Genomic DNA, 49,441 nt, shown 5'->3' with positions numbered 1-49,441 from the left:
CCTTGGCTCACAGAACGACATGGCTACGATCCGACTTGTTGCGGCGTAGAGAGCGGGAAGCAAAGCTTCACGCAAATCTACGCCGCAACCCCGAGCAGCGCGAAGTAAAAGCATGAACCAGCGAGCGCACGAGCGGCCTCGTTGGGTCCTGCCGGCTGGAACGGAGGCGAAGCCGAACGTTCCTGTCCGGGGAGCAACCGCGGGGCCGCGAGCAGCGGAGCGGGTGTCCCAAAGGGGCCATGCGGCCGACCGACCGGACAACCCGAAAAAGCTTACTGCCGCGTGAGCGTCTTGGAATGGTTCACGATAAGCGTGAGCACCATGCCCATGACGATGGGGAAGTAGAACGTCAGCAGACGCCAGATGAAGGTGGAGAGTGCGACGACGGCGCTATTCGGGTAGATAGTGCTGAAGAAGAGCGCGTAGGAACTTTCGGCGGCACCAACGGCGCCGGGCGTGGGCACGAACGAGGAAATCATGTACACAAACGCCTGGCAGGATACGATGGACAGGAAGTCGGCATCGACGTAGCCAAAGCCGCGGTAGATCACGTAGGAAATCGAGAAGTACTCGGCTAGCTGGATGAACGTGACGGCAGATGATTTTGCGAGGAGCTTGGGCTCGTGCAGCAGGAACTGAATCTCGCGGTAGGCGTCGCCAATCTGCTTGTCGGCCCAGGAAAGCGAACCTTCCAGGTCTTTCACGAGGCGAATCTTTGCTCCCAGGCGAAGGACGACATGCACTACGTGCTGCGTGCCAGAGCGCCAGAATGCAAGTAGGAGGAGCATCGTCATGAGGCCCAGGCCGCCGATGAAGCCAACGATTACCAAGGCCATGAGCGCCGGATTCTCGTCGGTAAAGTATGTAAAGCGCAGCAGGAGTACGATTGCGCAGAACGTCGTGGTGGAAAGCTGGTAGGAGATGAAGCGACACAGGAGCATGGGAATCGATTTCGAGTACGGCATGCCGAAGCGTCGGTAGTAGTAGGCCTGGAACGGCTGGCCACCGCTGGAAAGGGGAGTGACGCAGTTAAAGTACTGGCCTATCACGGTAACGATATTGGTCTTGTAGAACTTGAAGCCAGGGTGCATCTTGTTCGCGAAGATCTGAATGCAGACGCTTTCGAGAACCCAGTATGCAACCACCATCAGAAGGGCGAGGGTGAGCCACGTCCAGCGGATGTCGCTTACGGCTTCGGCAAGTTCGCTTGCCTCGCCGCCAACGAAAAGATATACGCACAGAAGCGCGAAAGCTAAAACGAGTAGAACGATATTGAGAATCTTCCCCTTCATGTGGGGTTCTTCAATTACTTCTTCCTCTTCCCGTATCGGCTTTTCCGTATCCTGCATGGGTGCCTTTCCCTGCAAGTCCCTAATGCGCATCCCCCTTGCGTGGGCTTACGCGAACTTGAAAATCCTATTCACAAATGAGTACACGCCACGGGCAAGAGCGCGCCCGAGGGGAGTGCGACGGTACGTCCAGCCAGCCATGGAATGCTTCACGAAGCGGTACATGGCGGGGTCGTTCTCCTCAAGGTACTTCCAGATGGCGCGAACCTCGGCGATTGATGCCTCAGTGTTGATTTTAAATAGGTAAATGGTCGAAACGGTCATCATCGTGGATAGATAGCGAGCGATGCTGTCGGCCATCTGCGGACTCTGCGCGCGTAGCTCTTCGTAGTCGAAGTCGTCGATAACGTTGCGCGTTGCCTGCAGCTGTTCGCCGATGTGCTTCTTCAGTACCTCGATTTCGATGGACTGGCCTTCGCGACCGATGAGGTAGAAGTACAGATCGACGTCCATGTAGTACAGGTTGCGCACGTGGGGGAGCGGATGCAACGCGTAAATGCTGTCCATGTACGCGGCATGCTCGGGCAGCATCAGGCCGCTTTCGCGCAGCGTTTGCACGCGGTACGTCATGGCGTGCATCATGAAGTACTCCGAAATGGAGGGGTTCTTCGTATCGGCCCACGTGAAGGCTCGATCGCGCGGCATCATATTGCGATAGCTGATCTGCTTGGTGGATTTGTCGGCCACATGGTCGTACACGAAGTTGGTAACGAACAGGTCGACTTCCGCGTTCTGCTCGTCGAGCTCCTCGATCTTGCGCACGACGCGTTCAAGCGCTTCGGCATCCAGATGATCGTCGGAGTCGAGCACGAGCATGAAGGTGCCGTGGGCTTCGCGCAGAGCATGGTTGATGGCGCCGCCCCAGCCGGCGTTTTCCTGATGGAAGACGCGCACGCTTTCGGGGTAACGGCGCTGGTAGCCTTCTAGAATGGAAAGCGTCTCGTCGGTGGAACCGTCGTCGATGGCAACGACTTCAATGCCCGAAACCTTGTCGAGCAGGGAATCAAAACACTGATCGAGGTATTCTGCGGTGTTGTAACACGGCATCGCTATGGTGAGCGTGGGGTTCAAGACCTCTCGATCCTCCTTGGGCGTTCGGGCACAATGCGCCCATTTTATCAGTAGCCCCCCACATGGGGCGTGATAATCATGGTAAGCCTACATATATATAGATAAGTTTTGGGCGTGCGGAGGGGTGAATTGATGGAGGATTTGCCGCATCTCTGGAGCTAGCCAAAACGGGCCTATATAGTATGTGTCCATCGCTTGGCGCCGCTCGATTCGGCGCGTTCTCATAGGCGTTCTTTTCGCCTCGCGTGCCCCTTCGTTGCGCACGCGTTTTCCCTGTGCGAGTGTTTGTGACTATTTAGTGGGACACTTGCGAGTACCTCCTTAGCAATCTAGAATACATCTTTGCGTCACTGTGTGTATGGATACACCCGGGCGCGTGGTAACAAACGGGGTCGTAAGCCTCGGCTATCCCAGGCTGAAGCTAAGCGGCGATCGTGTGCCACAGAGACAGAAAGGAAATTTGAATGGGAGTCAAGCAATTCAAGCCGACTAGCCCCGGCCGACGCTTCCAGACGGTCTCCGATTTCGCGGAGATCACGACGGATAAGCCGGAAAAGTCGCTGCTGCGTCCTCTGCCGAAGAAGGCAGGCCGCAACAACTACGGTCGCATCACCACCCGCCATCAGGGCGGCGGCGTGAAGCGTCGTTATCGTCTTATCGATTTCAAGCGCAACAAGGACGGCGTGCCCGCCAAGGTTGCCACCATCGAATACGACCCGAATCGCAGCGCTCGCATCGCTCTGCTCCACTACGTGGACGGCGAGAAGCGCTACATTCTGCATCCGAAGGGTCTGTGCGTGGGTGACACGGTGCTTTCCGGCGAAGGCGCCGACATCAAGCCCGGTAACGCAATGCCCCTGTCGGCTATCCCCGTTGGTACGCTCGTGCATGCCGTCGAGCTGCAGCCCGGCAAGGGTGCTGCCCTGGCTCGTTCCGCTGGCACCAGCATCCAGCTCATGGGTAAGGAAGGCAACTACGCTATCCTGCGTATGCCCTCCTCCGAAATGCGTCGCGTGCTTGTAACCTGCCGCGCCACCATTGGCGAAGTTGGCAATGCCGAGCATGGCAACATCAAGATCGGCAAGGCTGGCCGCAAGCGCTGGATGGGCGTCCGTCCTACCGTTCGCGGTACCGTCATGAACCCCGTCGACCATCCCCATGGTGGTGGCGAGGGCAAGAACAAGACCGCCGGTCGTCATCCTGTTTCTCCGTGGGGCGTTCCCACCAAGGGCCATCGCACCCGCAACCCGAAGAAGGCTTCGAGCCGCCTGATCATCCGTCGTCGCAAGAAGTAGCGCGAATTAGCTAGGAGTTAATGTGAGCAGAAGTTTGAAAAAAGGTCCCTTTGTGGAACCGCGCCTTCTCAGTCGCATCGATGCGATGAACGCTGCGGGCACGAAGGACGTCATCAAGACCTGGTCCCGTTCTAGCACCATCTTCCCGGAAATGGTGGGTCACACCATCGCCGTTCATGATGGTCGCAAGCACGTGCCGGTATACATCACCGAATCCATGGTTGGCCACAAGCTGGGAGAGTTCGCTCCCACGCGTACGTTCCGCGGCCACGCGAAATAAGTAGGGAGGGATAGAACATGGAAGCTAAAGCAATCGCTCGCTACGTGCGCGTCTCGCCCCGCAAGGCTCGCATCGTCGTAGACCAGGTGCGCGGCAAGTCCGTCGTTCAGGCTCGTGAGATCCTGGCGTACACCGAACGCGCTATCGCCGAAACCGTCGAGAAGACGCTCAACTCGGCTGTTGCCAACGCAGAGCACAAGGATCATGTGCACGCGAACCAGCTCGTGGTCAAGGCCGCTTATGTCGACGAAGGCCCCACGCTGAAGCGCATTCGTCCTCGTGCAAAGGGCTCCGCTTCGCGCATCCGCAAGCGCACGAGCCACATCACCATTATCGTTGGCACCCGAGAGGAGGCATAAAACACATGGGACAGAAAGTCAGCCCCACCGGCTTCCGCCTCGGCGTCATCGAAAACTGGCGCAGCCGCTGGTATGCCGATAAGGATTACGCGTCTACGCTCGAGAACGACCTCGCTATTCGCGAATACCTCGACAAGCAGCTCGCTCGTGCAGCCGTTTCCAAGGTGGAAATCGAGCGCGCCGGCGACAAGATCAAGATCATCATCACCACGGCTCGCCCGGGTGTTGTGATCGGCAAGAAGGGCGCGGAAATCGATGCGCTTCGCAAGAAGCTCTCGAAGGTGGCCAACGGCCCCGTCAGCGTCGAAGTTGTCGAAATCAAGCGTCCCGAACTCGACGCTACCCTCATCGCCCAGTCTGTGGCCGAGCAGCTGGAAGGCCGCGTTGCCTTCCGTCGCGCTATGCGCAAGGCTGTTCAGTCCGCTCGCAAGAGCGGTGCCAAGGGCATCCGTATCCAGTGCGCCGGCCGTCTGGGTGGCGCTGAAATGAGCCGCCGCGAGTGGTATCGCGAGGGTCGCGTGCCCCTGCATACCCTGCGTGCGAAGATTGACTACGGTTTCTACACCGCCAACACGCAGATGGGCGCCATCGGCGTTCAGGTGTGGGTGTACCACGGCGAGGTCATGCCGGGCCAGAAGGCTCCGGAACCCGCTCTGGAGGGCTCTAGCTCCCGTCCTAACCGTCGTCGTAACAACGATAGGGGGAATAAATAATGCTAGTACCCAAGCGTGTAAAGCATCGTAAGGTGCAGCGTGGCTCTATGAAGGGCAAGGCCAAGGGCGGCACGCGTCTGAACCACGGCCAGTGGGGCATTCAGGCCCTCGAGGCTCATTGGATCACGAACCGCCAGATCGAGGCTGCTCGTATCGCCATCACGCGTCAGATGAAGCGTGGCGGTAAGGTCTGGATCACGATCTTCCCCGATAAGCCCATCACCCAGAAGCCTGCTGAAACCCGAATGGGTTCCGGTAAGGGTAATCCCGAGGCATGGGTCGCTGTCGTCAAGCCTGGCCGCATCATGTTCGAGGTCAGCGACGTCGACGAGGCTACCGCCAAGGAAGCTCTGCGTCTGGCCATCAACAAGCTGCCCATCAAGTGCAAGATCGTCTCTCGCGAAACGGAGGGCCAGGAATAATGAAGGCTAGCGAAATCCGTGAACTTTCCGCCGACGACCTGCAGGCGAAGCTTAAGGAGGCGCGTGCCGAGCTGTTCAATCTGCGTTTCCAGATGGCTACCAGCCAGCTGGACAACACGGCTCGCGTCAAGCAGGTAAAGAAGGACATCGCGCGCATCCAGACCGAAATGCGCGCCCGTGAGCTCTCCGCATAAGTCAAGAGCGAACTGAAAGGACTTAAAGAGTATGAGCGAAGAACGCAACTCTCGCAAAGTTCGCCAGGGCATCGTGGTGAGCACCGCTGGCGACAAGACGTGCGTTGTCGAGATCAAGGAGCGCAAGCCCCATCCGATCTACGGCAAGATGATCACGACCACGAAGAAGTTCCATGCGCACGATGAGAACAACGAGACGGGCGTGGGCGACACCGTTCGTATCATGGAAACCCGTCCGCTGTCCAAGATGAAGCGCTGGCGCCTCATCGAAATCGTCGAGAAGGCCAAATAGTTTGCCCTGCGCGAACTAATCGTAAGGAAGGTTTAAGCAATGATTCAGATGCAAACCATGCTCGCGGTGGCCGACAACTCCGGCGCTCGCAAGGTGCAGTGCATCAAGGTCCTCGGCGGCTCGAAGCGCCGTTACGCTGGCCTGGGTGACGTCATCATTTGCAGCGTGAAAGAGGCACTGCCGAACGGCAACGTCAAGAAGGGCGAAGTCGTCCGCTGCGTTGTGGTTCGCCAGAAGAAGGAAGTGCGCCGCAAGGATGGCAGCTACATCAAGTTCGACCAGAACGCCTGCGTTCTGATCAACACCGATGGCTCGCCCCGTGGCACGCGTATCTTCGGGCCCGTCGCCCGCGAACTGCGCGACAAGAAGTACATGAAGATCGTGTCCCTGGCACCCGAGACGCTGTAGGGGAGGGTAGAAGCACATGAAGATGAAGATCAAGAAGAATGACAAGGTCAAGGTTCTCACCGGCAAGGACAAGGGAGCCGAAGGCACCGTCATCCGCTCGCTCCCCGCTCAGCAGCGCGTTGTGGTCGAAAAGGTGAACATGGTCACGAAGGCCATGCATCCCACGCAGGCCAATCCGCAGGGTGGTCTCACCCACGTCGAGGCTCCCATCCACGTTTCCAACGTGGCTCTGGTTTGCCCGAAGTGCAACAAGGCCACGCGCGTTGGCGTAAAGCGTGTAGATGGCAAGAAGATTCGCGTTTGCAAGAAATGCGGCGCCGATATCGATTAAATTAATCTAGTTTGCAAAACCAGCTCGTATGGGCTGGTTTTGCCATGACCCCCGCGAAGTGCGGGGGACGCAGGGTCGGTAATCCTGCGTTCAAATCATCGGAAAGGGAAGAACATAATGGCTACTCCTCGTCTGAAGGAACAGTACCAGAACGTTGTCGCCCCCCAGCTCATCAAGGATCTGGCTATCGACAATGTCAACAAGACCCCGCGTCTTGAGAAAATCGTCGTGAACATGGGCGTTGGCGCCGCTGCCAGCGACTCCAAGCTTCTCGACGCCGCTATCGCCGATATGCGCACCATCACCGGTCAGCAGCCCATGGTTACCCGCGCCAAGAAGTCCATCGCAGGCTTCCACGTACGCGAGGGCCAGGCTATCGGCTGCAAGGTCACGCTGCGCGGCGACCGCATGTGGGAATTCCTCGATCGCCTGCTGGCAATCGCTCTGCCTCGCGTGCGCGACTTCCGTGGTATCTCCCCGAAGAGCTTCGACGGCCGTGGTAACTACACCATGGGCATCACCGAGCAGCTCATCTTCCCCGAAATCGACTACGACAAGATCGATCGTACTCGTGGTATGGACATCACCTTCGTCACCACTGCTGAAGATGACGTGGCGGCCAAGGCTCTTCTCGATGCCCTCGGCTTCCCGTTCAAGGATTAAGCAACTACACCCGCGAAGCGAGTGAGTTAAAGAAAGAAGGATATGAATGGCTAAGAAATCGATGATCGCCAAAGCGAAGCGCGAGCCGAAATTCTCGACCCGTCAGCACAATCGCTGCAGCCGTTGCGGTCGCCCCCGCGCGTACTACCGCAAGTTTGGCCTGTGCCGTGTGTGCCTGCGCGAATTGGCTAACAAAGGCGAACTTCCTGGCGTTACGAAGTCTTCCTGGTAAGAACCGGATTCAATCGTCACGTTAGGTGTGCTGCTAGCGAAGGCGCGCGCATCACGGGTGCCCGCGAACCGCGCTTTCAGCTCATCACGAACCAAAGGAGAAACAATGAGCATGAACGACCCCATCGCAGATATGCTTACGCGTGTGCGTAACGCAAATTCTGCGGGCCACGATACGGTTTCGATGCCCTCCAGCAAGAAGCTGGTGGAAATCGCCCGCATCATGCACGAAGAGGGATACATCGCCGGCTACGAGATTGAACCCTCCAGCCCCCGCGATATCCTCGAAATCACGCTGAAGTACGGCGCCAAGAAGAACCGCACGATCCGCGGCATCAAGCGCATCAGCAAGCCTGGTCTGCGTATCTACGCCGGCAAGGACGAGCTGCCCCGCGTTCTCGGCGGTCTTGGCACTGCAATCATTTCCACGTCCCAGGGCGTTATGGCCGACCGCGATGCTCGCAAGAAGGGCATCGGCGGCGAAGTAATCGCCTACATCTGGTAAGAGAAGGGAGCGATAGTATGTCTCGTATTGGTAAGATGCCTGTCGTCATCCCCGAAGGTGTCGACGTGAAGATCGACGGTTCTACCGTCACCGTGAAGGGTAAGCTGGGTGAACTCAGCCGCACCTTCCAGCCTATTTTGAAAATCTCTCAGGTCGAGAACACCATTGTGGTGGAGCGTCCTGATGATTCCCGCGAAGCCAAGAGCCTCCATGGCCTCACCCGTACGCTGATCCACAACATGGTCATCGGCGTTTCGGAAGGCTACTCCAAGAAGCTCGAGCTCGTCGGCGTTGGCTACCGTGCCGCTCTCAAGGGTTCCAGCCTTGAGCTCTCGCTCGGTTACTCTCATCCCGTTATTGTCGAGGCTCCCGAAGGCATCACCTTCGAGGTTCCCAGCCCCACGGAAATCTTCGTGAAGGGTCCCAGCAAGGAAGCCGTCGGACAGGTTGCTGCCAACGTTCGCGCCTGGCGTAAGCCCGAACCCTACAAGGGCAAGGGTATCCGCTACGAGGGCGAGCATGTCCGTCGTAAGCTCGGCAAAGCCGCCAAGTCCGAATAAGCGCGAAGGGATACGATATGAAGAAGCTTCAGAAAAAGCAAGCTGGGCTGCGTCGCCGTCATACCCGCGTGCGCGGCAAGGTTTCGGGTACGGCTGCCCGTCCCCGTCTGTGCATCACGCGCAGCAACTCCAACATGTACGCTCAGGTCATCGACGATGTAGCTGGCAAGACGCTCTGCGGCGTCTCCACGCTCGGGCCCGAGTTTAAGGCTACCGACAAGAAGGGCGCTACCGTCGAAGGTGCCGCCGCGCTTGGCGAGATTATCGGCAAGAAGGCTATTGCTGCCGGTATTACCGAAGTCGTTTTCGACCGTGGCGGAAACCTGTATCACGGGCGCATCAAGGCTGTTGCCGATGGTGCCCGCGAAGCAGGCCTGAAATTCTAAGAGAGGGTTAGTATGGCTCGTAAGCAAGAACATCAGTCTGACGTTCCTGAGCTTCAGGAGCGCGTGGTATACATCAACCGCGTTTCCAAGGTTGTCAAGGGTGGCCGTCGCTTCGGTCTCACCGCTCTCGTCGTCGTGGGCGACGGTAACGGCAACGTGGGCATTGGCATGGGCAAGTCCCAGGAAGTGCCCATCGCCATCCGCAAGGGTGTCGAAGACGCCAAGAAGAACATGTTCTCCGTGCCGCTCACCGCTGCCGGTACGCTTCCTCATGAAGTGATCGGCGAGTATGGCGCGGGCCGTGTGCTCATCAAGCCGGCTACGCCCGGTACCGGCGTTATCGCCGGTGGCGCTGCTCGTGCCGTCATGGAGCTGGCTGGCGTCAAGGACGTTTTCGCCAAGTCCCTGGGCACCGACAACGTTATGAACGTGGTCAAGGCTACCGCCGCTGGTCTGCAGTCCATGCAGAGCCCCGAAGAAGTGGCTGAGCGCCGCGGCATTTCGGTCGCCAAGATCTACGGCTGGAAGGACAGTGAGTAATCAATGGCAGAGAAGAAGACGCTGCACGTAAAGCAGGTTCGTAGCGCCATCGGTCGTCCTGCTACGCAGGCCAAGACGCTGAAGGCTCTGGGCCTGGGCCGTATCGGCAAAGAGCACGACCTCATCGACAACGAGTCGGTTCGCGGTCAGATCTTCAAGGTCAAGCACCTCATCGAAGTCACCGAGAACAAATAAGTGCACAAGGCCCCGGGGTTTGCCTCCGGGGCCATATTTGGTAATATGCCAGATTGTGCATCTGGCACAGGAAGTTTGCTGGCGGCGAGCTGCCAGCGTGCTCGTTTAGTGCGAGCAAGCGAAAGGAGATTTATTAATGGAACTCAAGGATCTTAAGCCGGCAGAGGGCTCTCGTAAGAACCGCAAGCGCGTTGGTCGCGGTTCTGCTTCCGGCACGGGCAAGACCGCCGGTCGTGGTATGAACGGTCAGAAGTCCCGCGCTGGTGGCGGCAAGGGTGCCGGCTTCGAGGGCGGCCAGACTCCTCTGGCTCGTCGTCTGCCGAAGCTGCCTGGCTTCCGCAACATCAACCGCGTGGAGTACCTGCCCGTGAACGTTAGCCGTCTCGAGGCTAAGTTCGAGGCTGGCGACGTGGTCGACGGCGATAGCCTGAAGGCCAAGGGCATCATCAAGCATGCCGATGCTCCCGTTAAGGTTCTGGGCGACGGTGAAATCACCAAGGCCCTTACCGTCAAGGTCGACAAGGTATCCGCAAGTGCTGCCGCGAAGATCGAGGCAGCTGGAGGAAAGGTTGAGCAGCCTTGCTAAGTTCCCTGGTAGAAGCATTCAAGGTTAAGGAGCTGCGTAACAAGATCCTGTTTACGCTGGCTATCCTTGCCCTGTATCGCCTGGGTTCGTTCATTCCGGTGCCCGGCATCCCGTTCGCCGCGTTCGCGCAGGCGTATCAGGAAGCCGGCGGCGCCGCTATGACGATGATCGACATCTTTTCCGGTGGCGCGCTTTCCCACTTCAGCGTGTTCGCGCTCGGCATCATGCCCTACATCACCGCATCCATCATCATGCAGCTGATGCAGGGCGTTATCCCGGCTGTGGGTCGTTGGGCTAAGGAAGGCGAAGCTGGCCGCAAGAAGATCACGCAGGCCACGCGTTGGCTCACGCTGGCGCTCGGTTTCATCAACGCCGTTGGTTATCTGCTGCTCTTCCAGTCCAGCACGTACGGCGTAACCTTCTCGTCCGAAGTGCCGTATGGCCTTACCTGCTTCCTCGTCGTGTTCACGCTTGTTGCCGGTACCGGCTTCATCATGTGGATGGGCGAGCTCATCACGCAGCGTGGCATCGGCAACGGCATGTCGCTCATCATTTTCACGAGCATCGTCTCGCGTGTGCCCTCGGCCATTTTCGAGAGTGCCACGAGCCAGTCCGATGCGGGCATGGGCCTGGCTATTACGCTGCTCATTCTCGCGGTGGTTATCATCGCAATCCCCGCGATTATCTTCATGGAGCGCGCTCAGCGCCGCATTCCCGTTAGCTACGCCAAGCGCGTGCAGGGTCGTAAGATGATGGGTGGCCAGTCCACCTACATCCCTCTGAAGGTGAATGCCGCGGGCGTTATCCCCATCATCTTCGCGAGCTGCCTTATCTACTTCCCGGCTCAGATTGCCGCGCTTTTCAACGTAGATTGGCTCAATTCGTTCGCGAACGCGATTTCGAGCGGTTGGGTTAACTGGGTGCTCACCTTCCTCCTCATCATCTTCTTCGCGTATTTCTATACGTCGATGGTGTTCAATCCGGAAGAGCTTTCCAGTAACCTGCAGAAGCAGGGCGGCTTCGTGCCCGGCATTCGCCCCGGCTCGGCTACCGTGAACTACATCAAGAACGTGATCAAGCACGTCACGCTTCCCGGCGCCATGTTCATTGCCGCGGTTGCCGTTGTGCCTTCCATCCTGTTCTCGTTCACGAACAACTACCTTATTCAGGCCTTTGGCGGCACGTCCATCCTCATCATGATTGGCGTTGCCCTCGACACCATGAATAAGGTCGAATCGCAGTTGAAGATGTACAACTACGACGGCTTCTTCAAGTAAAGGAAGTGTTTGCGCAATGAATATCGTTCTCCTCGGCGCACCCGGTGCTGGCAAAGGCACGCAGGCCGCAAAGCTCGTAGAGAAGTTTGGCATGTGCCATATTTCCACCGGCGACATCCTGCGCGCTGCCGTACGCGACCAGACCGAACTCGGCGTCAAGGCCAAGGGTTTCATGGATGCTGGCGAGCTCGTTCCCGATGAGCTCATCATCGATCTCATGAAGGAGCGTATCCAGCAGCCCGATACGCAGGCAGGCGTTCTGTTCGACGGCTTCCCCCGCACCACCACGCAGGCGGTTGCTCTCGACGGCATGCTCAGCCAGCTCGAGCGTCCTCTCGATGCGGCTCTGCTCATCGATGTCGACTTCGAAGTCATCGTAAAGCGTCTTACCAGCCGCCGTATGTGCCGCGAGTGCGGTTTCATCGGTTCCGAGTCCGACGGTGCTTCTTGCCCGAAGTGCTCTGGCGAGATGTACCAGCGCGACGACGACAACGAGACCACGGTTCGCAACCGTCTCGATGTGTACGAGAAGTCCACGGCTCCGCTGATCGACTACTATCGCGGCAGCGACCTTCTCGTTTCCGTCGATGGCGATCGCGATCCCGAGGTTGTTCTCGAGGATGTCATCGCAAAGCTCAACCTCTAATCGGGTTTCATAGAGCGCAGAGGGGCAGGAGTTTTTCCTGCCCCTTTTCTATGCCTGCACGCCGATGTAAGACGGCATATGCCTTTGCGTAGATAGGCGTCATTCGCTTCCTATCCGTTTGCACCTGGTGTTTCCTTATTTATAATGAGCGCAGGATGCAAACATCTTTCGAAAGAATACTCAGCTTCATCGTTCCCCTCCTGCGAAACCATGCGCGGGAAGTGCGTCATTATGCTCGTTGCGCGCTCGTTCTGGTGGCCATCGCGTTCTGTCTCGAAGTCTTCGTATTCAATTTCAATCATTGGGCCACCCTTGGGTACGACTGCGTAAACCTATCCGATAGGCTTACGCTTCAACAGAACGAAACCGATGAAACGTACCGCATTACGGAAGCCGATAGCGTTATCGAGTTTTCGAACCTCAATAAAGAGGTAAAGAACGTTCGCATCGATTTCGATGGAAACCAGTCGGCCCAGAACGTGCAGGTGAAGATTGAGTTCACCGACGCTGGCCATGAAACGTACTTCGATTCCACGGAGTATTCCTCGGGCGTTCCCACGCGTACCGTTGCCACGAATGACGATGGCACCGAGTATCTGAAGCTCAACACGACTGGTCTTACGAACAACCTGCGCATCGAAATCACCGGCGAGGACGTTACGTATCCCATCAAGATCAAAGCCGTGTACATCAACAACACGTATCCGTTCCATTTCCTCATGGCGCGCTTTCTCATTGCGCTAGCGGTAATCACGTTCGCGTACCTGTTCCGCCCGAAATCCTCAATCTATCGCATTTCCGTTGTCGAGCAGCCTCGCGTATCGAAGGCGTGCATTCTCCTCGCGAACGTCCTGGAGATTTACCTTGTGTCGGTGCTCCTGTTCACCGGTTCGAATCTGGTGGGCGTGGCGACGCAGGCATACAACTCCGGTTCGTGGGACCCAACGAGCGTTATCACGACGTTCGAGGTTGGTGGCGAGAATTCCCAGCAGTACGCGCGCCTCGCCGAGGCGATGTCGCATGGCCAGCTCTATCTCGACGAGGAGCCTCCCGAGTGGCTGCAGGAAATGGACAACCCGTACGATAAGGGAGCTCGCGATGAGCTGCAGAAGGCGACGGGGGAGTCGTACCTGTGGGATGTCGCGTACTATCAGGGCCATTACTACGTGTATTTCGGCGTTGTGCCCGTTATCGTGTTCTACCTGCCGTATTTGCTCCTAACCGGCGGGTCGTTCCCAACGGCTGTGGGCGTGTGGATTGCCGCAGTGGCGTTCATTTTGGGTTGCACCGCGTTGCTCCATCGCTTCGCACGCCATCATTTCAAGCATGTGAGCCTGGGTCTCTACCTCTTGCTCCAGATGCCGCTCGTGTTCTGTTGCGGCATTCTCTACCTGGTGAAATTCCCCACGTTCTATTCGCTGCCCATCATGATGGCCCTGGCGTTTTCCATGTGGGCGCTCTATTTGTGGATGCGTGGCCGTTCCGCAAAGCATCCTTTGGGGTGCTATCTGGGCGGTTCGCTTTGCATGGCGCTCGTGATGGGCTGTCGTCCGCAGTTCATTCTCCTTGCCTTGGTGGCAATCCCTCTGTTCTGGCGTAGGTATATCTCGGAGCGTCGTATTCTCACGAAGCGCGGGGCCCTGGAATTCGGCTGCCTTATCGCGCCATTCCTGGTGGTTGGCATTGGCATCATGCTTTACAACTATGCACGCTTCGGAAGCTTCACCGACTTTGGCAGCAACTACAACCTCACTACGAACGACATGACGAAACGTGGCATGGACCTGGGCCGTTTGGCGCCAGCGCTCTTCGCGTTCTTCTTCCAGACCCCCACGACGACGGGCGTGTTTCCCTATATTCAGCCCGCTACGTTCGAGACCACGTACATGGGGCAGACGATCAAGGAAGTCACGTTCGGCGGCATCTTCGCATGCCTGCCCATCCTGTGGGTGTTGCCGCTAGCCATTCGCGGCGTGCGCATGCGCGTGCATTCGCGCAGCACGCATACCACGGCGGGCGTCATCATCGTTCTGCTGGCAACGGGCGTTCTCATCGCGCTTGCCGATGCCGAAATGGCAGGTATATTGCAGCGCTATTTCGCCGACTTCAGCATCATGTTCCTAATGGTGGTGGTGCTTACGGTATTCATCTTGAACGAGAACATCGCGCACGATTCGCCGGGATTCGACATTGCCATGAAGATCTTGCCGGCGCTTGTGGGCATTAGCCTGGCGTATAGCTTCTTGCTATGCCTCGTTGCGGAAACGGGCTGGTACTCTGAGGCATATCCGTGGGCCTACCAGAGCATCATCCATATGTTCCAGTTCTGGACGTAAGAAGGCCTCGCGTTTTCTCCATAACTCCACCACGCGAAAGCCCACTTACCGAACGTCTTTGCACCTCAAAGGGCATTACGCCCTGCCTTTGAATACCACTGATAGGATACATTTCAGCAGAGGTCCCTTCGAAGGAGAGGAATATGACCAGAGAATTCAAGTCTATGGACGGCAATACCGCCGCAGCGCATGTTTCGTATGCGTTCACCGAGGTTGCCGGTATCTATCCCATCACCCCGTCGAGCCCCATGGCCGACTTTGTGGACCAGTGGTCTGCCAACGGTCGTAAGAATATCTTCGGATCCACGGTGAACGTTGTCGAAATGCAGAGCGAAGGCGGTGCAAGCGGCACGGTTCACGGTTCTCTTACCGCAGGCGCCCTCACCACCACCTACACTGCTTCGCAGGGTTTGCTGCTCATGATTCCGAACATGTACAAGATTGCTGCCGAGCAGCTCCCCAGCGTGTTCCATGTATCCGCTCGTACCGTTGCCACGCAGAGCCTGAACATCTTCGGCGACCATTCCGACGTCATGGCTTGTCGTCAGACCGGTTTCGCCATGCTCGCCGAAGGCAACGTGCAGGAAGTCATGGACCTCTCCGCGGTTGCGCATCTTGCAGCCATCAAGGGCCATATGCCGTTCCTGAACTTCTTCGACGGCTTCCGCACGTCGCACGAGTATCAGAAGATTGCCGTTTGGGATTACGACGACCTGGCCGATATGTGCGACTTCGATGCCGTGGCCGCGTTCCGCGCCCATGCGCTTAACCCCGAGCATCCCGCTATGCGCGGTAGTCACCAGAATGGCGACATCTTCTTCCAGAACCGCGAGGCGTGCAATGGCGTATACGACGCACTGCCCGCCGTGGTGGAAGGCTGCATGCAGCAGGTGAACGAGAAGATCGGCACCAACTACCAGCTCTTTAATTACTATGGCGCCCCCGACGCCGACCGCGTGGTCGTGTGCATGGGTTCTTTCTGCGATGTCCTGGAAGAGGCTATCGACTATCTGAACGCCCATGGCGAGAAGGTTGGCCTGGTGAAGGTTCGCCTGTATCGTCCGTTCAGCATCTCGCACTTCGTCGACGCGCTTCCCGCAACGGTGCGCAAGATCGCCGTTATGGACCGCACGAAGGAGCCGGGCAGCATTGGCGAGCCCCTGTATCTCGACGTGGTAAGCGCTCTGCGCGAAGCTGGTCGCAGCGACATCGCCGTTTTGGGCGGCCGTTATGGTCTGGGCAGCAAAGACACGCCCCCGGCCAGCGCCTTCGCGATTTACGAAGAGCTTGCCAAGGACGAGCCCAAGCGCGAGTTCACCATCGGCATCGTCGATGACGTTACGCATCTTAGCCTTCCCGAGAACCCCGACTGCCCGAACACGGCTGCTCCTGGCACGATTGAGTGCAAGTTCTGGGGCCTGGGTGGCGACGGCACGGTTGGCGCTAATAAGAACAGCGTCAAGATTATCGGCGACCACACCGATAAGTACGTGCAGGCGTACTTCCAGTACGACAGCAAGAAGACGGGTGGCGTCACCATCAGTCACCTGCGTTTCGGCGACAGTCCCATTCGCAGCGCGTACTACATCAACAAGGCCGACTTCGTTGCGTGCCATAATCCCAGCTATATCATCAAGGGCTTCCGTATGGTCCAGGATGTTAAGCCGGGCGGCGTTTTCATGATCAACTGCCAGTGGTCGGCCGAGGAACTCGATCGCCATCTGAATGCCGAAACGAAGCGCTACATCGCTCGCAACGACATTCAGCTCTATACGATCAACGCCATCGACCTGGCTATCGAAATCGGCATGGGCAAGCGCACCAACACCATCCTGCAGAGTGCCTTCTTCGCGCTGGCGAAGATCATGCCGCAGGAAGAGGCTATCCAGCTCATGAAGGATGCCGCTACGAAGTCCTACCTGAAGAAGGGCCAGGACGTCGTCGATATGAACCACAAGGCCATCGACGCGGGCGCTACGGCATTCGTGAAGATCGACGTTCCCGCTGCCTGGGCCGACGCTGAAGATGATGTTCAGGCCGAGACGCTTTCCGGCGATCCCGAGCTGGTGAAGATGGTCACCGAAATCATGCAGCCCGTTGGCCGCATGGATGGCGACCGCCTCCCCGTGAGCGCCTTCATGAACCATGTCGACGGCCAGTGGCCGCTGGGCGCTTCCGCATACGAAAAGCGCGGCTTGTCCGTTTCGGTTGCCGCATGGAACCCCGAGTCCTGCATCCAGTGCAACCAGTGTTCTTTCGTCTGCCCCCATGCCACTATCCGCCCGTATGTGCTCACCGAGGAAGAGGCTCAGGCTGCTCCTGCAACGGCGCAGTTCATCGATGCGAAGGGTCCGAAGGTCAAGGGCATGAAGTATACCCTGGCCGTATCTCCGCTCGACTGCATGGGCTGCGGCGTGTGCATTGGCGCTTGCCCCACCAATTCGCTTGCCATGGTTCCCACCGAGGGCGAGCTTCCCAAGCAGGAAGTGTTCGACTACTGCGTGGCCGAAGTTGCCGAAAAGGCGGAAGCCTGCGGCACGAGCGTGAAGGATAGCCAGTTCAAGAAGCCCCTGCTCGAGTTCTCTGGTTCTTGCGCCGGTTGCGCCGAGACGAGCTACGCACGCCTGGTTTCCCAGCTCTTCGGCGACCGCATGTTCATCGCGAACGCTACCGGTTGCTCTTCCATTTGGGGCAACCCGGCTGCAACCTCGCCGTACACCACCACCGCCGATGGTCGCGGTCCCGCATGGTGCAACAGCCTGTTCGAAGATAACGCCGAGTTCGGCTTGGGTATGCGCGTTGGTCACGAGGCAGTTCGCAACGAGCTTGCCATCGAGTCGGCCGCCATCATCGAGTCCGATGCTCCCGAGGCCGTGAAGGCGGCTGCTCAGCAGTGGCTTGATACGCGTAGCGATGCTGCGGCAAACCAGGAAGCCGCCAAGGCGTACGTCGAGCAGCTGAAGGCGTTCGACACCGAAGCCGCGCGCAAGATCCTCGAGCGTAGCGAGTTCCTCACCAAGAAGAGCTACTGGATCTTCGGTGGCGACGGTTGGGCTTACGACATCGGTTACGGTGGCCTCGACCATGTGCTCGCGAGCGGTCAGAACGTCAACGTTCTCGTATTCGACACGGAAGTGTATTCCAACACGGGTGGCCAGGCTTCGAAGGCTTCGAATATCGGCCAGGTTGCTCAGTTCGCTGCCGCTGGTAAGGACGTTCAGAAGAAGAGCCTCGCCGAGCTCGCCATGTCGTATGGCTACGTCTACGTCGCCCAGATCGCCATGGGTGCGAAGCCCGCACAGACGATGAAGGCAATCTGCGAAGCAGAAGCGTACGACGGCCCCTCGCTCATCATTGCCTATAGCCCCTGCGAAATGCACTCCATCAAGGGTGGCATGAAGAACTGCCAGTCCGAGATGAAGCGTGCCGTCGAGTGTGGTTACTGGAACCTCTTCCGCTTCAATCCCGAAGCCGAAGCGGGCAAGAAGTTCACGCTTGATTCCAAGGAGCCCTCGGGTGGCTATCGCGACTTCCTCATGAACGAGGCTCGCTATAGCCGTCTTACCCGCGAATTCCCCGAGCGCGCCAACGAGCTCTTCGATGAGAACGAGAAGAATGCCATGGCTCGCTACGAGCACCTGGTCAAGCTGAAGGAGATGTTCTCCGAAGCGTAAGCCTTGCTCGAAAGGTCGCAATACAAGAAAGGACGCACATCGTGCGTCCTTTCTTTTTGTTATCGCCCGCAGGTGACGTACGGGCGATAGGTTCGTATTTCCTGGCTGGGAGCGGCTGGTGATTAGGCGAGCTTCTCGAGCGTGGCGAGCTTCACGCAGCAGCAGAATACGGCAAGCGCCTCTTCGAGTTCTTCGAGCGGCGGCAGGGAGGGGGCAATGCGGATAACGGCGTCGTCCGGGTCTTTGTGGTAGGGGAAGGGGGCGCCAGCACCCGTGAGGGTCACGCCTGCTTCGCGCGCGAGTTCCACAATGCGCTTTGCGGTGCCGTTGGGGCCCGTGAAGGTTACGAAATAGCCGCCGCGGGGATGCGTCCAGCTGCAGCCAACGCCTTCCAGTTCGCGCGTAAGCGTCTCCTCCACCAGGTCGAATTTCGGACGGAGCAGTTCGGCGTGCTTCGCCATATGGGCGGCGATACCTTCCGCATCGCGCAGAAAGCGCACATGGCGGAGCTGGTTCAGCTTATCGTGGCCGATAATCTGAACGTTCATGAGCTTCGTGATTTCAGCGATATTGGCTTCGCTCGAGGCCATGGCGGCAATGCCCGCACCAGGGAAGGTAATCTTGCTGGTGCTGGCGAATTTGTATGCGCGATTGGGGTTGCCGGCCTTCTCGCAAGCGCGGCTGATGTCGGCTACGTGCTCCTGCTGAGCGGGGTCGGCGGAAAGATGATGCACGCAGTAGGCGTTGTCCCAGAAGATGCGGAAGTCGTCGGCTGCCTTCATGGAAGCAAGGCGCTCGACGACTTCACCGGAGTACGTGCAACCGGAAGGATTGGAATACGTGGGAACGCACCAGATGCCCTTCACGCTTTCGTCGGCGGCGAGCGCTTCGACAGCGTCCATGTCGGGGCCATCTTCATTCAGGGGAACGTTGATCATCTCGATGCCGAAGAGCTCGGTGATGGAAAAGTGGCGGTCGTAGCCGGGAACGGGGCAGATCCACTTAACGGTGTCGAGCTTTCCCCAGGGGGTGCAGCCCTGCGTACCGAACGACCAGTTGCGGGCGATGGCATCGTACATGAGGTTGAGGCTCGATTCGCCTCCGACGATAACGCGTTCCGCCTTATCGTCGAGCATGGCGGCCATGAGTTCGCGCGCCTCGGGAATGCCCGTGCCCACGCCGTAGTTGCGGCAGTCGGTGCCATCGCAGGCCGCAAGCGAGGAGTCGGACGTAAGGACGTCGAGCATGGGGGCGCTCAGGTCGAGCTGGGCGGAAGAAGGCTTACCTCGGGCCATGTTCAGCGATAGATCCTTCGCCTTCCATGCGGCGTATGCTCGTTTCTGCTCTTCGAGCAGTGAGCTACATTCGGCTGAACTCAGGTCGGCGTATGACATAGTCGATTCCTTCTTCCGTCTTGCCTTATACAAAAAGGGGACGCCATTTTCAGCGTCCCCAAAATGATATACCGCGTGGTTTTAATCGTTGAGCGTCATGCCGTCTTCTAGCACGACTTCCATATTACGTTCCTTGCTGACGTCGTGATTCTCGAAGCGAGCGTAGTCGGCGAGGATTTCCTCGCTGGGAGCGGGGGAAAGCTTCGAGACGATGTAGATTGCCAGGCAGCTGAGGATGAATGCGGGCAGCAGTTCGTAGATGCCAAAGACGCCACCTAGGGGCTTGATGAAGTTGTGCCAAATGAGCACTGTGGCTGCACCCGTGATCATGCCGGCGATGGCACCCTGCTTAGTGGTGCGCTTCCAATAGAGCGAGAAGAGCGTAAGCGGGCCGAACGACGCGCCCAAGCCAGCCCATGCGTATGACACGACCGTGAAGATGACCGAATCTTCGTTCCAGGCAACCAGGATGCCAAAGAGCAGCACCACGGTAAGCGTAATGCGAGAAACGATGAGCACCTGCTCGTCGGTAGCGTTCTTCTTGAAGATGCCGCGGAAGATGTTCTCGGCAACCGAAGAGCCGGTGATGAGCAGATACGAAGACGCGGAAGACATCGATGCCGCCAGAATGCCCGAAACTACGATGCCGCACATGAATGCCGGAAGCATGACCTGCGAGAGCATGATGAAGATGCTTTCAGCCGAGGAGCTGGTAACCGCGCCGCCCAGGAGCATGGGGAGCGCCTTGCGCCCGATGAGGCCGATGCATACGGCGGCGAACATGCTGATCACCACCCACACGACGGCGATGATGCGCGATTGCTTCACCTCTTCTTCGCTGCGGATGCCCAGGAAGCGCACGAGCACCTGGGGCATGCCGAAGTAGCCCAGGCCCCAGGAGAGCGTGGAGATGATGGTGAGCACGCCAAAGGGCGTGGGGTCGTCGAATAGGGGCGTGCCGTCCATGGCCATCTGCGCGCCCGACTCGTCGAGCAGGGGAGTAGCGGTTGCGGTTGCGGAAATGAACCCGGGAATGTCGCTGAGGAACTCGGCGGTTGCCTGCACGCCACCCGCCATGGTGATGGAGCCGATGACCACGACGATTAGGGCGAAGAACATGAGGCAGCCCTGCACGAAGTCGGTGGCCACGACGGAAAGGTAGCCGCCAACCATGGTGTAGAGGAACACGATGAGGGCGCCGAATACCATCATGACGGAGTAATCCCATCCGAAGAGCGTATGGAAGAGCTTGCCACACGTTACGAAGCAGCTGCCCGTGTACACGCAGAAGAAGAGAAGAATGATGACGGCTGCGATGGTGCCCACTACATTCTTCTTATCGTGGAAGCGATTCGTGTAGAAGCCGGGTAGGGTGATGGAGTCGTTTGCCACGACGGAGTAGCGGCGCAGGCGCTTGGCGACGAATCGCCAATTGAGATACGTGCCGATTGCCAAGCCGACGGCCGTCCAACCCGCTTCGCCCACACCCGTGAAGAAGGCAAGACCGGGCAGGCCCATAAGAAGGTAGCCCGACATATCGCTTGCCTCCGCGGAGAGGGCGGTGAACCAGGGGCCTACTTTTCGCCCGCCCAGAAAGTATTCCGATGCGGAAGAATTCGAGCGTTTCGCGTAAATGAAGCCAATGGTTAGCACAGCGATGAAGTAGATCAAAATTGCTATGACAACAAGGCTATCCGTGTTTTCCATCGTTCTCCCTACTAATATATATGTATGAATTCGTTTCCGATTTTTACAACCCACTACGTGCGGCTCAACATTATAAAGCAACGCATATATAGTAAGTATACGTGTGATGACGTGGGCACATGTTGCGGGTAAACGGAGGAATCGTGGAGATACGCCCGGGGGCGTGTCGACTGTTGACACGCCCCCGCGGCTAGCGTATTATTCCATCTGCTCGCGCTTCGGGGGGCAACTTCGAAAACCGAGCCGCAGCTTGAAAATTGCACAAGTTAAGCGAAAGATGGGCGTGTGCCCGAGTGGTTAATGGGGACGGGCTGTAAACCCGTTGGCTCTGCCTACCTAGGTTCGAATCCTAGCGCGCCCACCATCTTTGCCCGTGTAGCTCAGTAGGTAGAGCACTTCGTTGGTAACGAAGAGGTCACCGGTTCAAATCCGGTCGCGGGCTCCATCTATTTATCGTATGTGGAACCCATTCGCTTACATCTAGTAGGGAATACGGTTCCTTATGCATTTGGCGGTGTAGCTCAGTTGGTTAGAGCACACGGTTCATACCCGTGGCGTCACTGGTTCGAATCCAGTCACCGCTACCATAGATATGTTTACTGCTTCTAGCAGTTGTATTTTTAGCTCATAAACGCCCCATCAGGGGCGTTCTCATTGAAGGAGGAATTCATGGCTAAGGAAAAGTTCGAGCGTACTAAGCCGCATGTAAACATCGGCACCATCGGTCACGTCGACCATGGTAAGACCACGCTCACCGCTGCCATCTCCAAGACCCTGTCCAGCAACGACGGGTCTCACGGCACCGCTCATGCTGACTTCACGGCCTTCGAAGACATCGACAAGGCTCCTGAAGAGCGCGAGCGCGGCATCACCATCTCCATTGCTCACATCGAGTACGAGACGGACAAGCGTCACTACGCTCACGTTGACTGCCCCGGCCACGCCGACTACGTCAAGAACATGATCACCGGTGCTGCCCAGATGGACGGCGCTATCCTGGTTATCGCCGCTACCGACGGCCCCATGGCTCAGACTCGCGAGCACATCCTGCTCGCTCGTCAGGTAGGCGTGCCCTACATCGTTGTCTTCCTGAACAAGTGCGACATGGTCGACGACGACGAGCTGCTCGAGCTCGTTGAGATGGAAGTTCGCGAGCTGCTGAACTCCTACGAGTTCCCCGGAGACGACACCCCGATCATCCGTGGCTCCGCTCTGAAGGCTCTGGAAGGCGACGCTGCCTACCAGGAGAAGATCTGGGAGCTCATGGACGCTGTCGACACCTGGATTCCCACTCCCGAGCGCGACACCGACAAGCCCTTCCTGATGGCTATCGAAGACGTTATGACGATCACCGGTCGTGGTACCGTTGTAACGGGTCGTGTTGAGCGTGGTCAGCTGAAGGTTGGCGACGAACTGGAAATCGTGGGTATCCGCGACACCACCAAGACCACCTGCACGGGTGTTGAGATGTTCCGCAAGCTGCTCGACGAGGCTGAGGCCGGCGACAACATCGGCGCTCTGCTCCGCGGCATCAAGCGCGAAGACGTTGTCCGTGGTCAGGTTCTCTGCAAGCCCGGTAGCGTTACCCCGCACACCGAGTTCAAGGGCCAGATTTACGTTCTGACCAAGGAAGAGGGCGGCCGTCACACCCCGTTCTTCGATGGCTATCGTCCTCAGTTCTACTTCCGCACCACCGACATCACTGGTGTTGCTCACCTGCCCGAGGGCACCGAAATGGTCATGCCGGGCGACAACGTGGAGATCAAGGGCGAACTCATTCACCCCGTCGCCATGGAAGAGGGCCTCAAGTTCGCTATCCGCGAAGGTGGCCGCACGGTTGGTTCCGGTCGCGTAACCGAAATCATCAAATAACTTCAATGAGGTTAGTGGAGAGGGCTCACGAATGTGGGCCCTCTCTTACCACGCTTAACTATCTTGTGCAGTTTCAAGTCATAGCAGTGTGAACATAAGGAGTAAAGTAGATGCGTACGTTGGTCACCCTGGCCTGCACCGAGTGCAAGCGCCGTAACTATACGACCAAGAAGAACAAGCAGACCACTCCCGATCGCATCGAGTTGAAGAAATATTGCAAGTGGTGTGGACATCACACGCTGCATAAGGAAACTCGTTAGAGGATGTCATAATAGGCCAGTAGTTCAATTGGTAGAGCGTCGGTCTCCAAAACCGAAAGTTGAGGGTTCGAGTCCTTCCTGGCCTGCCAGCTTGTTCACGAGCAGCTTTAACAGGCTGCTTGTTTGGCGTTATAAGAAGTTGAATATTGTCTGCGTTAAATCAGACTTTGAAGGGTAAAGATGGCTAAGAAATCAAAGACGCAACGCGCTAAAGCTTCTGCCCGTCGTGCAGCTCGCAAGGCGGATGTAGAGCAGAACGCGCAGCTTGCGGCCGAAGATTCGACGCAGGAAAATGCCTCTTCCGAAGAGAAGAAGGGTCTTTTCAAGCGTTCATCTCGTTCCTCAGAAGAGAAGAGCAAGAAGCAGGATGCCGAATCCTCTTCCAAGGCTTCTGAAAAAAAGCCTGCTAAGGCCCCCAAGAAGGATGGGTTCTTTGCTGGTGTGCGCTCTGAAATGAAGCGCGTTACGTGGCCTACGCGCCAGGATGTTCTCCGTTGGAGCGGGGTCGTCGTGGGTGCGCTGGTCTTTTTTGGCGTGTACGTTTTCATTCTCGACAACTGGATCGTTACGCCTTTGCTAGTGGCAATCTCGTCTCTGGGAGCGTAAAACATGGCTAAGAAGTGGTACGTTCTCCATACCTATTCTGGGTATGAGAACAAGGTCAAGCAGAATCTCGAGCTCCGTATCGAGACGATGGGCCTGGAGAACAATGTTTTCGCCATCGAGATTCCCATGGAGACGGTCACCGAAATCAAGGAAGGCGGCCGCCGCGTAGAGTCCGAGAAGAAGGTCTTCCCGGGCTATGTTCTCGTTCGCATGGAGCTCGACGACCGCAGCTGGGCTGCAGTCCGCAACACTCCTGGCGTAACCGGTTTCGTGGGCAGTCAGCAGACTCCCGCTCCTCTTACGCGCGAAGAGTACAACAAGATCATGAAGCGCACGTCGCACGAGGCTCCTCGCAAGACTTCCACCAACCTGGAAGTGGGCCAGACCGTCAAGGTCGTCGATGGTCCTCTGGCCGAGTTCGACGGTGTCGTTTCCGAAGTTTCGCCTGAATCCAACAAGGTTAAGGTTCTCGTTTCCATCTTTGGTCGCGAGACCCCCGTGGAACTTACCTTCAACCAGGTTTCCCGTATTTAGGCGTATAGCCGCCTTTGTTCAGGGCGGCTGAACATGGCAAAGACAATACGTTTGAACGTGCCCTCGTGGACAGGGGCTTCTCATGTTCGAGCGTTTGTTGATATGAACTATTAGGTAAAGACTTCAGCTGAAAGGAAGCTTTTACAATGGCTGATAAGAAAGTTACGGGCTTTGTAAAGCTGCAAATCCCGGCTGGCGCTGCCAATCCCGCGCCTCCGGTAGGCCCGGCACTGGGTGCCCAGGGCGTCAACATCATGCAGTTCTGCCAGGCATTTAATGCCCAGACGCAGGAGCAGTCCGGTACCATCATCCCCGTCGAGATCACGGTCTACGAGGACAAGTCCTTCACCTTCGTGTGCAAGACCCCTCCCGCGGCTGTGCTCATCAAGGAAAAGCTCGGTATCAAGAGCGGTTCTGGCATCCCGCAGCTCAAGAAGGTCGGCGAGCTCTCTCTCGACCAGCTGCGCGAGATCGCTGAAATCAAGCTGCCCGACCTCAACGCCAACGACATCGATGCCGCTATGGAAATCGTTGCCGGCACCGCCCGCTCCATGGGCGTTTCCATCGAGGGTCGCGCTCCTAAGAAGACCTACGTTGCTTCTCGTAAGCTCCAGGCTCTTCTCGATGCTCAGAACTAAGCATCAGTTGTTTTAGGTATCAGGCCGCGTAAGCGGTTGCAATAAGTGGGAGAGCCCCCGCGCTCGACATCACCACGGAAGGAATTAGAAATGGCTAAACTCACCAAGAAGCAGAAGGCTGCTGCCGAGAAGATCGAAGAGGGTAAGCTTTACGCTCCTCTGGCTGCGATGAACCTCGTGAAGGAAATCGCTACCGCCAACTTCGACGAGACGGTTGAAGCTCATTTTCGTCTGAGCATCGACACCCGTCAGGCCGATCAGCAGCTCCGTGGCACCGTCAGCCTGCCCAACGGCAGTGGTAAGACGGTTCGCGTTGCCGTGTTCGCCGAAGGCGAAGCCGCTCGCGCTGCCGAGGAAGCTGGCGCCGACATCGTTGGTTCCGACGACCTCGTAGCCGAAATCCAGGCTGGCAACATCAATTTCGATGCCACCGTCGCCACCCCCGACCAGATGCCCAAGGTTGGTCGTCTGGGCCGTATCCTCGGTACGCGTGGCCTTATGCCGAACCCCAAGCTTGGCACGGTTACCAACGACGTTGCCAAGGCTGTTAAGGAACTCAAGGGCGGCCGCGTAGAGTATCGTGCCGACCGTTTCGGCATCTGCCACGTCATCATCGGCAAGGCCAGCTTCTCCGCCGAGCAGCTTGCGGAAAACTATGGTGTCGTCTACGACGAGATCCTCCGCATGAAGCCTGCTGCGGCCAAGGGCAAGTACGTGAAGTCCATCACGGTTGTGTCCACGATGGGTTCTGCGGTTCCCGTCGATTCCGCCGTTCAGCGTGAATACACTGCGGCTGAATAAATTACTTTCAGCATAAACCGCTTAAGCAGCCAGGGTTCGCCCTGGCTGCTTTTTTATTGCGTGCGACACGAGAAAGGGGCGCTGGCCTTATGCCAACGCCCCTTTGCGTACGCTATGCAATCGATGGCTATGCGGTAGCCAGTGCAACTTCCTTTGCCATGATGTAGTCGATCATGAAGAAGCCATGCCCGATATCGGCATCCGTTTCCTCCATGATCTGGAAGCCGCGGCCCTTGTAGGCGCGCAGGCCAAGCTCGTTGCGGCGATTCACCATGAGGTACATGACCGGCAGGTTCTCGTCGCGGCAAAGCTGCTCGTAAAACTCGATAACCCGGCTGGCGTAATGCTTGCCGCGGGAATGCGGGTACAGGTAGATCTTGCTGATGAACAGACGGTGCTTCCACTGCGCGTCGACGACGGGGCTGTGGTGAAACGGCTTGTCGTGGGTTTCGTCGCCCGTCATGCGCTCGATGTCGCAACCGGTATAGCCTGCGATTCCGTCTTCGTCTACGAGGAGCCAATAGCGGTATCCGTCCTCGAAAATGGCCTTGGTGAGGGCGGTGTAGCTTTGCAGCGTCTCGACCATGTAATCGGTTTGCTCCTGCCCGATAATGGCGGGCCAGTAGCCGTGCCAAATCTCGTCGGCAACGCGAGCAAGTTCCTTGATGTCGCTCTCGGTTGTTACAGCGCGAAACTCTAAAGCCATGCTTTAATCATCTCCTTCGTATCTTCGCGTGTTTTGTTTCCAGTGCGTAACGACGGTGATTCCGTTTTGTTACCAGATGCGTACTCGCAGGTTAACAAACTGTTTGTGCGCTTCTTCCACTACTAACGGATGGGATTATGACAGACGTATAAGGAAAGTGGAAGGAGTAAATATGCTAGATTCCGGATCTTCTGGGTTCATGTTGGTGAGCACGATGCTCGTGCTTCTCATGACACCCGGGCTCGCTTTTTTCTACGGCGGTCTCTCGCGTAGGAAGAACGTGATCAATACGATGTTCATGTCTCTGGCCGCCATTGGCATCGTGGGCGTTGTTTGGGTTGTGTGCGGCTGGTCGCTGGCATACGGTGGCGATGGTTCCATCCCGTTCTTCGGTGGCTTCGATCAATTGGGATGCGTTACGGCAGTGCAGGATATGCTTGATGAGGCGAGTGGAACGGCTACGGCGTTCACGGCCCTATCTGGCAGCCTCGCGGTGGATGCCTCCGCTTCCGCCGAGTCTTATCCGGCTATCATCGACATCGTGTTCCAGATGGCCTTCGCGATGATCACCACGGCCATCATCACGGGCGCGGTTGCAGGTCGCATGAAGGTGGGTGCAACGATGCTGTTCTGCACCATCTGGGTCGTGCTCATCTACGCTCCTCTGGCTCACATGGTCTGGGGCGGCGACGGCAGCTTCATCGGCGATATGATTGGCGCGCTTGACTTCGCCGGTGGCGACGTCGTGCACATCTCCTCGGGCCTCACGGGCTTGGTGCTCTGCCTGCTTCTGGGCAAGCGCCGCGGCTTCGGGATGCTCAACTACCGCCCGCACAACGTTCCCTTCGTGCTCCTGGGCGCTTCGCTTCTGTGGTTCGGCTGGTTCGGCTTCAACGCTGGCTCCGCCTTCGCTGCGAATGGCACTGCGGGCCTGGCTCTCCTGAACACGGTTGCGGCTTCCGCGGCGGCGTCTCTCTCGTGGATTGGCTTCGAACGCATCCTCACGGGCAAGTGCACGCTCACGGGCGGCGCGACGGGTCTCGTTGCCGGCCTCGTGGTAATCACCCCCGCAGCGGGCTTCGTGGAGCCTCTGGCCGCCATCTTCATGGGCCTGGTCGTTTCTCCCATCTGCTACCTCGCCATTTCGCGCCTGAAGGCCAAGCTCGGCTATGATGACGCGCTCGACGCGTTCGGCTGCCATACGGTGGGTGGCATCGTCGGCGGCATCCTCACGGGCATCTTCTGCGTGCCCGAGCTGTCCTGGACGGAAAACGGCGGTCTGCTGTACACGGGCGACCCGAGCCTGCTCGTCGCCCAGGTTCTGGGCATTCTGGTAACGATTGGCTTCGTGGCAATCGGCAGCCTCGTAATTGGCCTGATCGTGAAGGCACTCTTCGGTGGCTCCCTGCGCGTGAAAGAGCACGATGAGGCTCTGGGCATGGACCTCATTCAGCATGGCGAATCGGCTTACCCCGCATTTGTGGGTCTTGACTAGCGGAAAGGCGTGACGAATATGAAGAAGATCACGGCAGTTGTACGCCCCGAACGACTTGAGGCGGTTAAGGAGGCCCTGTTCGCAGCCGAAGTGAGCGGCATGACCATCAGCCAGGTGCAGGGCTGCGGAAATCAGCACGGCTGGAAGGAATACTATCGTGGCACCGAAGTGCTGCTGAACATGGTTCCGAAGGTCAAGTTCGAAATCGTATGCGTTGACGAAGAGGTCGACGGCATCATCGAGATTATTCTGGATGTGGCGCATACCGGAAAGGTTGGGGATGGCAAGGTATTCGTCTTCCCCTGCGATGAGGTGGTTCGTATCCGCACGGGAGAGCGGGGCAGCAGCGCGCTGTAGGGTTACCGCGGCCGGTGACCATGCAGTCTGGCTCCCACCAAAGGCCACATAAGCAAGAACCCCCGGCGATTGTTCGCCGGGGGTTCGCTTGTGCCGGTATGCCGCGTGGGCTAGAGGAAGAAGACTATGCTGTCCAAGATGAACAGCGGTATGAGAATTGCCGCCGACCAGCCCATGTAGTGGAAGAAGCTGGGCATTTTCACGCCGGCCTTCTCGGCGATGTTCTTTACCATGAAGTTCGGGGCGTTGCCGATGTAGGTGTTCGCGCCCATGAATACCGCGCCAGCGGAAATGGCGAGCAGGATGCGCGGATCGACGGAACCCACCGTGGTGGCCACGGCGTTGGCGGCGTCGGAGCCGATGGCGCCGGCCGTGGTGAGGAACACGACGTAGGTGGGGGAGTTGTCGAGGAACGACGAGAGCATGCCCGTCGACCAGAAGAAGGCCAGCGGGGAATCGACGCCCAGCGAGCTGCCGTTGGTGCGCAGGAGGGCGAGCGCGGGAATCATCGTGATGAAGATGCCGATGAAGAGCTTGGCTACTTCCGCGATGGGGGCCCACTCGAACTTGTTATCCTTGCGCAGCTGCTGGCTGGTGGTGAACCAGGAGCCAGCCATGGCGACGAGGATGAGGACGATCTGCACGATGTAATCGATGCCGATATGCACGCCCTCGACGTCGAAGCCGTAGGTAGCGCCCGTGGCCGGGTCGATGAACATCTCCATTTGCGGGATGGTGCCGTTCAGGATGACGGCGACGATGATGAGTGCCAGGAAGAAGAAGTTGTGCCAGCCTTCGATGTGGATGGGCGTGCGCTCGTCGGCTTCGTCCTCGAGCTTCAGGGCCTCGAGGCCTTCCTTGCCTTCCTTCTTGATGAAGTGGCGGTCGATGAGGGCGAACGCCACGAGCATGACGACCGTGTTGAACAGCAGGATGACCCAGATGTGCTCGAAGGTCCAGAAGAAGGGGATGCCGCGCAGGTAGCCTAGGAACAGCGGGGGATCGCCTAGGGGCGTGAGGCAGCCGCCGATGTTCGCAACCAGGAAGATGAAGAACACGACGATATGGGCCTTGTGGCGACGCCAGAGGTTGGCGCGCAGCACGGGGCGGATGAGAAGCATGGCCGCGCCGGTGGTGCCTACCCAGCTGGCGATGGCGGTGCCAAGAGCCAGCATGATGACGTTGTTCTTCGTGGTGCCCACGATGGTGCCCTTCACGTGGATGCCGCCGGCTACGGTGAACAGGCCAAGGAGAAGCACGATAAAGGGAACGTAGTCGCCCAGGATGGTTTCGGAAAGCGATTCGGCCGCAACGCCGAAACCGTATACGGCGATGAAGGGAACGAGGAAGATGACCGACCAGAAAATCGCGACGGTCAGCTCGTTCTTTTCCCACCACTCGGGCTTCACGAGCGGGAAGATCGCAATCGAGAGGAGCATTCCCACGAAGGGAATGATGCTCCAGATGGGCAGAGATGCACCGATATCCATAAAACACCTGTTCCTAGTATGCCTGGCGCATGCGCCAGGCGAGGGTATATCCCTATCATTTTAGAAATGATGCAGGCGTTGCGCAACCGAAGGCGCTTTGTGCTTTGTGCTTGCATGCGCGTACGGGCGAATGCGCCCTCTGCTATTCTAGGCGGGTTGCACATTCCGCGCCGTTGGGCGCGTATCGACGAACCCGGGTAGCTAGCATGAGAATCAACCACGCCATTCTGCATATCTGCGATTTCAACGCCTGCGAGAACATCTTCTCGCCACGCGAGATCGACCTCACCGACAAGACGGCGAAGAACTACGTCATGCGCCACGTGCGCAAGGCGCTGGGCAATTTGGACAACAAGCGCGGCGAGTTCGTGGAGGGAAGCGGGTTCGCCACCGAGCTGCGCGAATACTTCAACGACACTTCGGCGTTCGTGGGGCTTTCCACGGAAATCGCCGAGTTCATATCCACCGAGCTGGGGCATTCCGAAAAGCCCATTTCCACCGACATCCTCATCGTGGATTTCGAGGACGACACCGAGCTGAAGCGCGCGGCAAAGGCTGCACGCGAGGCGGCTGCGGAAGCGGAGCTTCGCGACGAGGTGGAAGAAGACGATGGGGAAGAGGCGTTCGAGGACGTTCCCAGTTCGGAAGGCGCGCAGGAGGAAGAGGCGTGCCCATTCGACCCCGACCCCACGCCGGGCGATGCGGCGGCGCAGCGCGCGTTCGACCGCGCGAGCGGCTTTTCCGGACCGCTACCCCGATACTTCGCCATCATCCTGCTCGACAGCAAGCAGGCCTACGTGCACGAAACGCGCTACGATGACGCGGGCGAGTTCAACAGCGTTGCGCGCCATCATGCCGTCTTGCCCAACCCCTCGCAGAAGCTCACGTCGTATGCGCTGGTCGACTTGCGTTCGCTTTCGGTGCAGTTCGTGGACAAGAAGCGAAACATCGCGGGCGAGGACTGCTTCCTCATTCCCGACAAGCTGCTGCAGTGCTCGCAGCAGGCGTCGAGCCGCGAGACGCTAGCGGCGGTAACCGAAATCGTCGAGGCCGTGGCCGACGAGTATGGCGAGAACACCACGGTCGCCCTGTCGCGCGCAAAGGCCTACGTGTCGGAAAACGTTTCGGAGGAAGACCAGATCGACCTCGACGAGATGGCTGAGGCCATTTTCGAGGATTCCCCCGCGCGCACGCGCTTCGAGCAGGCGGCGTCTGCCCAGGAGCTTCCCGCGCAGGTGCCCATCGAGCGCGAGGCCGCGCAGCGCGTCGTGCGTCGCCATAAGATCCGCACCGATACGGGCATCGAGGTGACGTTCCCCGCCGAATACGGCCAGAACCCCGAATACATCATGTTCACGAGCGAGTCGGACGGCACGATTTCCATCGCCCTGAAGAACATCGCGCATATCGAGAATCGCTAATCGATCCTGTGCGACCTGGGGCTGCCGCTGAGTGGTGTAGGGCGCGTGTGGAACGTTTCCACTTGAATAATTCGCGCGTGCGCCTCGTGTTTGCTGTGCTACAATAGCACGGCTTAGGTGACGGACGTCATCAAGCAGGTAATATTGGCCCCCGAGACATGTTTTGCCTGTCGCCGCAGAGCGGTGCCGTGAACATGGTACAGAGCACGCAATCATGACGAAGGGTCCCCGTAATTATGAAAGGGGTCCATTTTGACCGAAATCAAGAACCCGACCGTTATCGATTTCGAGGACATCTCCGACGAGCAGATGAACGCGATGATCGATGGCACGTTGACCGACTTTGACGAAGGCGATCTGGTCGACGGCACCGTGGTCAAGATCGAGCATGACGAAGTGCTGGTCGACATCGGATTCAAGAGCGAGGGCGTTATTCCCTCCCGCGAGCTGTCCATCCGCAAAGACGCCGATCCTTCCGACATCGTGAACATGGGCGACAAGATCGAAGCCCTCGTTCTCCAGAAGGAAGACAAGGACGGTCGCCTGATCCTCTCCAAGAAGCGTGCCGAGTACGAGCGCGCCTGGATTTCCGTTGAAGAGAAGTTCAAGGCTGGCGAGACGGTTACCGGCGAGGTTATCGAAGTCGTCAAGGGCGGCCTCATCCTCGACATCGGCCTGCGCGGCTTCCTGCCCGCTTCCCTGGTCGACCTTCGCCGCGTGAAGGATCTGGACATGTACCTGGGCACCAGCCTGGAAGCTCGCGTCATCGAGATGGATCGCAACCGCAACAACGTTGTTCTGTCCCGTCGCGTGCTCCTGGAAGAGGGCCGCAAGAACGAGCGTGCGGAAATCCTGTCCCGCCTGTCCAAGGGCATGCGCCTCAAGGGCACCGTTTCCTCCATCGTCGACTTCGGCGCATTCGTCGACCTCGGTGGCATCGACGGTCTGGTGCACATCTCCGAGCTCTCCTGGAGCCACGTCAACCACCCCAGCGAAGTCGTCAAGGTGGGCGAAGAGGTCGAGGTCGAGGTTCTCGACGTCGATCTGCAGCGTGAGCGCATCTCCCTGGGTCTCAAGCAGACGAAGGAAGATCCCTGGATCAAGCTGGTCGAGAACTATCCCTCCGGCAGCATCATCGACGGCAAGGTCACCAAGACGGTTCCGTTCGGCGCATTCGTCGAGCTTGGCCCCAACGTCGAGGGTCTGGTGCACATCTCCGAGATGTCCAACAAGCACATCGAAACCCCCACGCAGGTCGTGCATGCTGGCGACGATGTGAAGGTCAAGGTTCTGGAAGTGAACACCGACCGCCGTCGCATCAGCCTCTCCATGAAGGCTGCCGCCGAAGAGCTGGGCATCGAAATCGAAGTTGCCGAGCCCGATCCGGCTGCCCTGGAAGAGAAGGCCGCCCGTCAGGCCAAGCGCGCCGCTGAGCGTGCTGCCCGCGAAGAGGCTTCCGAGCAGGCTGCTGAATAACATCAGCTCATAGCTAACGCAAAGCTCCCCGTGCTCGTGCGCGGGGAGCTTTTTCTATCTCGCGTACGTATCGAATACGACGCTTTTTCCTGGCCCTTTCAATGGTTGGGGCACTCGTTTCGGTGGTACCATGAGAGCAAACAGAGATGACATTCGAAAGGGGCGAGACATGAAGACCTGCATTCTCATTGGCGGTATCGGGTCCGGTAAATCGACGGTATCCCATATGCTTCAAGAGCGTGGTGCGCATCGTGTCGACCTCGACGAGTGCGGCCATGAAACGCTACTCGACCCCGAAGTGATTCAGCTTCTCACGGAAACGTTCGGCGCGGATATCCTTGCCGAGGACGGTTCGATCATTCGCTCGGAACTGGCCGCGCGTGCTTTCGTCACGCAGGCCAAGACCATCAAGCTCAACGCAATCACGCAGCCGCGCTTGCTGAAGATTGCGCAGGCGCGTCTCGACCGCTTGGCGGAAGAGGGCTGCGAGATGGCCGTTATCGAGATTTCCGCCTACGACGGTCCCGAAGGTACGTTCGCGCCGCTCGTACGCAATAGCGTTGGCGTTATCGCGGTTACGTCTCCTACGCGCGTACGCGTTCAGCGTGCCGTTTCCAAGGGCTTTGCCGAAGACGACGTTCGCCGTCGCATCGCCCGCCAGGTAAGCGATGCCCAGCGCGCCCTGTGGGCCGATTACGTCATCAGCAACAAGGGCACGCTCGACCAGCTGGAAGAGCAGGTCGGTCTTGTCTGGAACGAGATAGTTAGCAAGTAGCATCATGGCTCACCTGTCGAATCTCGAGGGAATGGAGATGGCGGGGAAGCTGCCATCCGTTCGCCTCGCCAATCAGCCATTCGAAATCGTGTCTCCCTTCGAGCCTGCGGGCGACCAGCCCCAGGCTATCGAGGCGCTTGCGCAGGGCGTGCGCGACGGTCTTCGCTACCAAACGCTTCTGGGTGTAACGGGCAGCGGCAAGACGTTCACGATGGCGAAGACCATCGAGGCGGTTCAGAAGCCCACGCTCGTGCTTGCGCCCAATAAGACGCTTGCCGCCCAAGAAGCAGCCGAGCTGCGCGAGTTCTTCCCGAACAATGCCGTCGTGTACTTCGTCTCGTACTACGATTACTACCAGCCCGAGGCGTACGTGCCGTCCACCGACACGTTCATCGAGAAAGACGCCTCCATCAACGAAGAGGTCGAGAAGCTGCGTCATGCGGCAACCTCCTCGCTCCTCTCGCGTCGCGACTGCATTGTGGTCGCTTCCGTGAGCTGCATTTACGGCATTGGTTCCCCCATGGATTATGCCGGCATGGCCGTGTTCGTGGACAAGCAGAAGCCTGCCGAACGCGACGACGTCATTCACGAACTCATCGACATTCAGTACGACCGAAACGATTACGAGCTGTCGCGCGGCACGTTCCGTGTGCGCGGTGATGCCATCGACGTGTTTCCGCCGTATGCCGACAACCCCATTCGCATCGAGTTCTGGGGCGATGAAATCGAGGAAATCGCGGAAATCGACAACGTCACGGGCGAGGTGCTCAATCATTACGAAGCGCTTCCCATTTGGCCCGCGTCGCATTACGTTACGGCCAAGCCCAAGATGGACCATGCCATCAAGACCATTCGCGAGGAGCTTCGCGAGCGCTTGGAGCAGTTCAAGGCCGAAGGCAAGCTGCTCGAGGCGCAGCGCTTGGAAATGCGCGTGAGCTACGACTTGGAAATGATGGAGTCGATGGGCTTCTGCAGTGGCATCGAGAACTATTCGCGTCATCTTGATGGGCGCAAGCCGGGCGAGCCGCCGTATACGCTTGTCGATTATTTCCCTGACGACTTCCTGTGCATCATCGACGAGAGCCACGTTACCGTGCCTCAGATTCGCGGCATGCACGAGGGCGACCGTTCGCGCAAGGTCACCTTGGCCGAACATGGATTCCGCCTGCCCAGCTGCCTCGATAATCGTCCGCTGCGCTTCGACGAGTTCGAGGCGCGCGTGCCCCAGTTCATCTACGTCTCGGCCACGCCAGGCGATTACGAATTGCGCGTGAGTCAGAAGAACGTCGAGCAGATCATTCGTCCCACGGGCTTGCTCGATCCTGAAATCATCGTGCGTCCCACGTTGTCGCAGATCGACGACATCATCGACGAGGCAAAGATTCGCGCCGAGCGCAACGAGCGCGTGCTCATCACTACGCTCACCAAGAAGATGGCCGAAGACCTTACCGACCATCTACTCGACGAGGGAATCCGCGCGCGCTACATGCATTCCGACATCGCGACGCTCGAGCGCGTCGAAATACTGCGCGAGCTGCGCCAGGGCACGTTCGACGTGCTCGTGGGCATCAATCTTCTGCGCGAGGGGCTCGACTTGCCCGAGGTTTCGCTCGTGGCAATTCTGGACGCCGATAAGGAAGGCTTCCTGCGCAATCACCGCTCGCTCATCCAGACCATTGGCCGTGCTGCGCGAAATGCGTCGGGCCAGGTAATCATGTACGCCGATAAGCGCACCGATTCCATGGACCTTGCCATCACGGAAGCGGAGCGTCGCCGCGGCTTGCAGATGAAGTTCAACGAAGAGCACGGCATCAAGCCGCAGACCGTTCGCAAGGCCATCAACGACATCATGGAGTATGTCGAGGAAGAAGTGGGGAATACCACGGCCGAGCAGGTAAACATGGAGCTGGCCGCGTTGTCGCGCGAAGAGGTGCTGCGCATTATCTCGTCGATGGAAGAGGATATGGCCCGCGCGTCGCAGGCGATGGACTTCGAGGAGGCAGCTCGTCTGCGCGACCAAGTTGTGCAGCTGCGTAGCCGCTTCGAGGGCGAATCCGAAGAAGCCGCCCTCGAAAAGCTGCGCAAGACCGCCCGCAAGGGCAGCGAATACGGTAGAAGGAAGCGCTAGTCCCTCGTGTAGTTCTGCAGGTAGTCGATGGCGTACTGCGCGTAGAGGGCCGTCGATACGAGCAGGGCATCCTCGTCGATGTCGAAGTTGCCGTTATGATGGGATACCTGCGTGTTGGGGCGCTGGGGGTTCGCCGATCCCACGAATGCATAGGCGCCAGGCACGCGGTTGATGAGTTCCGCCATGTCGTCGCCCTGCAGGGAAGCGGGGCGTTCGGTGATGACGTTCTCTGCGCCCAGCAGCGCCACGGCCGTCGTCTGGGCTTCCTTGGAAGACGTCGCATCGTTGATGAGGGGCGACGTGTAGTCCTCGAAGTAAATCGAGCCCGAACCGCCGTAGATGGCGGCCATGTGGTTCACCAGCTCTTCCAGCTCGTGCTTAACCTGCTGCCTCGTTTCGGGCGTGAGCGCGCGGATCGTGCCCTCGATGGTGGCTTCTTCCGCGACGACGTTATAGGCCGAGCCCGCTTCCAGCTTGCCGATGCCGATGAGGGCGCTTTCCGTGGGGTTCAGGCGCCTGGTTACGAGTGCTTGGGCTGCCACCACAATCTGCGATGCGATGTAGAGCGCGTCGATGCCCGCTTCGGGCGTGGAAACGTGGGCACCATGACCTGCGATGGTAATCTTGAAATAGTCGACGGATGCGTTGTTGGGGCCCGCCACGATGGCGACGGAGCCAACGGGCACGTTCGAGGCGACGTGGATGCCAAACGTGCGCGAGGCGATGTCCAGAGCGCCGCTGTCGACGACTTTGTGGCCGCCGTAGCCCACTTCTTCGCCTTCCTGGAATACCAGGCGCACCGTGCCCCCGAAGAGGTTGCGGTGGCGTGCCAGAACGCGTGCGGCGCCGATGAGACCCGCCGTATGCGCGTCATGGCCGCAGGCATGCATGACGCCGGGTACCTGCGAGCGGTAGGGGCGGTCATTCGCTTCCTCTACGGGCAGCGCGTCGATGTCGGCGCGCAGGACGATGGCGTCGTCGCCCGGAAGCTCGCCCGTGATGTCGGCGTAGAGCGAATGCTCGGGGATGCGATGGACTTCGAGCCCCAGCGCGGTTAGTTCCTCGATGATGCGTTCGTTCGTCTTGTCTTCATGGCGCGATAGCTCGGGATGCTCGTGGAAGTGCCTGCGGAGCTCTACCACGTAGGCATGGTCTTCCTCTGCCGCCTGGCGAATCGTTTCTAGTGTGCTCATAGGTGCCTCTTTTCAAGAAGGGACAGCCCTCGCGAGCTGTCCCCCTGCAAATCGTTTGTGCTGCGCGTCCGCTATGCGGAAGCCTGACCAGCTGCTTCCTTGATTGCGTCGATGGACGTGTAGGAGCTGGAGTAGAGCGAGAGCGGTGCCATGATCGTGTCGCCGATGGTGGTGATGTCGTAGCCGATCTTCTCCACTTCGCTGGCCAGGTAGGCCTTGTGCTGGAAGGAGTTCAGGTCGATTTCGCCAGAGTCCAGCGCCTCGTTGGGCAGCGTGTAGGAATCGAAGGTCACGAGCTCGATGTAGATGCCGGCATTCTGCTCGTCGAGCACCTTCTGCACGGCCTTCCAGAAGTCGTTGGAGGAGCCGCACACGCCAACCTTCACCGTGGTCTTGCCCTCGCTGGTGGAGGTGTAGGAGTCGATTTCGCTGATGAATGCGCTATCGGCAACGTCGGACTCATCGTAGTCGAATGCGGGGATGAACGTTTCCTGGTACTTGCCCACGATGTATTTGGCTACCGTCTGCGTCTGGAACGCGTCCACGATCTTCTTGTACGTGGCGTTGTTCGCATCGGAGCTGCGGGCGGCGATGATGTTCACGTAGGGGTTCTCGCCAGCGTCGGAGCTCTGGGATTCGGTGATCAGGGCGTCCTTGGAGGGGACCAGGCCCGCGGGCGTGGCGTAGGTGCCGTTGATGGCGGCGGCGCCGAAGTCGTCGAGCGTGGAGGGCAGCGTGTTAGCGGCCGAGGGAACGACTTCCACGTTGTACAGGTACTTCGTGATGTCCTTCACCTCGGGGGCGTAGCCGGCGCTGGGGTCGACTTCGATCAGGCCAGCCTGCTCGAGCAGCTTGATGGCACGACCACCGTTGGTGGAGTCGTCGGGAATGCCGATCTTCACGGTGGAACCAGCCGATGAGCCACCTGCGCCGCAGCCAGCGAGCGCGAATGCCAGTACGGCGGCAAAGGCGGCAATGGCCAGCTTCTTGATTGTCCTTGTTTTCATACCTTGCTCCTTTTCTCTAAAAGGTTGAAACCCCGTCCCTGTGCGCCGTGTGGCGCGCGAAATTACTTGCCGAAGAGGTGCCTGTTCGTTGCGCGGCGGGCCAGCAGATTGCCCACGCCCTGCACGATGCTGATGAGCACCATCAAGAGGATCACGCAGGCGTTCACGACGTCCTGGTGGTGAAGGTTCTGGCCGTAGTTGATGGCGAAGCTGCCGATACCACCTGCTCCCACGGCGCCAGCCATCGTGGTGAGGCCGATGAGCGAGATGGCCGTGATGGTGGTTGCGCGGATGAGCTCGGGCAGGGCTTCCGGCAGGTACACGCGGAAGATGATGCCCATGGTGCCCGAACCGAAGGCGCGAGCCGCCTCGACCTTGCCCTTGTCGACGCTAACCAGCGCGGTTTCCACCTGGCGCGTGTAGAAAGGCACGGCTCCGAATACCAGCGGCACGATGGCGCCGGCCACGCCAATGGCCGTGCCCGTGATGAGCCTGGTAAGCGGAATGAGGAAGATCAGCAGGATCACGAAGGGAATCGAGCGGAAGAAGTTCGTGATGAGCGTGTCGATTCCGAAGATGACCTTGTTGGGAGCGATGCCGTCGGGCCTGGTTACCGTGAGGGCGATGCCAAACACGAGGCCAATGACGAACGTGAGGATGCCCGAAATGGCGAACATCTGGAACGTTGCCACGATGCTGTCGACGAAGATGTCGCTGTAGGATGCGACATTAGGAAAGAGCGTTTGCAGAAGTTCCATGGCTGATTTCCTCCGTTCGCACGTCTCGTGAGCGCCAGTATTCGATGACTTCCCTGGTGGTTTCCTGCGTTCCCTTCAGCTGCACCACCATGTGGCCGAGGGGCTTGCCCTGCAGCCATTCGATGTTGGCGAGCAGGATGTTGATGTGTACGTCGTAGCGCTTTGCCGTGTCGGCGATGAGCTCGTCGTTCACCGACTTATCGTCGAAGGTGAGCTTCGCGAGGATGCCCTCGCTGCCATACTTCTCGCGCAGCACGCCCAGGCTTTCGAGTTTTTCGCCCTTTTCGACGAACTTGCGCGTGGTGTCTTCGCGCGGGTTGGCGAAGATGTCGTAGACGGTGCCGTCTTCCACGGCGCGGCCGCCTTCCATGACGGTCACCTTGTTGCAGATGTCCTTGATGACCGACATTTCATGCGTGATGATGACGATCGTGAGGCCGAAGCGCTTGTTGATGCTCTTCAGCAGCGCCAGCACCGAAGCGGTGGCTTCGGGGTCGAGCGCCGAGGTGGCTTCGTCGGAAAGGAGGATCTTCGGGTCGTTTGCCAGGGCGCGTGCGATGGCGACGCGCTGCTTCTGACCACCGGAGAGCTCTGCGGGGAAGGACTTGGCCTTGTCCTGCAGGTCTACCAGCTCCAGCAGTTCGGTTACCTTCTTCTCGATCTCTTCCTTTGATTTTCCGGTGTGGCGCAGGGGGTAGGCCACGTTCTCGAAAACGGTGGAACGGTCGAGCAGGTTGAAGTGCTGGAAGATCATGCCGATGGACGAGCGGAGCTTGCGAAGCTTCGCGGAGGGGATGGGCGCTTCGGGGGAATTCTGCTCGTCGGAGTAGAAGAGATTTCCGTTTTCCGCGCGCAGCGTGCCGAAGCCGTCGATCTGCACCGTGCCTGAGGTGGGCGTCTCGAGGAAATTGAGGCAGCGCACCAGCGTGGACTTGCCGGCGCCCGAATATCCGATGACGCCGTAGATATCTCCCTGTTCAATAGTAAGAGATACGTTGTCGACTGCTTTGAGTTCACCTCCGTTCGAAGTGAACGTTTTGGTTAACCCTGTCGTTTTCAGCATGGCCCCAACTTCCCAGTTCCTAGCGTGCCTTCAGTACATAAATCGTAATTATTGCTATATGCACTAGGTTCGGTAGGGGGCTATTATCGATGCCCTGTTATCGGCATTTCCGATAACAGGGGTGTTTGGGGAGGTCATCTTGCAACTTGGATAGCTAGCCAGGTCCCGTTTTGACCGATATCAATTTTTCGAAAAGGCTTCGTTATCGTTCCAAGAGAGAACGATTCTGCATTTCCTACTCTTTATACATAAGGGCGATGGTGTAGTATCCCCGCTCATACGGGCGGTATACCTGCTGGCTCCAAAGAAGCTCGATATCGTCTTTTTGCTCAAGGTCCGTCACGTCGCGCGGGGGAACGGCGTCGGTGGACTGGCCCAGGACCCAGAAACGCCCATGGTAATCGCCCAGCATGCTTTCCCAGCTCGAGTCGATGACGAGGTTTTCGCCGTAGCATGAGTAGGCAAGGGCCCAGTTTCCCTTCTGCCAGTCGAGGTAATGCTGCTCGAGATCGGGGAAATACACGGCGGTAACCCCCATAATTCCGATATCGCTCGACACTACCATGTCGCCGTCTTGAATTTGCTCGACCATGTAGTCGAAGAACTCGTAATTCTTGTCGGTGTAGTCGTCCTGCACGATGAGGAGCTGGTTGAGCGTCGAGACCGCGATGAAGAGCATGCATAGCGCGATGGTGATGCGCTTGCGGTGCAGGCGGAAGAGAATCCATGCGATGCCGAAGATGAGCGGCCCGATGGCGCAGAACATATACCGGAAGTACACCATGAACGATTGCATGAGCAGCGATGCCAGCCCGGCGATGAGTCCGAGCCCGATATACGTCGAGACTCCCAGGAAGGCGGGGAACCACGACGGCGAGGTGAGCGTGCGCGCGATGCGCGCGAAGATGTTTGCGCGCTTGGCGGAATACGCGTAGCGCGAGTGGCGATGCGGCCGTTGCTTGCGTTTGATGCACTCGCGCACGATAAGCGCGATGAGGATGGCGAGGGAGATGATGGCCACCCATACGACGATGCGCGGGACGATGCCGTAGTCACCCTTCCACGCGAAGTCGATCTGCATGGTGATGAGCGGGTAGCGTGCAAGCGCGATGAGCGTGTCGGGGAAGGTGAAGTCGGCCCAGTACGTATTCGATACCACACCCATCTGGCTTACGAGAACGCTCAGCCACGGCGCGAAAAGCGCGAGTTGCAGAACGGCTTGAATGCAGAAGGCCCTGATGTCGCGTGCGCGCGTCTTCCTGTGGGCGATGAGGAAGCAGAGCAGTTCGAGATTGATGAGGAATACCGATATGACGGCGAAATAGTGCAGGTACGCCGCCGTGATGGAGCACAGCATGAATCGTGCCCACGGAGCATGTGGGGCGCCGTCCGAAAAGGCGCTCGTATGGTTAAGGCGCATGATGCGGTACGCGTATACGAACGTGAGCATGACCATGCACGCTGCCCAGGAATACATGCGAATCTCGATGGCTATGTAGGAAACGTAGGGCGTGAACAGTGCGAGGGTGGTGTAGATGAGCCCAACGCGCCATCCGAAGTCGCGGCGCAGGTGCGTAAGGCCGATGACTGCCAGGGCAACGGCGCCCAGCACGGTGAAGATGCGGTACGCGGTTACGTATCCACCCAGTAGGTAGATGACGTGCAGCGCCCAGTAGAAGAGCACGGGGTGCACGTCGCCCGAGCCGATGTGCCATATTTCGGCGAACGAGTGCTCGGCGATGGCCACCGAGTAGCTCTCATCGAACCAGAGGTTGTCGTGGAAGGCTCCCGTGAGCAGGAATGCGGCCCCTATGGCCAGGACGGCGGCATGGAAGGCGGGGGAGGAGATGATGGAGGAAATAGAGCGTTTCATACCCTCAATACTAGGTATCGCGCCCGCGTGTTTGCCAATGTTCGCGCAATACTGACATACGTATCGCTAAACTACCTCATATAGCGTATTTCGCCTGAACAGGCGTATGACGCGGCTATGCGTTACGCATGCGAAAGCAAGCGCTGGGAAAGAGCGCGGCGTGATACATATACTTAAGGGGAAAGATTGGCTGGGCCAGCAGGATTCGAACCTACATAGCTGGTACCAAAAACCAGAGTCCTGCCATTGGACGATGGCCCAGCGAATAGAATGCGCGTATGCGCGGATGATTAGTCTACTTTGTCGTGTTCGTTCCGTCAAATACGATGGCATGCGCCACGAGATGCACACTCGTTCGCGGGCTGGGTTGCGCAATGTGCCGCGTTTTTGACCCGATGGTGGCGATTCTGGTGCGCGCTTTCGGGAGTGCTAGAATTGGGCCATGGGCAAGAAGGTACATAAGACAAACGCCATGCGCATTCTCGATTCCGAGGGCGTGCCGTATCGCACGGCTACGTACGAGGTCGACGAGAACGATCTTTCTGGCATGCACGTGGCGGATTCTCTGGGGCAAGACCCCGAACAGCTTTTCAAGACGCTTGTGCTCGTGGGCGAGCGCACGGGGCACGTCGTGTGCTGCATACCCACGAATTGCGAGCTCGACCTGAAGAAGGTCGCGCGTGCCGCGGGCGATAAGCGCGTCGAGATGCTTCCCCTGAAGAAGCTCACGCCGCTTACCGGGTACGTGCGCGGCGGATGCTCGCCGCTGGGCATGAAGAAGCAGTTCCCCACGTTTATCGACGAGACCGCCGTATTGTTCGACGAGATTTTCATCAGCGCGGGCGAACGCGGCGAGCAAATTATCGTGAATGGCGAAGACCTTGCGCGCGTGGTAGGCGCCACGTTTGCCGACCTGTGCATGTAGGCGCTGGTTCTCGCCTCGATGCGGGAGATGGGGAATAGTATGATCATCAGGAAATCACCTGCGGAAATCGAAGCCATGAAGGAAGCTGGCAGGCTGTCGGCGAAGGCCCTGCGCGAGGTGGGGCAGCTCATCGAGCCCGGCATTTCCACGCTCGAACTCGACCGCCATGCCGAGAAGATCATCCGCGCCGAAGGCGGCATCCCCGCGTTCAAGGGCTATGGAGGATTTCCCGCCACCATCTGCTCGTCGGTGAACGACCAGATCGTCCATGGCATTCCCAGTAAAGACGTCATCCTGCGCGAGGGGGATATCATCTCCATCGACACGGGCGCCGTCGTCGATGGCTGGGTGGGCGATAACGCATGGACGTACCCCGTGGGCCGCATCAAGCCCGAAGTGCAGAAGCTTCTGGATATCACCGAGGAGTGCATGTGGCGCGCCATTTCCGCTGCGAGGCCGGGCAATCGCCTGGGCGATGTGGGGCATGCGTGCCAAGAGCTCGCCGAGTCTCACGGCTATGGCGTCGTGCGCGAATATGTGGGGCACGGTATCGGCCGAGATATGCACGAGGATCCGAACGTTCCGAATTACGGGCATCGTCACATGGGATTGAAGCTCGAAGAGGGCATGGTCCTGGCCATCGAACCCATGATCTGCATGGGAACGCGCAAGACGCGCGCGGGTAAGGACGGCTGGCTCGTGCTCACGCGTGACGGCAAGCCGGCTGCTCATTTCGAGAAGACGGTTGCCATCACCGAGGGCGGCCCCGTTCTGCTTACCGTGGAACCGGATTTCCGCCGTCCCGTGGCGAAGAAATAGCCTAGCTGCTGCTTGCCTCGAATTCGGCCGCCACTTCGCGTAGCAGGTCGCGGATGGGCAGGAACTGCGGGCATGCCTTCTCGCAGGCGCCGCATGCGAGGCATTCGCTTGCCTTTGCGTGTTCGCTCGACGTGAGGGCGTTGTTGTAGTACCAAGTGGGGTTCCATCCGCCGAAGACGCGCTTCGTGTTCAGGCAATCGAGCATTTCCGGGATGTTGATGCCGATGGGACAGCCGTCTGTGCAGTAATGGCATGCGGTGCAGGCGACCATGCCCAACGACGCGATGGTCTTCGCGGCTTGCTCGAGCGTTTCCGCTTGGCTTGCGGAAAGGGGCGTTGCGTCGCGCATCGAGCGGATATTGTCCTGCACGTCTTCCATGCGGCTCATGCCCGAAAGCACCATGGCAACGCTGGGGTGCGTTGCGGCGAATCGGAGCGCGATGCCCGCGTTCGATAGGCCCTCGGGGTTGCTCATTCCATCAACTACGGCCTGCACTTCGCTGGGAAGCTTCACGAGATTGCCGCCCTTGATGGGTTCCATCACGATGACGGGAATGCCCCTTTGCGCGCAGAGTTTAATGCATGCACGGCTCTGGATGGCGGTACTGTTCCAGTCGGCCCAGTTCACCTGCAGCTGCACGGCGTCTAGGTTGGGGTGGTCGTTCAAAATGCGCTCGAGCACTTCGGGTGAATCGTGAAATGACATGCCCACGTAGCGCGTTTTGCCCGCAGCCTTGAAATCGAAGGCGTGCTCGTAGGCGCGCGTGCGCGTGTACTTCTGGTAGCTCGTGGCATTCTGCGCGTGGAGCAGGAGCATGTCGATGTGGTCGACCCCAAGCGTTTCGAGTTCAAGCTCAAGGAGCGGATCGATGTCTTCCTCGCGTTTGAAGTTCTGGTTCGAGAGCTTGTCGGCCAGGAAGTACGATTCACGTGGATGGCGTTTCACCAGGCATTCCCGTAGCGCGACTTCGCTTTGGCCGCCTAGGTATACGTGTGCCGTGTCGAAGTAGTTGAACCCCGCATCGAGGAAGGCATCGAACATGGCGCAAATGGCGTTCATGTCCAGTTCGTCGCCTTGCTTGGGAAGGCGCATGCACCCGAATCCGAGCTTGCCCGATACGCGTTCGGTCCATTGCGTCATTGGTACCACCTTATATGAAGCGTCGTACATAAGTATCCTCATCAAGCGATGAATCCTGGCGAGGATACGTGAGGCTTAGAAGAATGCCTTCTTCGATTGCACGTAGAAGCCGTCGTAGTTGCAACGCAGAAGCGTCGTGGGAACGCTGCCGCGCTGGATGCGCACGGCGCGGATGGGAGAGGGCATTTCGTCGTTCCAGCCGTCGACGAAGAGCGTGGCGTCTTCCTCGGTGGGCGATTCGCTCAGCGTGATGTCGACGATGTCGTTCGGGTCGGTTACCACGGCGCGCGCGGTGATGGAATGCGGGGCCAGGGGAACGACCACGAGACCCTGGAAGCCGGGGGCGATAAGCGGTCCGCCGGCGGAAAGCGCGTATGCCGTGGAGCCCGTGGCGCTTGCGATAACTACGCCGTCGCCGCGCATGCTGGCGAGCCTATCGCCATTGAACGCCACGTCGAAGCCGATGATGCGGCCCGATGCGCCGCGCGAGAGGCAGACCTCGTTCAGCGCGAAGAAGCTGCGGTCGTTTTCGCGGTCGAACTCGCCCGTGCAGAGGCGGTCGAACTCGTCTTCGTCGTCGCCTTCGCACAGCACGTTAATGCGCAGGTTGGAGCGCTCTTCCTTCTTGCATTCGCCTGCGAGGGCGCTTGCGAGCATGGCGATTACGCTTTCGGTGGGGTCGTTCGCGAGGAACCCGAGGTGGCCGAAGTTGATGCCCAGAATGGGGATGCCGGTATAGCCCACGATATGCGCGGTGCGCAGGATGGTGCCGTCGCCGCCGAGCGCCACGGCCATGTCGGCGCCTTCGATATACGCGGGCGTTGCGTCCACCGAATTCGTGATCGAGCAGGTGATGCCCTGGCTCGAGAGGTAGGCGGCAATCATCAACGAAGCATCGATGGCCTTCGCGCTCTCGTCGTTGCGTACTATCAAGATGTGCATATGGAGACCTCATCTACCGGTTGCATGTAACACGTGCTGTATATGCTACCATTTCTCCCGTTATGGATACGCAAAGCTCATCGCGCGAGGAGTCGCGCAATTCCGTTATCAAGAATACCGGCCTCATGACGCTCGGTACGCTCCTGTCGCGCGCATCGGGCCTCATCCGCACGTGGGCGATGGCGTTTGCCCTGGGCAATTCCATGCTCACGAGCGCGTATCAGGTGGCGAACAACCTTCCCAATGTGGTGTTCGAGCTTGTCGCCGGTGGCTTTCTTTCCACGGCGTTTCTGCCCGTCTTGCTGCTCGAACGCGAGCGTTTCGGCAAGGAAGGCGAAAGCAAGTACACATCCAATATCCTCAATATCACGCTTGTGCTGCTGGGTGCGCTTTCCGTGCTCTGCAGCATCTTTGCCGAACAGGTGGTATCCACTCAGACGTTCACGCAGGGCACCGATTCCGACGTCTATCGCCAAACGGTCATGTTCTTCCGCATCTTCGCGTTCCAGCTCGTGTTCTATGGTCTGGGTGGCGTCATCACGGGCGTGCTCAATGCGAAGCGCTCGTTTCTGCTCACATCGCTTGCTCCCGCGCTCAACAACATCGTGGTTATCGCGACGTTCTTCGCGTACGTGCCCCTTTCCCAGGTTAATTCCGACGCCGCGCTCATCATGCTCGGCGTGGGCGCCACGCTGGGCGTTGCCGTGCAGTTCGTCATCCAGATTCCCGCGCTCTTGAAAACGGGGTACCGCTGGCGTCCCTATATCAATCTGAAAGACCCGGCTATCGCGGAAACCATCAAGATTGCGGTGCCGTCGCTTATCTACATCGTCGCGAATGTGGTGGCCGTGAGCTTCCGGAATGCGTTCAGCCTCGTGGGTGCCGACAATGGCCCCTCCACGCTTTCGTATGCCTGGATGTGGTATCAGCTTCCATACGGCGTTATTGCCGTATCGCTTTCCAGTACCATGTTCACCGAGATGAGCGATTCGGTTGCACGTGGCGACATTTCGCGCTTCCGCTCCCAGGTGGGACAGGGCCTACGCGGGACGCTGTTCCTCATCATCCCGCTGACCGGCTTGCTTTTCGTGCTATCGCAGCCGCTTATCTCACTCTTCCACGCGGGTGCCTTCACGGGCGACGACGTGAGCCAGGTAAGCGAGATTTTGCAGGTGTGGGTGCTCAGCCTGCCCATGTACTCGGTGGGCATGTACTTGTACAAAGCGTTTGCGTCGTTGCGCAAGCTCATGGCGTTCGCGCTCATGAACTGCGCTATCGTGGTTTTGCAACTTGTTCTGTATGCGGTACTGTGCCAGCGTGACGTGCTGGGGCTCATGGGCATTCCCGTTGCCGACTTCATCTACTTCACGGTGCGCGCCGTCGCCTCGGTCATCCTTCTCAACTTCTACGTTGGGAAGGACCCCCAGAACAAGACGGTTCAAACCACCATTCGCACGGTGCTCGCCACCGTGGTGGGCTGCGTGCCCACGGCGTTGCTGCTGGCCTTCATTCCCACCATTCCCGGCATTGGCGCCATGGCGAATGCCATCATCCAGCTTGCCATTTGCGGCATCGTGGGGCTGGCGGTTGTCTTTGGCGCATGTCGCCTGTTCCGCGTGGAGGAGTTCAGCATCGTCGAACGCTTCATGCGTCGCCTGAAGCGGCGATAGCCTACATCTTGTAGTGGAATCCCATACCTTTCGGATTTAAAATCGTTCCACGAGGGTGGTTTTGTTTTCTCGAACTACTACTTCGGGCAAGCCGAGCTTTAGCAAATTTAAGTCTTCGGTTGATTCGGGGAATCCATCCTTACAAAAGTTCGAGGTGCTTTCTTTTCGCGGTAGGTGGGTTATGAAGTGTCGCGGAGCGTTGCGGAATCGTGCATACGTGATCGTTCTTGCGCTTGTTGCCTTGTCCGCGGTTTTCCCTTTATCGCTGTTTGGGTGCACCCATGGTGAGGGTGACGCTGAAGAGGGGCAATACGACACGGTGGGCGGATACTATGACCACATGTGTTTTGATGATGGCAGGATTATTGATGTTGATTTTGACAAAAGATTGCTGCTCATAGAAACGCTAGATGATTCGAACGACACGCCTTCCGGAACCCAAGTTCTTCTCGATTATTCAGGCTCCAAGGATGAGCGGTTTGTGAGATTCGACAATCGTTTGACTGTTGGAGCGGTAGTTTCCGTGGCGTACTTTCCGTATACATTGGATTCGGGGGCTATTCAGGCAGTGATTTGACGATTAAGGATGCTGATTGATTTAGCTTTTTGTTACGCATGTGTTAACACGTGCCCTCCTCTATCGCCCGACGCTTTCTCGCTCGCTACAATAGAAAGACGTGTGTGCCGCGTGGTTTAGTGCTGTCCGCGTGCGCCGCATGCGTATCGCGGACGCGATACGCTCCTGCTGAATTCTATCGTGAGGAGCATCATGTCCAAATACATCTTCGTTACCGGCGGCGTCGTTTCCTCGTTGGGCAAGGGAATCACCGCTGCGTCCTTGGGCCACTTGCTGAAGGCTCGCGGTTACAGCGTAACCATGCAGAAGATGGATCCCTACCTGAACGTGGACCCGGGTACCATGAGCCCCTTCCAGCATGGTGAGGTGTTCGTTACCGACGACGGCCACGAGGGTGACCTCGATCTGGGTCATTACGAGCGCTTCATCGACGAGAGCCTCACGCGTGCTTCCAACTTTACGCAGGGCTCGATTTACAAGACCCTTATCGCGCGCGAGCGCCGCGGCGATTTCCTGGGTGGCACCGTGCAGGTTATCCCTCATGTAACCGAGGCCATCAAGGAGCGTCTGCGTCGCGTGGGCGAGCAGACGCAGGCCGATATCGTCATCGTCGAAATCGGCGGCACCATCGGCGACATCGAGGGCCAGCCCTTCATCGAGGCGGCTCGTCAGTTCCGCAAGGAACTGGGCCTGGGCAATTCCGTGTTCGTGCATTGCACGCTCGTGCCCTACATTTCCGCTGCTCACGAAGTGAAGACGAAGCCCACGCAGCATTCCGTGAAGGAGCTGCGCTCCATGGGCGTGCAGCCCGATTTCATTGTGTGCCGCAGCGACCACGAGGTAAGCGCCAAGGTGCGCGCAAAGATCGCCCTGTTCTGCGACGTTGCCCCCGAGGACGTGCTTGAGTGCTCCGACGCGCCCAGCATCTACGACGTGCCCCTGGGTCTGCATGCGCAGCATTTCGACGAGGCCGTGCTCGCTCGCTTGAACCTCGAGGCTAGGCCCATCGACCTTTCTCCGCTCCAGTCGTTCCTCGACGCCAAGAGCAACTGCACCTCTACGGTGAAGATTGCCGTCGTGGGCAAGTACGTCAGCCTTCCCGATGCCTACCTGTCGGTTATCGAGGCGCTGGGTCATGCGGGCGTTGCCAATGGCGTGAATGTCGACGTACAGCTCATCGATGGCGAAACGGTTAATGACGGAAACGTCGAGGGCATCCTCGGCGACGTGCATGGCATCCTCGTTCCGGGTGGTTTCGGCCAGCGTGCGTTCGAGGGCAAGATCTGCGCCGTGCGCTATGCGCGCGAGCACAAGATTCCATTCCTGGGCATTTGCCTGGGCATGCAGGCCGCCGTGTGCGAGTTTGCCCGCGACGTTGCGGGAATGCCCGGTGCTACTTCCACCGAGTTCGACGAAGAGGCGGCATATCCCGTCATCGACCTCATGCCCGAACAGGAAGACGTGGAAGACAAGGGCGGCACGATGCGCCTTGGCGCGTAT

The 49,441-nt window shown here is 58.5% G+C and carries 51 protein-coding genes and 5 tRNA genes; 42 read left to right on the top strand and 14 right to left on the bottom strand.

The features are described 5' to 3' along the window. Nucleotides 1–272 precede the first annotated feature (272 nt). Nucleotides 273–1,349 (bottom strand): lysylphosphatidylglycerol synthase transmembrane domain-containing protein, encoded by a 1,077-nt coding sequence (locus tag AC04P6_RS02210; RefSeq protein WP_475564957.1) that lies wholly within the window; start codon nt 1,347–1,349, stop codon nt 273–275. Nucleotides 1,350–1,397: 48 nt separating this feature from the next. Next, nucleotides 1,398–2,420, bottom strand: a complete 1,023-nt coding sequence (locus tag AC04P6_RS02205; protein WP_475564956.1) for a glycosyltransferase family 2 protein — start codon at nt 2,418–2,420, stop codon at nt 1,398–1,400. Nucleotides 2,421–2,884: 464 nt separating this feature from the next. Here AC04P6_RS02205 and rplB point away from each other — a divergent pair, with 464 nt between their 5' ends. From rplB to nifJ, 21 genes are all read left to right on the top strand, one after another. After that, the gene (rplB, locus tag AC04P6_RS02200) at nt 2,885–3,715 is read left to right on the top strand and encodes a 50S ribosomal protein L2 (protein ID WP_475564955.1); all 831 of its coding nucleotides are present in this window, start codon (nt 2,885–2,887) and stop codon (nt 3,713–3,715) included. 22 nt (nt 3,716–3,737) lie between these two features. Next, nucleotides 3,738–3,995 (top strand): 30S ribosomal protein S19, encoded by a 258-nt coding sequence (rpsS, locus tag AC04P6_RS02195; protein WP_475564954.1) that lies wholly within the window; start codon nt 3,738–3,740, stop codon nt 3,993–3,995. A 17-nt stretch (nt 3,996–4,012) separates the two neighbouring features. Continuing rightward, nucleotides 4,013–4,354 carry a 50S ribosomal protein L22 gene (rplV, locus tag AC04P6_RS02190; RefSeq protein WP_475564953.1) on the top strand — a complete coding sequence of 114 codons (342 nt, stop codon included), beginning with the start codon at nt 4,013–4,015 and terminating at the stop codon, nt 4,352–4,354. Nucleotides 4,355–4,359: 5 nt separating this feature from the next. Further along, on the top strand, nt 4,360–5,067 hold the full coding sequence (gene rpsC, locus AC04P6_RS02185; protein WP_066663271.1) for a 30S ribosomal protein S3: 708 nt from the start codon (nt 4,360–4,362) through the stop codon (nt 5,065–5,067). After that, nucleotides 5,067–5,489 (top strand): 50S ribosomal protein L16, encoded by a 423-nt coding sequence (gene rplP, locus AC04P6_RS02180; RefSeq protein WP_475564952.1) that lies wholly within the window; start codon nt 5,067–5,069, stop codon nt 5,487–5,489. Before rpsC ends, rplP begins: the two co-directional genes overlap by 1 nt. Continuing rightward, complete coding sequence (gene rpmC, locus AC04P6_RS02175) at nt 5,489–5,683, top strand: 50S ribosomal protein L29 (RefSeq protein WP_066663264.1); 195 nt, start codon at nt 5,489–5,491, stop codon at nt 5,681–5,683. The genes rplP and rpmC overlap by 1 nt, the downstream gene beginning before the upstream one ends. Nucleotides 5,684–5,714: 31 nt before the next feature. Further along, a complete protein-coding gene (gene rpsQ / locus AC04P6_RS02170; protein WP_475564951.1) occupies nt 5,715–5,975 on the top strand; it encodes a 30S ribosomal protein S17 in 261 nt (86 codons plus the stop codon). A 39-nt stretch (nt 5,976–6,014) separates the two neighbouring features. After that, the gene (gene rplN / locus AC04P6_RS02165; protein ID WP_475564950.1) at nt 6,015–6,383 is read left to right on the top strand and encodes a 50S ribosomal protein L14; all 369 of its coding nucleotides are present in this window, start codon (nt 6,015–6,017) and stop codon (nt 6,381–6,383) included. 16 nt (nt 6,384–6,399) lie between these two features. Then, complete coding sequence (gene rplX / locus AC04P6_RS02160) at nt 6,400–6,714, top strand: 50S ribosomal protein L24 (protein WP_475564949.1); 315 nt, start codon at nt 6,400–6,402, stop codon at nt 6,712–6,714. Nucleotides 6,715–6,831: 117 nt separating this feature from the next. Next, the gene (gene rplE, locus AC04P6_RS02155; protein ID WP_475564948.1) at nt 6,832–7,377 is read left to right on the top strand and encodes a 50S ribosomal protein L5; all 546 of its coding nucleotides are present in this window, start codon (nt 6,832–6,834) and stop codon (nt 7,375–7,377) included. Between the two features lie 46 nt (nt 7,378–7,423). Next, a complete protein-coding gene (locus AC04P6_RS02150; RefSeq protein WP_066663243.1) occupies nt 7,424–7,609 on the top strand; it encodes a type Z 30S ribosomal protein S14 in 186 nt (61 codons plus the stop codon). Nucleotides 7,610–7,714: 105 nt separating this feature from the next. Then, the gene (gene rpsH, locus AC04P6_RS02145) at nt 7,715–8,113 is read left to right on the top strand and encodes a 30S ribosomal protein S8 (protein WP_475564947.1); all 399 of its coding nucleotides are present in this window, start codon (nt 7,715–7,717) and stop codon (nt 8,111–8,113) included. Between the two features lie 17 nt (nt 8,114–8,130). After that, nucleotides 8,131–8,673: a 50S ribosomal protein L6 gene (gene rplF, locus AC04P6_RS02140; RefSeq protein WP_475564946.1), complete on the top strand. Its 543-nt coding sequence runs from the start codon at nt 8,131–8,133 to the stop codon at nt 8,671–8,673. A 17-nt stretch (nt 8,674–8,690) separates the two neighbouring features. Further along, a complete protein-coding gene (gene rplR / locus AC04P6_RS02135; RefSeq protein ID WP_475564945.1) occupies nt 8,691–9,059 on the top strand; it encodes a 50S ribosomal protein L18 in 369 nt (122 codons plus the stop codon). A gap of 12 nt (nt 9,060–9,071) precedes the next feature. Then, the gene (rpsE, locus tag AC04P6_RS02130) at nt 9,072–9,599 is read left to right on the top strand and encodes a 30S ribosomal protein S5 (protein ID WP_066663233.1); all 528 of its coding nucleotides are present in this window, start codon (nt 9,072–9,074) and stop codon (nt 9,597–9,599) included. A gap of 3 nt (nt 9,600–9,602) precedes the next feature. Beyond that, nucleotides 9,603–9,794: a 50S ribosomal protein L30 gene (gene rpmD / locus AC04P6_RS02125; RefSeq protein ID WP_475564944.1), complete on the top strand. Its 192-nt coding sequence runs from the start codon at nt 9,603–9,605 to the stop codon at nt 9,792–9,794. A gap of 136 nt (nt 9,795–9,930) precedes the next feature. Continuing rightward, nucleotides 9,931–10,380 carry a 50S ribosomal protein L15 gene (rplO, locus tag AC04P6_RS02120; protein WP_475564943.1) on the top strand — a complete coding sequence of 150 codons (450 nt, stop codon included), beginning with the start codon at nt 9,931–9,933 and terminating at the stop codon, nt 10,378–10,380. Then, the gene (secY, locus tag AC04P6_RS02115) at nt 10,374–11,657 is read left to right on the top strand and encodes a preprotein translocase subunit SecY (protein WP_475564942.1); all 1,284 of its coding nucleotides are present in this window, start codon (nt 10,374–10,376) and stop codon (nt 11,655–11,657) included. The genes rplO and secY overlap by 7 nt, the downstream gene beginning before the upstream one ends. 16 nt (nt 11,658–11,673) lie before the next feature. Then, nucleotides 11,674–12,303: an adenylate kinase gene (locus AC04P6_RS02110; RefSeq protein ID WP_475564941.1), complete on the top strand. Its 630-nt coding sequence runs from the start codon at nt 11,674–11,676 to the stop codon at nt 12,301–12,303. Nucleotides 12,304–12,458: 155 nt separating this feature from the next. Next, nucleotides 12,459–14,639, top strand: a complete 2,181-nt coding sequence (locus AC04P6_RS02105; protein ID WP_475564940.1) for a cytochrome C oxidase Cbb3 — start codon at nt 12,459–12,461, stop codon at nt 14,637–14,639. Nucleotides 14,640–14,782: 143 nt separating this feature from the next. Further along, nucleotides 14,783–18,313 (top strand): pyruvate:ferredoxin (flavodoxin) oxidoreductase, encoded by a 3,531-nt coding sequence (gene nifJ / locus AC04P6_RS02100; RefSeq protein WP_475564939.1) that lies wholly within the window; start codon nt 14,783–14,785, stop codon nt 18,311–18,313. 122 nt (nt 18,314–18,435) lie between these two features. Here the strand turns inward: nifJ and AC04P6_RS02095 are convergent, their stop codons facing one another. After that, a complete protein-coding gene (locus tag AC04P6_RS02095) occupies nt 18,436–19,707 on the bottom strand; it encodes an aspartate aminotransferase type Ic (RefSeq protein WP_475564938.1) in 1,272 nt (423 codons plus the stop codon). Between the two features lie 81 nt (nt 19,708–19,788). Then, nucleotides 19,789–21,414: a sodium/proline symporter gene (locus tag AC04P6_RS02090; protein WP_475564937.1), complete on the bottom strand. Its 1,626-nt coding sequence runs from the start codon at nt 21,412–21,414 to the stop codon at nt 19,789–19,791. Nucleotides 21,415–21,693: 279 nt separating this feature from the next. Here AC04P6_RS02090 and AC04P6_RS02085 point away from each other — a divergent pair. The 10 genes from AC04P6_RS02085 to rplA all read left to right on the top strand — a co-directional run bounded on the left by AC04P6_RS02085 (nt 21,694) and on the right by rplA (nt 26,125). Beyond that, a tRNA-Tyr gene (locus AC04P6_RS02085) sits at nt 21,694–21,778 on the top strand. A gap of 5 nt (nt 21,779–21,783) precedes the next feature. Continuing rightward, nucleotides 21,784–21,859: transfer RNA gene (locus AC04P6_RS02080), tRNA-Thr, on the top strand. A 65-nt stretch (nt 21,860–21,924) separates the two neighbouring features. Beyond that, nucleotides 21,925–22,001: transfer RNA gene (locus tag AC04P6_RS02075), tRNA-Met, on the top strand. Between the two features lie 82 nt (nt 22,002–22,083). Beyond that, nucleotides 22,084–23,286, top strand: a complete 1,203-nt coding sequence (gene tuf, locus AC04P6_RS02070) for an elongation factor Tu (protein ID WP_475564936.1) — start codon at nt 22,084–22,086, stop codon at nt 23,284–23,286. Between the two features lie 110 nt (nt 23,287–23,396). Then, entirely contained in the window at nt 23,397–23,546 is a 150-nt protein-coding gene (rpmG, locus tag AC04P6_RS02065; RefSeq protein WP_066663211.1) for a 50S ribosomal protein L33, read from the top strand. Nucleotides 23,547–23,559: 13 nt separating this feature from the next. Further along, nucleotides 23,560–23,635 (top strand) — tRNA-Trp (locus AC04P6_RS02060). A 91-nt stretch (nt 23,636–23,726) separates the two neighbouring features. Then, the gene (gene secE, locus AC04P6_RS02055) at nt 23,727–24,152 is read left to right on the top strand and encodes a preprotein translocase subunit SecE (RefSeq protein WP_475564935.1); all 426 of its coding nucleotides are present in this window, start codon (nt 23,727–23,729) and stop codon (nt 24,150–24,152) included. Between the two features lie 3 nt (nt 24,153–24,155). Next, the gene (nusG, locus tag AC04P6_RS02050; protein ID WP_475564934.1) at nt 24,156–24,686 is read left to right on the top strand and encodes a transcription termination/antitermination protein NusG; all 531 of its coding nucleotides are present in this window, start codon (nt 24,156–24,158) and stop codon (nt 24,684–24,686) included. A gap of 146 nt (nt 24,687–24,832) precedes the next feature. Further along, nucleotides 24,833–25,324: a 50S ribosomal protein L11 gene (rplK, locus tag AC04P6_RS02045; RefSeq protein ID WP_475564933.1), complete on the top strand. Its 492-nt coding sequence runs from the start codon at nt 24,833–24,835 to the stop codon at nt 25,322–25,324. Between the two features lie 90 nt (nt 25,325–25,414). Continuing rightward, entirely contained in the window at nt 25,415–26,125 is a 711-nt protein-coding gene (gene rplA, locus AC04P6_RS02040) for a 50S ribosomal protein L1 (RefSeq protein ID WP_475564932.1), read from the top strand. A gap of 127 nt (nt 26,126–26,252) precedes the next feature. On the opposite strand, the gene AC04P6_RS02035 is transcribed toward rplA, so the two are convergent. Beyond that, nucleotides 26,253–26,831 carry a GNAT family N-acetyltransferase gene (locus AC04P6_RS02035; RefSeq protein WP_475564931.1) on the bottom strand — a complete coding sequence of 193 codons (579 nt, stop codon included), beginning with the start codon at nt 26,829–26,831 and terminating at the stop codon, nt 26,253–26,255. A 172-nt stretch (nt 26,832–27,003) separates the two neighbouring features. On the opposite strand from AC04P6_RS02035, the gene AC04P6_RS02030 reads away from it, so the two are divergent. Together AC04P6_RS02030 and AC04P6_RS02025 are read left to right on the top strand one after the other, a co-directional pair. Next, nucleotides 27,004–28,326: an ammonium transporter gene (locus AC04P6_RS02030; protein ID WP_475564930.1), complete on the top strand. Its 1,323-nt coding sequence runs from the start codon at nt 27,004–27,006 to the stop codon at nt 28,324–28,326. 18 nt (nt 28,327–28,344) lie between these two features. Then, entirely contained in the window at nt 28,345–28,683 is a 339-nt protein-coding gene (locus AC04P6_RS02025) for a P-II family nitrogen regulator (protein ID WP_475564929.1), read from the top strand. A 110-nt stretch (nt 28,684–28,793) separates the two neighbouring features. Here the strand turns inward: AC04P6_RS02025 and AC04P6_RS02020 are convergent, their stop codons facing one another. Next, entirely contained in the window at nt 28,794–30,173 is a 1,380-nt protein-coding gene (locus AC04P6_RS02020) for a sodium:proton antiporter (RefSeq protein WP_475564928.1), read from the bottom strand. Between the two features lie 206 nt (nt 30,174–30,379). On the opposite strand from AC04P6_RS02020, the gene AC04P6_RS02015 reads away from it, so the two are divergent. The 4 genes from AC04P6_RS02015 (at nt 30,380) to uvrB (ending at nt 35,973) form a co-directional block, all read left to right on the top strand. Next, entirely contained in the window at nt 30,380–31,594 is a 1,215-nt protein-coding gene (locus tag AC04P6_RS02015) for a nucleoid-associated protein (RefSeq protein WP_475564927.1), read from the top strand. 252 nt (nt 31,595–31,846) lie between these two features. Beyond that, the gene (rpsA, locus tag AC04P6_RS02010) at nt 31,847–33,070 is read left to right on the top strand and encodes a 30S ribosomal protein S1 (protein WP_475564926.1); all 1,224 of its coding nucleotides are present in this window, start codon (nt 31,847–31,849) and stop codon (nt 33,068–33,070) included. A 169-nt stretch (nt 33,071–33,239) separates the two neighbouring features. Continuing rightward, nucleotides 33,240–33,845 carry a dephospho-CoA kinase gene (gene coaE / locus AC04P6_RS02005; RefSeq protein ID WP_475564925.1) on the top strand — a complete coding sequence of 202 codons (606 nt, stop codon included), beginning with the start codon at nt 33,240–33,242 and terminating at the stop codon, nt 33,843–33,845. 4 nt (nt 33,846–33,849) lie between these two features. After that, the gene (gene uvrB, locus AC04P6_RS02000; protein ID WP_475564924.1) at nt 33,850–35,973 is read left to right on the top strand and encodes an excinuclease ABC subunit UvrB; all 2,124 of its coding nucleotides are present in this window, start codon (nt 33,850–33,852) and stop codon (nt 35,971–35,973) included. Here uvrB and AC04P6_RS01995 read toward each other — a convergent pair. The 6 genes from AC04P6_RS01995 to AC04P6_RS01970 form a co-directional block, all read right to left on the bottom strand. After that, entirely contained in the window at nt 35,970–37,166 is a 1,197-nt protein-coding gene (locus AC04P6_RS01995; RefSeq protein WP_475564923.1) for a M20 metallopeptidase family protein, read from the bottom strand. The two genes, uvrB and AC04P6_RS01995, sit on opposite strands and share 4 nt — an antisense overlap. A gap of 71 nt (nt 37,167–37,237) precedes the next feature. Further along, on the bottom strand, nt 37,238–38,173 hold the full coding sequence (locus AC04P6_RS01990; RefSeq protein WP_475564922.1) for a MetQ/NlpA family ABC transporter substrate-binding protein: 936 nt from the start codon (nt 38,171–38,173) through the stop codon (nt 37,238–37,240). A gap of 62 nt (nt 38,174–38,235) precedes the next feature. Then, complete coding sequence (locus AC04P6_RS01985; RefSeq protein WP_475564921.1) at nt 38,236–38,931, bottom strand: methionine ABC transporter permease; 696 nt, start codon at nt 38,929–38,931, stop codon at nt 38,236–38,238. Beyond that, nucleotides 38,903–39,994 (bottom strand): methionine ABC transporter ATP-binding protein, encoded by a 1,092-nt coding sequence (locus AC04P6_RS01980; protein ID WP_475564920.1) that lies wholly within the window; start codon nt 39,992–39,994, stop codon nt 38,903–38,905. Before AC04P6_RS01980 ends, AC04P6_RS01985 begins: the two co-directional genes overlap by 29 nt. A gap of 235 nt (nt 39,995–40,229) precedes the next feature. Then, on the bottom strand, nt 40,230–41,867 hold the full coding sequence (locus AC04P6_RS01975) for a glycosyltransferase family 39 protein (protein ID WP_475564918.1): 1,638 nt from the start codon (nt 41,865–41,867) through the stop codon (nt 40,230–40,232). 187 nt (nt 41,868–42,054) lie between these two features. Beyond that, a tRNA-Gln gene (locus tag AC04P6_RS01970) sits at nt 42,055–42,128 on the bottom strand. Between the two features lie 181 nt (nt 42,129–42,309). Here AC04P6_RS01970 and ybaK point away from each other — a divergent pair. Both ybaK and map read left to right on the top strand, forming a co-directional pair. Continuing rightward, nucleotides 42,310–42,792 (top strand): Cys-tRNA(Pro) deacylase, encoded by a 483-nt coding sequence (gene ybaK / locus AC04P6_RS01965; protein ID WP_475564917.1) that lies wholly within the window; start codon nt 42,310–42,312, stop codon nt 42,790–42,792. A 39-nt stretch (nt 42,793–42,831) separates the two neighbouring features. Beyond that, on the top strand, nt 42,832–43,611 hold the full coding sequence (gene map, locus AC04P6_RS01960) for a type I methionyl aminopeptidase (RefSeq protein WP_475564916.1): 780 nt from the start codon (nt 42,832–42,834) through the stop codon (nt 43,609–43,611). A gap of 1 nt (nt 43,612) precedes the next feature. Here the strand turns inward: map and AC04P6_RS01955 are convergent, their stop codons facing one another. Further along, the gene (locus tag AC04P6_RS01955) at nt 43,613–44,752 is read right to left on the bottom strand and encodes an aldo/keto reductase (protein WP_475564915.1); all 1,140 of its coding nucleotides are present in this window, start codon (nt 44,750–44,752) and stop codon (nt 43,613–43,615) included. Between the two features lie 75 nt (nt 44,753–44,827). After that, nucleotides 44,828–45,694, bottom strand: a complete 867-nt coding sequence (locus tag AC04P6_RS01950; RefSeq protein ID WP_475564914.1) for an NAD(+)/NADH kinase — start codon at nt 45,692–45,694, stop codon at nt 44,828–44,830. 62 nt (nt 45,695–45,756) lie between these two features. Here AC04P6_RS01950 and murJ point away from each other — a divergent pair, with 62 nt between their 5' ends. The 3 genes from murJ to AC04P6_RS01935 form a co-directional block, all read left to right on the top strand. Further along, nucleotides 45,757–47,364, top strand: coding sequence for a murein biosynthesis integral membrane protein MurJ (murJ, locus tag AC04P6_RS01945; RefSeq protein WP_475564913.1), 1,608 nt, complete (start codon nt 45,757–45,759; stop codon nt 47,362–47,364). Between the two features lie 181 nt (nt 47,365–47,545). Then, nucleotides 47,546–47,941, top strand: coding sequence for a hypothetical protein (locus AC04P6_RS01940; protein WP_475564912.1), 396 nt, complete (start codon nt 47,546–47,548; stop codon nt 47,939–47,941). 192 nt (nt 47,942–48,133) lie between these two features. After that, a partial coding sequence (locus AC04P6_RS01935) for a CTP synthase (RefSeq protein WP_475564911.1) occupies nt 48,134–49,441 on the top strand: 1,308 nt, incomplete at its 3' end.

The organism is Denitrobacterium sp., from assembly GCF_056180635.1.
The sequence above is the reverse complement of the archived record's forward strand: the minus strand, read 5'-3'. Positions and strand labels throughout refer to the sequence as shown.

Coding starts and splice junctions, on each gene's coding strand:
- AC04P6_RS02210 (WP_475564957.1), bottom strand. CDS start 1,349: ATGCAGGATACGGAAAAGCCGATACGGGAAGAGGAAGAAGTAATTGAA.
- rplB (WP_475564955.1), top strand. CDS start 2,885: ATGGGAGTCAAGCAATTCAAGCCGACTAGCCCCGGCCGACGCTTCCAG.
- rplV (WP_475564953.1), top strand. CDS start 4,013: ATGGAAGCTAAAGCAATCGCTCGCTACGTGCGCGTCTCGCCCCGCAAG.
- rpsC (WP_066663271.1), top strand. CDS start 4,360: ATGGGACAGAAAGTCAGCCCCACCGGCTTCCGCCTCGGCGTCATCGAA.
- rplP (WP_475564952.1), top strand. CDS start 5,067: ATGCTAGTACCCAAGCGTGTAAAGCATCGTAAGGTGCAGCGTGGCTCT.
- rpmC (WP_066663264.1), top strand. CDS start 5,489: ATGAAGGCTAGCGAAATCCGTGAACTTTCCGCCGACGACCTGCAGGCG.
- rpsQ (WP_475564951.1), top strand. CDS start 5,715: ATGAGCGAAGAACGCAACTCTCGCAAAGTTCGCCAGGGCATCGTGGTG.
- rplN (WP_475564950.1), top strand. CDS start 6,015: ATGATTCAGATGCAAACCATGCTCGCGGTGGCCGACAACTCCGGCGCT.
- rplX (WP_475564949.1), top strand. CDS start 6,400: ATGAAGATGAAGATCAAGAAGAATGACAAGGTCAAGGTTCTCACCGGC.
- rplE (WP_475564948.1), top strand. CDS start 6,832: ATGGCTACTCCTCGTCTGAAGGAACAGTACCAGAACGTTGTCGCCCCC.
- AC04P6_RS02150 (WP_066663243.1), top strand. CDS start 7,424: ATGGCTAAGAAATCGATGATCGCCAAAGCGAAGCGCGAGCCGAAATTC.
- rpsH (WP_475564947.1), top strand. CDS start 7,715: ATGAGCATGAACGACCCCATCGCAGATATGCTTACGCGTGTGCGTAAC.
- rplF (WP_475564946.1), top strand. CDS start 8,131: ATGTCTCGTATTGGTAAGATGCCTGTCGTCATCCCCGAAGGTGTCGAC.
- rplR (WP_475564945.1), top strand. CDS start 8,691: ATGAAGAAGCTTCAGAAAAAGCAAGCTGGGCTGCGTCGCCGTCATACC.
- rpsE (WP_066663233.1), top strand. CDS start 9,072: ATGGCTCGTAAGCAAGAACATCAGTCTGACGTTCCTGAGCTTCAGGAG.
- rpmD (WP_475564944.1), top strand. CDS start 9,603: ATGGCAGAGAAGAAGACGCTGCACGTAAAGCAGGTTCGTAGCGCCATC.
- rplO (WP_475564943.1), top strand. CDS start 9,931: ATGGAACTCAAGGATCTTAAGCCGGCAGAGGGCTCTCGTAAGAACCGC.
- AC04P6_RS02110 (WP_475564941.1), top strand. CDS start 11,674: ATGAATATCGTTCTCCTCGGCGCACCCGGTGCTGGCAAAGGCACGCAG.
- AC04P6_RS02105 (WP_475564940.1), top strand. CDS start 12,459: ATGCAAACATCTTTCGAAAGAATACTCAGCTTCATCGTTCCCCTCCTG.
- nifJ (WP_475564939.1), top strand. CDS start 14,783: ATGACCAGAGAATTCAAGTCTATGGACGGCAATACCGCCGCAGCGCAT.
- AC04P6_RS02095 (WP_475564938.1), bottom strand. CDS start 19,707: ATGTCATACGCCGACCTGAGTTCAGCCGAATGTAGCTCACTGCTCGAA.
- AC04P6_RS02090 (WP_475564937.1), bottom strand. CDS start 21,414: ATGGAAAACACGGATAGCCTTGTTGTCATAGCAATTTTGATCTACTTC.
- tuf (WP_475564936.1), top strand. CDS start 22,084: ATGGCTAAGGAAAAGTTCGAGCGTACTAAGCCGCATGTAAACATCGGC.
- rpmG (WP_066663211.1), top strand. CDS start 23,397: ATGCGTACGTTGGTCACCCTGGCCTGCACCGAGTGCAAGCGCCGTAAC.
- secE (WP_475564935.1), top strand. CDS start 23,727: ATGGCTAAGAAATCAAAGACGCAACGCGCTAAAGCTTCTGCCCGTCGT.
- nusG (WP_475564934.1), top strand. CDS start 24,156: ATGGCTAAGAAGTGGTACGTTCTCCATACCTATTCTGGGTATGAGAAC.
- rplK (WP_475564933.1), top strand. CDS start 24,833: ATGGCTGATAAGAAAGTTACGGGCTTTGTAAAGCTGCAAATCCCGGCT.
- rplA (WP_475564932.1), top strand. CDS start 25,415: ATGGCTAAACTCACCAAGAAGCAGAAGGCTGCTGCCGAGAAGATCGAA.
- AC04P6_RS02035 (WP_475564931.1), bottom strand. CDS start 26,831: ATGGCTTTAGAGTTTCGCGCTGTAACAACCGAGAGCGACATCAAGGAA.
- AC04P6_RS02030 (WP_475564930.1), top strand. CDS start 27,004: ATGCTAGATTCCGGATCTTCTGGGTTCATGTTGGTGAGCACGATGCTC.
- AC04P6_RS02025 (WP_475564929.1), top strand. CDS start 28,345: ATGAAGAAGATCACGGCAGTTGTACGCCCCGAACGACTTGAGGCGGTT.
- AC04P6_RS02020 (WP_475564928.1), bottom strand. CDS start 30,173: ATGGATATCGGTGCATCTCTGCCCATCTGGAGCATCATTCCCTTCGTG.
- AC04P6_RS02015 (WP_475564927.1), top strand. CDS start 30,380: ATGAGAATCAACCACGCCATTCTGCATATCTGCGATTTCAACGCCTGC.
- coaE (WP_475564925.1), top strand. CDS start 33,240: ATGAAGACCTGCATTCTCATTGGCGGTATCGGGTCCGGTAAATCGACG.
- uvrB (WP_475564924.1), top strand. CDS start 33,850: ATGGCTCACCTGTCGAATCTCGAGGGAATGGAGATGGCGGGGAAGCTG.
- AC04P6_RS01995 (WP_475564923.1), bottom strand. CDS start 37,166: ATGAGCACACTAGAAACGATTCGCCAGGCGGCAGAGGAAGACCATGCC.
- AC04P6_RS01990 (WP_475564922.1), bottom strand. CDS start 38,173: ATGAAAACAAGGACAATCAAGAAGCTGGCCATTGCCGCCTTTGCCGCC.
- AC04P6_RS01985 (WP_475564921.1), bottom strand. CDS start 38,931: ATGGAACTTCTGCAAACGCTCTTTCCTAATGTCGCATCCTACAGCGAC.
- AC04P6_RS01980 (WP_475564920.1), bottom strand. CDS start 39,994: ATGCTGAAAACGACAGGGTTAACCAAAACGTTCACTTCGAACGGAGGT.
- AC04P6_RS01975 (WP_475564918.1), bottom strand. CDS start 41,867: ATGAAACGCTCTATTTCCTCCATCATCTCCTCCCCCGCCTTCCATGCC.
- ybaK (WP_475564917.1), top strand. CDS start 42,310: ATGGGCAAGAAGGTACATAAGACAAACGCCATGCGCATTCTCGATTCC.
- map (WP_475564916.1), top strand. CDS start 42,832: ATGATCATCAGGAAATCACCTGCGGAAATCGAAGCCATGAAGGAAGCT.
- AC04P6_RS01955 (WP_475564915.1), bottom strand. CDS start 44,752: ATGACGCAATGGACCGAACGCGTATCGGGCAAGCTCGGATTCGGGTGC.
- AC04P6_RS01950 (WP_475564914.1), bottom strand. CDS start 45,694: ATGCACATCTTGATAGTACGCAACGACGAGAGCGCGAAGGCCATCGAT.
- murJ (WP_475564913.1), top strand. CDS start 45,757: ATGGATACGCAAAGCTCATCGCGCGAGGAGTCGCGCAATTCCGTTATC.
- AC04P6_RS01940 (WP_475564912.1), top strand. CDS start 47,546: ATGAAGTGTCGCGGAGCGTTGCGGAATCGTGCATACGTGATCGTTCTT.